Annotated in this window: 59 protein-coding genes and 1 tRNA gene (2 of these 60 cut by a window edge); 22 read left to right on the top strand and 38 right to left on the bottom strand. The window is 38.9% G+C overall.

The window, feature by feature from the left end:
• From LC454_RS02225 to LC454_RS02215, 3 genes are all read right to left on the bottom strand, one after another.
• Positions 1-376 carry the 5' portion of a hypothetical protein gene (locus LC454_RS02225; protein WP_223578765.1) on the bottom strand. 872 nt of this gene lie to the left of the window's left edge, so 376 of the gene's 1,248 nt are visible here — the first part of the coding sequence; its start codon is at positions 374-376; the stop codon falls past the left edge of the window.
• 143 nt (positions 377-519) lie between these two features.
• On the bottom strand, positions 520-1,590 hold the full coding sequence (locus LC454_RS02220; RefSeq protein WP_223578763.1) for a Gfo/Idh/MocA family protein: 1,071 nt from the start codon (positions 1,588-1,590) through the stop codon (positions 520-522).
• Between the two features lie 28 nt (positions 1,591-1,618).
• Entirely contained in the window at positions 1,619-2,209 is a 591-nt protein-coding gene (locus LC454_RS02215; protein WP_223578761.1) for a phosphatase PAP2 family protein, read from the bottom strand.
• 464 nt (positions 2,210-2,673) lie between these two features.
• Between LC454_RS02215 and hisG the strand changes: the two genes are divergently transcribed.
• Positions 2,674-3,525 carry an ATP phosphoribosyltransferase gene (hisG, locus tag LC454_RS02210; RefSeq protein ID WP_120258380.1) on the top strand — a complete coding sequence of 284 codons (852 nt, stop codon included), beginning with the start codon at positions 2,674-2,676 and terminating at the stop codon, positions 3,523-3,525.
• A 21-nt stretch (positions 3,526-3,546) separates the two neighbouring features.
• Positions 3,547-4,833, top strand: coding sequence for a histidinol dehydrogenase (gene hisD / locus LC454_RS02205; RefSeq protein ID WP_223578745.1), 1,287 nt, complete (start codon positions 3,547-3,549; stop codon positions 4,831-4,833).
• A gap of 188 nt (positions 4,834-5,021) precedes the next feature.
• On the opposite strand, the gene LC454_RS02200 is transcribed toward hisD, so the two are convergent.
• From LC454_RS02200 to LC454_RS02190, 3 genes are read right to left on the bottom strand one after another with little or no spacing between them, the layout of a single operon-like run.
• Positions 5,022-5,936, bottom strand: a complete 915-nt coding sequence (locus LC454_RS02200) for a YARHG domain-containing protein (protein ID WP_223578743.1) — start codon at positions 5,934-5,936, stop codon at positions 5,022-5,024.
• A gap of 42 nt (positions 5,937-5,978) precedes the next feature.
• Positions 5,979-6,647 (bottom strand): DUF2306 domain-containing protein, encoded by a 669-nt coding sequence (locus LC454_RS02195; RefSeq protein ID WP_223578741.1) that lies wholly within the window; start codon positions 6,645-6,647, stop codon positions 5,979-5,981.
• A gap of 7 nt (positions 6,648-6,654) precedes the next feature.
• Positions 6,655-7,899: an ABC transporter permease gene (locus tag LC454_RS02190; protein ID WP_223578739.1), complete on the bottom strand. Its 1,245-nt coding sequence runs from the start codon at positions 7,897-7,899 to the stop codon at positions 6,655-6,657.
• A 184-nt stretch (positions 7,900-8,083) separates the two neighbouring features.
• On the opposite strand from LC454_RS02190, the gene queA reads away from it, so the two are divergent.
• Complete coding sequence (gene queA / locus LC454_RS02185) at positions 8,084-9,133, top strand: tRNA preQ1(34) S-adenosylmethionine ribosyltransferase-isomerase QueA (RefSeq protein WP_120258383.1); 1,050 nt, start codon at positions 8,084-8,086, stop codon at positions 9,131-9,133.
• A gap of 84 nt (positions 9,134-9,217) precedes the next feature.
• Positions 9,218-9,901, top strand: coding sequence for a 2-C-methyl-D-erythritol 4-phosphate cytidylyltransferase (locus LC454_RS02180; protein WP_223578737.1), 684 nt, complete (start codon positions 9,218-9,220; stop codon positions 9,899-9,901).
• An 11-nt stretch (positions 9,902-9,912) separates the two neighbouring features.
• Here the strand turns inward: LC454_RS02180 and LC454_RS02175 are convergent, their stop codons facing one another.
• The 9 genes from LC454_RS02175 to LC454_RS02135 form a co-directional block, all read right to left on the bottom strand.
• Positions 9,913-10,068 carry a lmo0937 family membrane protein gene (locus tag LC454_RS02175; RefSeq protein ID WP_120258385.1) on the bottom strand — a complete coding sequence of 52 codons (156 nt, stop codon included), beginning with the start codon at positions 10,066-10,068 and terminating at the stop codon, positions 9,913-9,915.
• A 71-nt stretch (positions 10,069-10,139) separates the two neighbouring features.
• Positions 10,140-10,916: an MBL fold metallo-hydrolase gene (locus tag LC454_RS02170; RefSeq protein ID WP_223578735.1), complete on the bottom strand. Its 777-nt coding sequence runs from the start codon at positions 10,914-10,916 to the stop codon at positions 10,140-10,142.
• On the bottom strand, positions 10,913-11,185 hold the full coding sequence (locus LC454_RS02165; RefSeq protein WP_120258387.1) for a hypothetical protein: 273 nt from the start codon (positions 11,183-11,185) through the stop codon (positions 10,913-10,915). The genes LC454_RS02170 and LC454_RS02165 overlap by 4 nt, the downstream gene beginning before the upstream one ends.
• A gap of 186 nt (positions 11,186-11,371) precedes the next feature.
• Entirely contained in the window at positions 11,372-12,499 is a 1,128-nt protein-coding gene (locus tag LC454_RS02160; RefSeq protein WP_223578733.1) for a glycosyltransferase, read from the bottom strand.
• Positions 12,500-12,504: 5 nt separating this feature from the next.
• Positions 12,505-13,455, bottom strand: a complete 951-nt coding sequence (locus LC454_RS02155) for a glycosyltransferase family 2 protein (RefSeq protein ID WP_223580172.1) — start codon at positions 13,453-13,455, stop codon at positions 12,505-12,507.
• 98 nt (positions 13,456-13,553) lie between these two features.
• On the bottom strand, positions 13,554-14,156 hold the full coding sequence (locus LC454_RS02150; protein ID WP_120258390.1) for a DUF4199 domain-containing protein: 603 nt from the start codon (positions 14,154-14,156) through the stop codon (positions 13,554-13,556).
• 2 nt (positions 14,157-14,158) lie between these two features.
• Entirely contained in the window at positions 14,159-14,833 is a 675-nt protein-coding gene (locus tag LC454_RS02145; RefSeq protein WP_223578731.1) for a hypothetical protein, read from the bottom strand.
• Positions 14,834-14,836: 3 nt separating this feature from the next.
• A complete protein-coding gene (locus tag LC454_RS02140; protein ID WP_223578722.1) occupies positions 14,837-16,105 on the bottom strand; it encodes a dihydroorotase in 1,269 nt (422 codons plus the stop codon).
• A 215-nt stretch (positions 16,106-16,320) separates the two neighbouring features.
• Positions 16,321-16,890 (bottom strand): UbiX family flavin prenyltransferase, encoded by a 570-nt coding sequence (locus LC454_RS02135; RefSeq protein WP_223578721.1) that lies wholly within the window; start codon positions 16,888-16,890, stop codon positions 16,321-16,323.
• A gap of 335 nt (positions 16,891-17,225) precedes the next feature.
• Between LC454_RS02135 and LC454_RS02130 the strand changes: the two genes are divergently transcribed.
• On the top strand, positions 17,226-17,876 hold the full coding sequence (locus LC454_RS02130) for an ankyrin repeat domain-containing protein (protein ID WP_223578719.1): 651 nt from the start codon (positions 17,226-17,228) through the stop codon (positions 17,874-17,876).
• Here the strand turns inward: LC454_RS02130 and LC454_RS02125 are convergent.
• Positions 17,873-19,156 (bottom strand): DUF2851 family protein, encoded by a 1,284-nt coding sequence (locus LC454_RS02125; RefSeq protein ID WP_223578717.1) that lies wholly within the window; start codon positions 19,154-19,156, stop codon positions 17,873-17,875. The genes LC454_RS02130 and LC454_RS02125 overlap by 4 nt on opposite strands.
• Positions 19,157-19,227: 71 nt before the next feature.
• Positions 19,228-20,271: a bifunctional diaminohydroxyphosphoribosylaminopyrimidine deaminase/5-amino-6-(5-phosphoribosylamino)uracil reductase RibD gene (gene ribD, locus LC454_RS02120; protein WP_223578715.1), complete on the bottom strand. Its 1,044-nt coding sequence runs from the start codon at positions 20,269-20,271 to the stop codon at positions 19,228-19,230.
• A gap of 33 nt (positions 20,272-20,304) precedes the next feature.
• On the opposite strand from ribD, the gene prmC reads away from it, so the two are divergent.
• Entirely contained in the window at positions 20,305-21,165 is an 861-nt protein-coding gene (gene prmC, locus LC454_RS02115) for a peptide chain release factor N(5)-glutamine methyltransferase (protein ID WP_223578713.1), read from the top strand.
• A 118-nt stretch (positions 21,166-21,283) separates the two neighbouring features.
• Positions 21,284-21,359: transfer RNA gene (locus LC454_RS02110), tRNA-Lys, on the top strand.
• Positions 21,360-21,548: 189 nt separating this feature from the next.
• Here the strand turns inward: LC454_RS02110 and LC454_RS02105 are convergent.
• Positions 21,549-22,004 (bottom strand): hypothetical protein, encoded by a 456-nt coding sequence (locus tag LC454_RS02105; RefSeq protein ID WP_223578711.1) that lies wholly within the window; start codon positions 22,002-22,004, stop codon positions 21,549-21,551.
• Between the two features lie 500 nt (positions 22,005-22,504).
• On the opposite strand from LC454_RS02105, the gene LC454_RS02100 reads away from it, so the two are divergent.
• The 4 genes from LC454_RS02100 to LC454_RS02085 all read left to right on the top strand — a co-directional run bounded on the left by LC454_RS02100 (position 22,505) and on the right by LC454_RS02085 (position 26,193).
• Positions 22,505-22,678: a hypothetical protein gene (locus tag LC454_RS02100; protein WP_208642464.1), complete on the top strand. Its 174-nt coding sequence runs from the start codon at positions 22,505-22,507 to the stop codon at positions 22,676-22,678.
• Positions 22,679-22,981: 303 nt separating this feature from the next.
• A complete protein-coding gene (locus LC454_RS02095) occupies positions 22,982-24,025 on the top strand; it encodes a LacI family DNA-binding transcriptional regulator (protein ID WP_223578709.1) in 1,044 nt (347 codons plus the stop codon).
• 91 nt (positions 24,026-24,116) lie between these two features.
• On the top strand, positions 24,117-25,427 hold the full coding sequence (locus tag LC454_RS02090) for a Gfo/Idh/MocA family protein (protein ID WP_223578707.1): 1,311 nt from the start codon (positions 24,117-24,119) through the stop codon (positions 25,425-25,427).
• 13 nt (positions 25,428-25,440) lie between these two features.
• On the top strand, positions 25,441-26,193 hold the full coding sequence (locus LC454_RS02085) for a DUF1080 domain-containing protein (protein ID WP_223578704.1): 753 nt from the start codon (positions 25,441-25,443) through the stop codon (positions 26,191-26,193).
• A gap of 107 nt (positions 26,194-26,300) precedes the next feature.
• Here the strand turns inward: LC454_RS02085 and LC454_RS02080 are convergent, their stop codons facing one another.
• Genes LC454_RS02080 through LC454_RS02065 form a run of 4 tightly spaced genes read right to left on the bottom strand, consistent with a single transcriptional unit; the run spans position 26,301 to position 29,178 of the window.
• Positions 26,301-27,146, bottom strand: a complete 846-nt coding sequence (locus tag LC454_RS02080; RefSeq protein ID WP_223578702.1) for a hypothetical protein — start codon at positions 27,144-27,146, stop codon at positions 26,301-26,303.
• An 8-nt stretch (positions 27,147-27,154) separates the two neighbouring features.
• Positions 27,155-27,526, bottom strand: a complete 372-nt coding sequence (locus tag LC454_RS02075; RefSeq protein WP_120258402.1) for a GntR family transcriptional regulator — start codon at positions 27,524-27,526, stop codon at positions 27,155-27,157.
• A gap of 1 nt (position 27,527) precedes the next feature.
• Positions 27,528-28,343 carry a hypothetical protein gene (locus LC454_RS02070; RefSeq protein WP_223578700.1) on the bottom strand — a complete coding sequence of 272 codons (816 nt, stop codon included), beginning with the start codon at positions 28,341-28,343 and terminating at the stop codon, positions 27,528-27,530.
• A complete protein-coding gene (locus tag LC454_RS02065) occupies positions 28,327-29,178 on the bottom strand; it encodes an ATP-binding cassette domain-containing protein (RefSeq protein WP_223578698.1) in 852 nt (283 codons plus the stop codon). The genes LC454_RS02070 and LC454_RS02065 overlap by 17 nt, the downstream gene beginning before the upstream one ends.
• Before the next feature lie 913 nt (positions 29,179-30,091).
• Between LC454_RS02065 and LC454_RS02060 the strand changes: the two genes are divergently transcribed.
• On the top strand, positions 30,092-30,397 hold the full coding sequence (locus tag LC454_RS02060; protein ID WP_223578696.1) for a hypothetical protein: 306 nt from the start codon (positions 30,092-30,094) through the stop codon (positions 30,395-30,397).
• Here LC454_RS02060 and LC454_RS02055 read toward each other — a convergent pair whose 3' ends face one another.
• From LC454_RS02055 to LC454_RS02045, 3 genes are read right to left on the bottom strand one after another with little or no spacing between them, the layout of a single operon-like run.
• Complete coding sequence (locus LC454_RS02055; protein ID WP_223578694.1) at positions 30,398-31,174, bottom strand: enoyl-CoA hydratase/isomerase family protein; 777 nt, start codon at positions 31,172-31,174, stop codon at positions 30,398-30,400.
• Between the two features lie 9 nt (positions 31,175-31,183).
• On the bottom strand, positions 31,184-32,023 hold the full coding sequence (locus LC454_RS02050; protein ID WP_223578692.1) for a hydroxymethylglutaryl-CoA lyase: 840 nt from the start codon (positions 32,021-32,023) through the stop codon (positions 31,184-31,186).
• 6 nt (positions 32,024-32,029) lie between these two features.
• Positions 32,030-33,178 carry an acyl-CoA dehydrogenase family protein gene (locus tag LC454_RS02045; RefSeq protein WP_120258408.1) on the bottom strand — a complete coding sequence of 383 codons (1,149 nt, stop codon included), beginning with the start codon at positions 33,176-33,178 and terminating at the stop codon, positions 32,030-32,032.
• Between the two features lie 154 nt (positions 33,179-33,332).
• Here LC454_RS02045 and LC454_RS02040 point away from each other — a divergent pair, with 154 nt between their 5' ends.
• The gene (locus tag LC454_RS02040; RefSeq protein ID WP_223578690.1) at positions 33,333-34,940 is read left to right on the top strand and encodes an acyl-CoA carboxylase subunit beta; all 1,608 of its coding nucleotides are present in this window, start codon (positions 33,333-33,335) and stop codon (positions 34,938-34,940) included.
• A gap of 210 nt (positions 34,941-35,150) precedes the next feature.
• On the opposite strand, the gene LC454_RS02035 is transcribed toward LC454_RS02040, so the two are convergent.
• The 4 genes from LC454_RS02035 to LC454_RS02020 all read right to left on the bottom strand — a co-directional run bounded on the left by LC454_RS02035 (position 35,151) and on the right by LC454_RS02020 (position 38,235).
• The gene (locus LC454_RS02035) at positions 35,151-35,810 is read right to left on the bottom strand and encodes a 3-oxoacid CoA-transferase subunit B (protein ID WP_223578688.1); all 660 of its coding nucleotides are present in this window, start codon (positions 35,808-35,810) and stop codon (positions 35,151-35,153) included.
• A 3-nt stretch (positions 35,811-35,813) separates the two neighbouring features.
• Positions 35,814-36,515, bottom strand: a complete 702-nt coding sequence (locus tag LC454_RS02030) for a CoA transferase subunit A (protein ID WP_223578686.1) — start codon at positions 36,513-36,515, stop codon at positions 35,814-35,816.
• Between the two features lie 132 nt (positions 36,516-36,647).
• Positions 36,648-37,016: an acetyl-coenzyme A synthetase N-terminal domain-containing protein gene (locus LC454_RS02025; protein ID WP_223578684.1), complete on the bottom strand. Its 369-nt coding sequence runs from the start codon at positions 37,014-37,016 to the stop codon at positions 36,648-36,650.
• Positions 37,017-37,188: 172 nt separating this feature from the next.
• On the bottom strand, positions 37,189-38,235 hold the full coding sequence (locus LC454_RS02020) for a ferredoxin--NADP reductase (RefSeq protein ID WP_223578682.1): 1,047 nt from the start codon (positions 38,233-38,235) through the stop codon (positions 37,189-37,191).
• A gap of 177 nt (positions 38,236-38,412) precedes the next feature.
• Here LC454_RS02020 and LC454_RS02015 point away from each other — a divergent pair, with 177 nt between their 5' ends.
• Positions 38,413-39,129 carry a superoxide dismutase gene (locus tag LC454_RS02015; protein ID WP_120258413.1) on the top strand — a complete coding sequence of 239 codons (717 nt, stop codon included), beginning with the start codon at positions 38,413-38,415 and terminating at the stop codon, positions 39,127-39,129.
• Between the two features lie 64 nt (positions 39,130-39,193).
• Here LC454_RS02015 and LC454_RS02010 read toward each other — a convergent pair whose 3' ends face one another.
• Together LC454_RS02010 and pyrE are read right to left on the bottom strand one after the other, a co-directional pair.
• Positions 39,194-39,592: an SRPBCC family protein gene (locus LC454_RS02010; RefSeq protein ID WP_223578680.1), complete on the bottom strand. Its 399-nt coding sequence runs from the start codon at positions 39,590-39,592 to the stop codon at positions 39,194-39,196.
• 19 nt (positions 39,593-39,611) lie between these two features.
• A complete protein-coding gene (pyrE, locus tag LC454_RS02005; RefSeq protein WP_120258415.1) occupies positions 39,612-40,262 on the bottom strand; it encodes an orotate phosphoribosyltransferase in 651 nt (216 codons plus the stop codon).
• Positions 40,263-40,284: 22 nt separating this feature from the next.
• Here pyrE and LC454_RS02000 point away from each other — a divergent pair, with 22 nt between their 5' ends.
• From LC454_RS02000 to LC454_RS01985, 4 genes are all read left to right on the top strand, one after another.
• Positions 40,285-40,872 carry an NUDIX domain-containing protein gene (locus tag LC454_RS02000; RefSeq protein ID WP_223578678.1) on the top strand — a complete coding sequence of 196 codons (588 nt, stop codon included), beginning with the start codon at positions 40,285-40,287 and terminating at the stop codon, positions 40,870-40,872.
• Positions 40,873-40,929: 57 nt separating this feature from the next.
• On the top strand, positions 40,930-41,646 hold the full coding sequence (locus tag LC454_RS01995; protein ID WP_223578676.1) for a 3-ketoacyl-ACP reductase: 717 nt from the start codon (positions 40,930-40,932) through the stop codon (positions 41,644-41,646).
• 116 nt (positions 41,647-41,762) lie between these two features.
• Positions 41,763-42,824, top strand: coding sequence for an NADH:flavin oxidoreductase/NADH oxidase (locus tag LC454_RS01990; protein ID WP_223578674.1), 1,062 nt, complete (start codon positions 41,763-41,765; stop codon positions 42,822-42,824).
• On the top strand, positions 42,821-43,213 hold the full coding sequence (locus LC454_RS01985) for a VOC family protein (RefSeq protein ID WP_223578672.1): 393 nt from the start codon (positions 42,821-42,823) through the stop codon (positions 43,211-43,213). The genes LC454_RS01990 and LC454_RS01985 overlap by 4 nt, the downstream gene beginning before the upstream one ends.
• Before the next feature lie 60 nt (positions 43,214-43,273).
• On the opposite strand, the gene infB is transcribed toward LC454_RS01985, so the two are convergent.
• From infB to LC454_RS01965, 4 genes are all read right to left on the bottom strand, one after another.
• Complete coding sequence (gene infB / locus LC454_RS01980; RefSeq protein WP_223578670.1) at positions 43,274-46,420, bottom strand: translation initiation factor IF-2; 3,147 nt, start codon at positions 46,418-46,420, stop codon at positions 43,274-43,276.
• Positions 46,421-46,523: 103 nt separating this feature from the next.
• A complete protein-coding gene (gene nusA / locus LC454_RS01975) occupies positions 46,524-47,765 on the bottom strand; it encodes a transcription termination factor NusA (protein ID WP_120258421.1) in 1,242 nt (413 codons plus the stop codon).
• A 5-nt stretch (positions 47,766-47,770) separates the two neighbouring features.
• Positions 47,771-48,235, bottom strand: coding sequence for a ribosome assembly cofactor RimP (gene rimP, locus LC454_RS01970; protein WP_223578668.1), 465 nt, complete (start codon positions 48,233-48,235; stop codon positions 47,771-47,773).
• A 139-nt stretch (positions 48,236-48,374) separates the two neighbouring features.
• The gene (locus tag LC454_RS01965) at positions 48,375-49,151 is read right to left on the bottom strand and encodes an XRE family transcriptional regulator (RefSeq protein ID WP_120258423.1); all 777 of its coding nucleotides are present in this window, start codon (positions 49,149-49,151) and stop codon (positions 48,375-48,377) included.
• A gap of 102 nt (positions 49,152-49,253) precedes the next feature.
• Between LC454_RS01965 and LC454_RS01960 the strand changes: the two genes are divergently transcribed.
• Positions 49,254-49,577 (top strand): hypothetical protein, encoded by a 324-nt coding sequence (locus LC454_RS01960; protein ID WP_223578666.1) that lies wholly within the window; start codon positions 49,254-49,256, stop codon positions 49,575-49,577.
• Positions 49,578-49,672: 95 nt separating this feature from the next.
• On the opposite strand, the gene LC454_RS01955 is transcribed toward LC454_RS01960, so the two are convergent.
• Complete coding sequence (locus LC454_RS01955) at positions 49,673-51,925, bottom strand: penicillin-binding protein 1A (RefSeq protein ID WP_317196234.1); 2,253 nt, start codon at positions 51,923-51,925, stop codon at positions 49,673-49,675.
• Between the two features lie 514 nt (positions 51,926-52,439).
• On the opposite strand from LC454_RS01955, the gene rpoN reads away from it, so the two are divergent.
• The 3 genes from rpoN to LC454_RS01940 all read left to right on the top strand — a co-directional run bounded on the left by rpoN (position 52,440) and on the right by LC454_RS01940 (position 56,019).
• The gene (gene rpoN / locus LC454_RS01950; RefSeq protein WP_223578662.1) at positions 52,440-53,906 is read left to right on the top strand and encodes an RNA polymerase factor sigma-54; all 1,467 of its coding nucleotides are present in this window, start codon (positions 52,440-52,442) and stop codon (positions 53,904-53,906) included.
• A gap of 80 nt (positions 53,907-53,986) precedes the next feature.
• On the top strand, positions 53,987-54,862 hold the full coding sequence (locus LC454_RS01945; protein WP_223578660.1) for a carbon-nitrogen hydrolase: 876 nt from the start codon (positions 53,987-53,989) through the stop codon (positions 54,860-54,862).
• 80 nt (positions 54,863-54,942) lie between these two features.
• Positions 54,943-56,019 carry an agmatine/peptidylarginine deiminase gene (locus LC454_RS01940; protein WP_223578658.1) on the top strand — a complete coding sequence of 359 codons (1,077 nt, stop codon included), beginning with the start codon at positions 54,943-54,945 and terminating at the stop codon, positions 56,017-56,019.
• Positions 56,020-56,197: 178 nt separating this feature from the next.
• Here the strand turns inward: LC454_RS01940 and agaR are convergent, their stop codons facing one another.
• Together agaR and LC454_RS01930 are read right to left on the bottom strand one after the other, a co-directional pair.
• Positions 56,198-56,959, bottom strand: a complete 762-nt coding sequence (gene agaR / locus LC454_RS01935; protein WP_120258429.1) for a transcriptional repressor AgaR — start codon at positions 56,957-56,959, stop codon at positions 56,198-56,200.
• 235 nt (positions 56,960-57,194) lie between these two features.
• On the bottom strand, positions 57,195-57,671 hold the 3' portion of the coding sequence (locus LC454_RS01930; RefSeq protein WP_223578656.1) for a GDP-L-fucose synthase. It continues 312 nt past the right edge of the window; 477 of the gene's 789 nt are visible here — the last part of the coding sequence; the start codon falls outside the window, past its right edge — the gene reads right to left on this strand; its stop codon occupies positions 57,195-57,197.

Genomic DNA, 57,671 nt, shown 5'->3' with positions numbered 1-57,671 from the left:
AGGGGCCTTCAGATTCCTTTAACCTGTTACTAACGATTTTATAAGAAGGATGATAAGATTCTGCTGTTACAATATCATCTCCTGTTGAGAAAGAATAGGTTTTCGCCAATTTTCTATTCAAAATAGCATGCTCTTTCTGATTAACAACAGCTGAAGAATAATTGGCATCTGCTAAGACTTCAACATTCTTATAGGCCGTCTTTCCTTTTAGAAAAGGCTCGTAAAACTCTTTTGCAAACTCTGGAATCTCATTTTCAAATTTTTCGGGTGAAATCTCACCTTTAAACACAAATTCCATCTGCCATTGTTTATCTTGCCCATGCACTACAGGAATAGACAATCCAAACAACAACGCCACTTTGAATAAATTCTTCATAAGAATGATAAATATGTAGCTAAATAACAAAAGATAGACCAAAAAGCCTATCCTTCCGCTATATTTTTTATTTAATTGCTTTTTTCCCTCTCAATTTTTCATAAAAAGGATAAAAAAAACAGTAAATCTTACATGAACTAAAATTACAATAATACCGTCTGTTTTGTTTTAACCGCTTCGTCACAAGCAAGCGCTATACGCAAACTATTGACCGCATCTTCCATGGAAGAAGACAGATCAATATCCTCAAGGATGGCCTGCCGAAAAAAGCGTTGTTCCCTGTTACACAACTCCTGATGATCTGGTTCATCGGCCAAGTTCACCCACTCATCTTTTTTAACAAAATCATTATTCGCGTCTAAATCAGCATAGTGTACCCGCAGGCTTTCCGTTTGTGTATGCGCCGCCACCGAATCCGATTTACCCTCGTTGCTTGCCTTGTCAGCAACAATGGATACCGAACCCTTGGGACCGAAAACATCTTTTACAAAAAAGGCATTTTGACTCACCATAGGTCCCCAGCCCGCTTCGTACCAACCTACAGAACCGTCCTCAAAATGCAACTGAAGCTGACCATAATTATAGTTCCAATCTGGAATATCGTCTGTAAGCCGGGCGCCTATCGCCGAAACACGTACCGGCTTAACACCTACCATCTGGCACATAACATCAATATAGTGTACACCACAATCAACTATTGGGCTTAGGCTAGACATCAGATTGCGATGGACATTCCACATGTAACCGTGGCTTTGTTGATTAAGATTCATCCGCATAACCAAAGGTTTCCCCATAGTCTTCGAAAGCTCAATAAATTTCATCCATGAGGGATGATAACGAAGAATATACCCTACAACCAGTTTTTTATTATACTTTATGGCGGCGCTCACGACCTCTTCTGCTGATGTGACATCCTCCGCTAAAGGCTTCTCAATAAAAACATGAGCCCCCGATTCGAAAGCCTTAATTGCATAATCTTTATGCGTATCAGGATAGGTCGCAATACAGACAGCATCGGGTTTAGTTTTCTCCAATGCCTCTTCGTATAATTCGAAAAGTGCATAATCAGCACCTAACTCCGTATTAAGTTTATGTTTACTATCCCCTCTAGCGACCAAGCCAACAATCTCAAATCCATCCAAGTGGTGGTAGGCCTTCGCATGAGAAGCTCCCATATTACCACAACCTACAACCAATATTTTTATTACTTGCATCAATTATTCATTTAAACTTATTTCTATTTTATTTTCTTAACCCATCCAATGCAAAGGCCGACCCAGCCCCCAATACCGCCCCGGCGAGTACATCCGTTGGATAATGCACACCAAGGTACATTCTGGAATAACCAACACTACCTGCCCAAAGTAAAGACGGTGCAACAACATACCATTTTGAGTAGGCACGGGACAAGGCTGACGCTGTTGCAAAAGCCGATGAAGTATGGCCTGAAGGAAAAGAATAGCCACCAGCCGTACGAACAGATATAAAGTTAGGATATTTTTTAAAGGGCCGACTCCGCTTGATCAGATGTTTTATTCCGACATTAACCAATGCCGTCACAGCGGTACTACTCGCCACATAAAGTGCATTTTGACGCATTGCCTTATCGTTGTTGATAGCACCAGCAACTAATAGACCAACAGGTACGGCAACCTGCACACAGTTGTTGATATCGGAGAGTACTTTAAAAGTATGTGTCTGGGGTTCAGTTCTTGTTTCAGCTATAGATTCCAAAATACGAATATCTAAAGTCGAGGCCGGTTTTTCCTGAGCAATTGCAGTACCCGTCAGGCATGTCACCCAGCTCATTAAAATAAATACTATTCTTTTCATCTACTATAGATTATTTTTGACATGATATTTGCCCTTTTCAACTGCTTAATATTTTAATCAATAGAAGCTGCTACAAACAATGTATTTCTGCTAGCTCCAACAGATTCAGTTTATGAGCAACATTAAGCTATAAAAAGCTTCACTTTCTAAAAATAAGGAAATTTCCAGTAGTTGCCAGTCTATGTTTCAAACTTTATAGAAAATAATACGAAATTTTAAAAATCTGCACACTCAACAGAACGAATCTTTTAACTTTTTAAAATGATAATTTTGTATTTCCCATTAATTTACTATACATTTGCTATCAGTTATTAATACAAACATGGTCTATACCTACGTACATCATTTTCATTTGCATCATCGCCATGTGGCGATATGTTAATTTAATGTGTTCTTACGTAGAATACCCTCCCTCTAGTTTGATTTCTTATTATTAATAATTTACTGCTAACATTTATAAAGCGTTGAAAAATCTTAAAATTGCTATCCAAAAATCGGGTAGGTTAAACGAAAAATCTGTTCAATTACTGAAAAACTGTGGTTTAGATTTCGAAAACTACAAAAGCTCCTTGATTACTACTGTGGGCAACTTCCCTTTAGAAATATTATTTCTTAGAGATGATGACATCCCAGGCTATGTCGAACAGGGAATAGCCGATCTTGGTATTGTTGGTGAAAATATCATCGACGAAACAGAATCAAAAGTGGAATATATAAAACGACTTGGATTTGGAAAATGCACCTTAAAACTTGCAATACCCAAAGATAGTTCTATTCAAGATATCAAAGACCTTAATGGCAAAGCGATCGCGACCTCCTACCCCAATATCCTTAAAAATTTTCTTGACGACTACCAAATCAATGCAGATATACGATTGATATCTGGATCTGTGGAAATTTCGCCTGGATTAGGACTTAGTGATGCAATATGTGATATCGTTTCCACAGGTGGAACTTTGAAAAGCAATGGTCTAAAGCCCTTTGCTGATGTCAAAAATTCCGAAGCTATTTTAGTTGGTAGAAAAGGTCTCGAAGGAAATGAAATCCTTGCCGAATTAGTTCAGCGTATAGAATCTGTTCTATTGGCTAAAGAAACCAAATATGTGGTATTGAATGTGGAGAAAAAGAACCTTCCCGCTATCACTTCTTTATTACATGGTGTAAAGAGTCCAACTGTAGTTCCATTGGCCGAAGAAGGCTGGGTAGCCGTACACACCGTAATTACAGAAGACGATTTTTGGGATAAAATCAATAAACTAAAAGCAGAGGGTGCCCAAGGTATCGTTGTGATGCCGATTGAAAAAATCATTCTCTAAACTTGACCGATTCTTACGATCATGCTAAAAAAATACGAATACCAATCTTTAGGAAAAGCGGAACTGCAACAATTGGTTGCTCGGAATACAGATCCGAACAATTCAATTCAGGAAGTCGTCCAAGATATTATTCAGCAGGTACGGGTGCAGGGCGATACTGTCTTGCGTGAATATGCTGCAAAATTTGACAAAGTACAACTTGACAAGCTCTTTTTGGACGAAGAAGATATTGATGAATTAGCAACTACTATACACCGCGACCAACAGCGTGCTTTGGAAATAGCATTCCAAAACATCCACAGATTCCACAGCACACAACTTAAAAGAGAACGTACAGTAGAGACTATGCCTGGTGTGAAGTGCTGGCGGGAAATACGTCCGATTGAAAAAGTAGGACTTTATATTCCTGGCGGTTCCGCTGTTTTACCTAGCACGCTATTGATGTTAGGTATACCTGCCAGAATTGCCGGTTGTAAAGAGATCGTCGTTTGTTCTCCCCCACAATCCAATGGAAAGATTAATGGCTTTGTTGCTTATTGTTTAAAATTACTCAACATCAAACGTATCTACCTTGTTGGTGGCGCGCAAGCTGTGGCAGCTATGGCATTCGGTACGCAATCTATTCCCAAAGTCGACAAAATCTTTGGTCCGGGCAACCAATTTGTAACGAAGGCAAAATCAATTATACAGGGTCTAACTAACGTGAGCATAGACATGCCCGCAGGCCCCTCTGAGGTACTTGTGATTGCTGACGAAACAGCCAACCCAGAATTTGTCGCAGCAGACCTTCTGGCGCAAGCAGAACACGGCATAGACAGTCAAGCTGTATTAGTAGCAACTTCCACAGCTATAGTAGATGCCGTTAATATACAACTTGAAACACAATTAGCGGTGTTACCGCGGAAAGAACTTGCTTCTAAAGCAATCGAAAACTCATATGCAGTAATCGTTAGCAGCCTCCAAGAGGCGATCCAATTTTCAAATGAATACGCTCCGGAGCACCTTATTCTAGAAACAGATCAATGGGAATCCTTGACACGCCATATCAGCAACGCAGGTTCGGTTTTCTTGGGACACCTTACACCAGAAAGTGCAGGTGACTATGCATCTGGAACCAACCACACTTTGCCGACATCAGGATATGCTCGTTCATATTCGGGTGTTTCAGTCGATTCTTTTGTAAAGAAAATAACATTTCAGCATATCAATGAAACCGGACTGCAACAGATTGGATCTACAGTTGAAATACTCGCTGAGTTGGAGGGCCTACAAGCACATAAAAATGCTATTTCCATCCGAAATAAATAAGTTTAGTTCAGTTGAACTAAATAAGGCATAAACTCAACGGGGTGTCCAATTTTTTTGGACACCCCGTTCTTCTTTAATTCTATTCGTACCCCCATTACTTTTTTGTATTCGATCTTCAGGGTTCGTTTTTACTTCATTTCCGTTCCTTTTTCTATCAGTTGTAACGCAACACAAAAAACAAATGCAGATTACCTTCCAAAGGTATCGTAATTGTCTGTCGCATACTTCTCAAATCTTGTAAGAAGTGCAATATTATCTTTCTCCAACGGACTCAGCTCCGAACTTACATCTTTCGAAACCGGTACATACCAATCTACTGGATCGAAAAACTGACGAATAGAGGGTTTAGTAAAAGCATAACCATGCCGTGCAAAAATTGTATTTCGAATAATCTCTAAATCTAATTTTTTCAGATTTTTTAAGTCCTTCTCTGCCAATTTTTGTTTAGAGGCATTTATACTGAACACAGCTGGAGATGCGGACCGATAATATTCCATCACATAGGTATAAGTCGAATCACCATCTTGATCTGTCGCTTCTTTCTTTTTTGCGTTGATCCAATCGACCAAAGTTCCATATTCTTCATCTTGATTATTTAACATCAGATTTGGATTATAGGCAAATTGCTTTTTCAATAATTTGAAATTTCTTTTCTTAATCTTCACCCCTTGGTCGTAAGCGACCCAACTCCCAATTAATGTATCATTCTTCAATTTTATTTCAAAACGACCATCTGATTTCTTATCACCTGGCTCATCTAGCAATAGCTGCACCGCATTCCCGTCACCCTCAAGTTTTCCTGTCAACGAACGTAGATTTCCCTTGACCACATTTTGTCCAAAAACTTTCCCTTTATCTGTTATTTTTTTGATGGTCAGGTTTATTTTCGGGCTATAATCCGTATTTGGTAGTCCCTCCCCATCTTCAAGAGAATTTTCATCAATCACAAAATTCCCAACCCAATTACCATAAAGCTCCTGATGGGCCTCCTGTTCAAGCAAAACGGAATCTTGTGCTTTGGGCTCAACAGCCTTCTTACTTGTTCGTTCTTTACAGCCGATCATGGCGGAAAGCACTAATAATAAATAGATATTCCTTTTCATATCTCTATAATTTGTCTTGTTAAAAGAATGAATTTACTTCATTTATGATCTGGATAGATCATGATGGTTTCTTAAATTATGATTTTTTCGATAAATAATAAACTCAATAAGTAATAAATTAGGCACCCAGCCCAGCCAGGCAATAATCTGATAAAGATCCATCGGATTCGGTTGAAATAGATAAACCAAAATCACTTTCCAGAAACGCAAAGTAATGGCCGAACAGGTTAGTGCAAAACTACGCAACATAAAATCTTGGTGTACATTAAATTTCTTCTGAACAGCCAGACGAACGGCCTGAAACGTAAAATAGAACCATCCCAGAGCAAGCAGTTCAAAGGAAATGATCGCAAATAAGCCTCCATTAGCGACAGATCCGATCAATAGTCCTGAAGGTGCGGCGACGCCCAAAATACTAAATACGTAAACGTAACCAATCCTCCGATGTAGTTGCGGATATTTCTTCAGTAGCCCCGAATTAAATTGAGTAAAACCAGCAGGTAATGCGAATATCGCTGTACAGACATGCAAATAGAAAGCATATTTATACCACCAAAGCGACTCAATTTCCGTTTGCTTTATCATCAGGAAATTAGCATCCAACGAAAAACTATGGTATCGCCATGTAATCTCTGCCATCAATACACAGCTGTAAGCAAAAAGCAAAAGCCAAAATCCTTTCAATATCGAAAATTGAGCTTTTTTAACCATAGTTAGTTTATTTACTTCGAATAGCTTCGACGGGGTCTAACCGAGAGGCCATCAAAGCAGGTACGATACCTGATATTAGGCCAATGAAGGTAGAAAGTGATACCGTAAGAATAACCATTTTTAAACTGACAACAATTGCTACACCCGTTGCTAGTTGAACAATAAAAGCGAGAAAATAGACAACAGCAAGACCAATCCCACCTCCAAGTAAACACAGCACAATAGATTCAATAAGGAATTGCGATAAAATAAAGAAATTTTTAGCACCCAATGCTTTCTGGATACCGATAATGTGTGTACGTTCCTTGACACTTACAAACATGATATTAGCGATACCGAAACCGCCAACTAAAATTGAGAAAATACCAATAGAAAAACCAGCAAGATTGATGATACCAAAAAGCTGATCTAATGCACCCGTAATCATTGTCGTCTGGTTAATAGAGAAATTTTCCTCCCGTTGCGGAGAAATACGACGGATCGACCGCATCAATGTTTTTGCTTCACTTTCAGCTTCACCCAATGTATAACTCGACTTGATGACCATGGCTATACTCGGAGAAAAATTATCATAATTGACAAGATTTCTAGCCAATTCAAATGGAATAAAAGCGGTATCATCGGGGGAAGTATTAATTAACACACCATTGCCCTCTTTTTTTAAGACACCAATAACCTGAATTTTTCTACCCAACATACTAATATACTTGCCGACTGGTTCCTCATTTGGAAAAAGCCCATCCGCGATATTGGCTCCTAATACTGTCACCAGCGCACCACCTCTTGATTCACTTTCCGCAAAATATCGCCCATCCACAATATTCAAATTTTGAATATATAGGTTTTCATAGGTCGCGGCATTTACCGATGAACCTTGAGCAGAATTATTTTTATACTTAATCGTTGTGTTACCGATATTGATCATATAAGCCATATACTCCGCTGTTGTCATACGGCTTCTTAAGTCCTGGTAATTATTGTACGTAGGTTCAGGTCTGTTCAAATACTTCCACCAAGGATAATTCGGGCCACCATCCCAAGGCCATTTCTCTATGTAAAGTGTCTTACTTCCTATCTTTTTTACAGATTCCTCAATGTTATTTCGTAAGGTATCCACCGCCGAAAACACACCTATAATGGTAAAAATACCAATAGTCACGCCCAGCAAGGAAAGCATGGTACGTGTACGATTGTCCTTTAATGCAGAAAACGCAAACTGACAACTTTCCAATATCAATCTAAGGAATAACATAATTGCATTCTAAAATACAATATAGTTTTGATTTAATGTCAAAATCAATAAAAATATATCTATAAATTAGAAATAAGGCCTTTTGATACCCAAAAAAGTTATAACTTTGTATGCTTTTTGCAACCTAGTATTTGGTGCACTGTAATGCACTGAAAGGCAGACATTAAAATATATATCATTAAAGATGAAGTTATCTCAATTTAAATTCAACTTACCAGAATCATTGCTTGCTTCTGAACCTTCTGAAAATCGTGACGAATCGCGTTTGATGGTCCTACATAAGGATACTGGTAAAATTGAACACAAAATTTTCAAAGATGTATTGGACTATTTTGACGACAAAGACGTCATGATATTAAACAATACAAAAGTTTTTCCAGCTCGCCTATACGGTAATAAAGAAAAAACTGGAGCTACGATTGAAGTTTTCTTGTTACGCGAATTGAACAATGAACTTCGTCTTTGGGATGTATTGGTTGATCCAGCACGTAAAATCCGTGTCGGTAACAAATTGTATTTCGGTGACGATGACTTGTTAGTGGCTGAGGTTGTCGACAATACGACTTCACGTGGACGTACGATCAGATTTTTATTCGATGGTACCGACGAAGAATTCCGTCGCAATATCGAGATATTAGGTGAGACACCACTTCCTAAATATATCAAACGGAAAGCAACTCCAGAAGATAAATTCCGTTACCAAACTATATATGCTAAAAATGAAGGTGCTGTAGCAGCTCCGACTGCTGGTCTTCACTTCTCTCGTGAATTAATGAAACGTTTGGAACTTAAAGGTGTTGATTTCGCTGAAGTAACATTACACGTTGGCCTTGGTACTTTCCGTACAGTGGAAGTTGAAGATCTAACGAAACATAAAATGGATTCTGAACAATTTATTATCACGGATGAAGCTGCAAAAGTAGTAAACAGGGCAATTGATAATAAACGCCGTGTTTGTGCTGTCGGAACGACGTCTATGCGTGCAATCGAATCCTCTGTCTCTGCAGATCATCATTTGAAGGCTGCCTCAGATTGGACAAGTAAATTTATCTATCCTCCTTACGATTTCAGCATTGCGAATTCAATGGTTACCAATTTCCATACTCCGGAATCAACTTTATTGGTAATGATTGCTGCATTTGCAGGCTATGAAAATGTGATGAATGCTTATGAGGTTGCTGTAAAAGAAAAATATAGATTCTACAGTTATGGCGATGCGATGTTGATCATCTAATCAGCTTTAGATAAAAAATATCTCTAAACGTGGGTAGCAACAAACTATCCACGTTTTTTAAATAATAACTTTCAACCACTGTCCATGAATTTTGTCATTATCGTTGCCGCCGGAACTGGGAGTCGTATGAATAGCGATTTACCGAAGCAATTTCTTAATTTAAACGGTGTACCGGTAATTATGCATACCATCGACCATTTTCACCAATCATCAGATATTTCGGAAATTATCTTGGTAATCAGCAAAGAAATGGAACAATTTTGGAAAGATTTATGCTCAAAGCTGCAATATAGCACGCCAGTGCATTTGACTTTTGGTGGTAAAACCCGTTTTGAAAGTGTAAAGAATGGTATTGAATATATTCAAGAAAATTTTGAAGTAGGAGCCACCGATTATATTGCAGTACACGATGGAGCCCGTCCTATCGTCTCCACCTCATTAATTGCCAAGGCATTCCAGGGAGCCTATGACCATAAAGCAATCGTTCTTGCGCAAAAAAGTATCGAATCAGTACGACTTGGCAATAATACATCAAATCATGCTACCGACCGAAATCAGGTTTGGTTAATACAGACCCCGCAGGTATTTCAGGCAGAATTGCTTATAGAAGCTTATCGCCAAAAAGAAGACCCTTTATTTACAGATGATGCTTCGGTTGTCGAAAAGATGGGCAATCGCATTTCGATTGTTGAAGGAGATTCCAAAAATATAAAAATCACCTATTCACAAGACCTACAAATTGCCCAATTTTATTTGCATCTGATATAATACTGAATTGATTAGGCGTTACCGCGAATTACACGCAATAGCACGACGATAATTGCAATCACCAATAGAATGTGAATAATATTTCCACCTCCTGCATAACCTCCAAAAAAGCTGATCGCCCAGATGATCACTAAAATAACGGCGATGATGTACAATAAGTTTCCCATTTCTTTATAATTTAATACCTAATTCTGTTTTTGTATAGGTATAACAACGAGAAATGGACTATAGTTTTATATTAAATAGAATTATCAATATCGATCTGTAGTCTATCGTAAGCCAAGTACATGTTTGGAGGTAGTTCTTGTGAGACTTCAGCATGTAATCCCATCCGGTGTCCAATGTGCGTAAAATAGGTTTTTTCCGCTTGAATATCTTGTGCAAATTCAATGGCTTCCTGCAAGGTCAGATGGGAAATATGGGATTCTTTTTGCAAGGCGTTGACCACCAAAATTTTCACACCCTCCAATAACCGTCTCGATTCCCTAGTAATAAATTTGGCATCTGTAATGTAAGCAAAATCGTCTATCCTAAATCCAAGCACTGGCATTTTATAATGCAATACTTCTATGGGCATGATCTCCTTCCCAAACAAGAGCAATGGCTCACCAGCTTTTATTTCTTCTAGGTCTAACCGAGGAGCACCCGGATATTTAACTTCCGTAAAGGCGTAATAGAACTCTCGTTTTAAGGACTCGTGAAGCGCTTCCGTTCCATAAATAGAGATAGAAGAATGCTGTTGATAATTAAATGCTCTAACATCATCCAGGCCCGCAATATGGTCTTTATGAGAATGTGTCATCAACACCGCATCCAGATGCATTACCTTCTCCCGCAGCATCTGATATCGAAAATCAGGCCCCGTATCTACGACAAGAGTATGATTATTATATTCAACAAGAATGGAAGAACGCAATCGCTTGTCATGTTTGTCTTGAGATTGACAGACTTGACATTGACACGCAATAACGGGTACCCCCTGTGATGTTCCGGTTCCTAAAAATGTTATTCTCAAACTGCTGTTTTTGATTTCAATACCTCTTCATAAATTGGAAAGAGTTTTTCTGAAATGGACTCTAAATCAATCTCTACATCCAACAGAATATTCCATAAAGATTGGATTTTTATCTCCAGATTCGAAAACTTATTCACAACCACAACCTTTGTTGCCTGTAACATACAGGCGCCTGTACGGAATGATCCCTTTTCATACCTAACTTTATAGCCCTGTTCCTTAAAAAACTCCTCTATCTTTGCTAAACTGCTCTGTGTAAACGGCAACAAAATCTCTCCTTCTTTTTAATTTCTTCCTCAGTATTCCAAACTTAGATAAATTTGCTTTTATATACAAATAAATTCAGCCATACGCGTTTATTAGACATTTAAGAGGTCTTTAGAATTTCTCTTTTTTCCAAAGCTTATAATAGATGTATTTCAATCAATCAATCAATCAATCAATCAATCAATCAATCAATCAATCAATTTAAGAAGCTCTTTCCCAAAGGTATCCCAACTATATTTTTTCTTCTCGTCAATGATATTTGTTCTGAATTGTGCTTCTTTATCATGGCGATAAAAAGACGCAATTCCTTCCGCTATGCTATTAACATTTGGTTCCACGACATACCCCACATAACCATCTTGTACCAGCTCAGGTAAGCCCCCTACATTGCTGACAATCATGGGTAAATCAAAGTGGTAAGCAACCTGAGTAATACCACTTTGAGTTGCACTTCGATAGGGCAAAACAACACAATCAGCTGCCGAAAAATACCGTCCAACTTCCTGATTCGGAATAAAATCAGTATGCATATAGATAGACTTTTCCAAATGGTGTTTTTTGATAAGTGCTAAATACGGTGCTGGGTCTCCGTAAAACTCCCCGGCCAACAATAATTTGATATTTAAATCTCGAACCCTTGCATCTGCTAAGGCCTCTAGCAAAACATCCAAACCTTTATATTGTCGGATAAATCCAAAAAATAAAATAACTCTATCTTGCTGATCAATATTGAGCAATTTACGAGCATCGAGTTTGCTCAAGTGAAGACCATAATTATCATAAAGAGGATGTGGCGTATAGACAGCTGGCATCTGTGGGCTCAACATTTTTAAGTCAGCCAGTACACTTTTGCTCATGGTAACACAGGCATCAACTGATTTTAAGAAATAACGGATTAATAACTTATCTCCAAATCTTTGCTCGTGAGGAATGATATTATCTGCGATACAGACAATTTTGGTATGTTTATTTTTCCGTACCTGTCGTTGAATAGTACCTAGGCAAGGTCCAAAAAAGGGCATCCAAAAGCGAACGATAAGTAAATCATATTTCGCCCTCCTTAGTTCCCCGCCCACCTTAAACCAATTCAGCGGATTGATTGAATTAACTTTCGTCTGTATATTCAGGCCAGCTGGAGCCGGTTCATCTGAGTATTGAGATTTACCTGGAAAGAGAAAATTGGGATATTGTAATGTAAAAGAGTAAATATCAACCTCATGCCCCAATTCTTGAAGGTGGGTCGCCAATCGTTCGTTGAAAGAAGCGATCCCCCCTCCCCTCAAAGGATAGGCAGACCCCAGAATCACAATACGCATAATGATTAAATGACTTTTTCGATTTGATAATCATTTCGATCCGAACTACTTCTTGAAACCAGTTCAGCTAAAAATCCGGTCAAAAACAATTGAGTTCCTAGAATAATCGCCGTCAATGCAAAGAAAAATAATGGCTGATCAGTGATATCCCTAAATGGCGTACCACTGGCAATGCTCATCAGTTTGTGACAGACTAAATAGACGGAAATAAATAAACCGGCTAGAAAACTCATAACACCCATGACACCAAAGAAATGCATTGGCCGCTTAGCGAACTTTCCAACAAAAAATATAGACAGCAGATCTAAAAATCCTTTAACAAAGCGTCCTGGTCCAAATTTCGTTGTACCATATTTACGTGGATAATGTTGAACGATTTGCTCCTGAATATTCGTAAATCCAGCCCACTTTGCAATGACTGGAATATAACGGTGCATTTCACCATACACCTCTATATTTTTGACAACTTCCTTCTTGTAAGCCTTAAGTCCACAATTAAAATCATGTAAATTGTGAATCCCCGACATTGATCTCGTTACGCCATTGAATAATTTGGTCGGAATTGTTTTTGTGAGTGGATCATAACGTTTTTGTTTCCATCCTGAAACTAGATCAGCTCCTTTATTCATAATTCGGTCATACAACTCCGGAATCTCATCCGGACTATCCTGTAAATCCGCATCCATGGTGATCACAACATCACCCTGAGCTGCTGCAAATCCTACATTTAAAGCAGCGGATTTCCCATAGTTACGTCTGAATTTGATGGCCGAAATATTGCCATTTTGCAATTTTAATTCTTCAATGATCTTCCAAGAGTTGTCTTTACTTCCATCATCAACCAGAATGATTTCATAAGAGAAATGATTGGCCGCCATGACACGGTCAATCCAAGCGGTCAATTCGGGTAAAGATTCTTCTTCATTAAATAATGGAACAACAATAGAAATATCCATGTGAATGTTAATCATGCTAAAAATGTACTATTTTAATACAAACAAAGGTATTACTTTTCTCAGCAATACCTTGTAGACTATATTTTATTTTATAAAACCTAATTACTTTGCTGCACAAATGCTGGCTTTTCTCTTTTTGAGAGCGCCGATAACAACAATGCAAACACAAACTGAAATAACAGTGTGATAGCCAAACCCTTAAAGATTTGACCCAAGGTTATCTTTCCAATCGCATCAACTTGTTTTTCCAATTCCGCAATTTTTGAATCTATGACCTCATCAGGTACATTATTCTTTTCCATATATTCAATGGTCACATTGATGGTGTGCGTGACGACTTTTTCCTGCAAAGTCGGATTCACAAAGTTAACATACACCTGCGTCCCTATAGTAGAAATAATCGTCGAGATAGCCAACATCATAAAGATGGATTTGAGCGCTATGGAAAAACTCCAATAACCACCATTTGCTTTTCTAAGAGAAAAAGAAAATAGTGCAGAGATAATAACAAAAATGCCTGTATTGACAATAAAGGACATAGACATAACTCCCCAGAAGGAATTCAGGTCCTTAACAACAAAAAGAACGATCAGTCCAAGAACGAAGGAAATCACGCCTAAAACAATGCCATAGATAATACTCTTCTTCTTGTCAATTACTGCATCGAATCCGGCATTACTGGGGTTGATTGAATCTGCCATAATTATTTACTATAATAAGTACTAAGAACTTTGTAGAGCGCCAAATCAAATGCTTTATTGCTTGACGCAGCAGTGTACTCCTCAAATTGCTTATCATCTGGTTTCAATTCACCAAAGAAACTCATTACCGGATAGAACAATTCATAAACTTCGCTTCGAGGATTAATTCCCTTAGACACTTTTGCAATTTCAGCATAGGGACTATCTACCAAAATCTGGTTAGCAATGATATCCTCATAAATTTCATGTTCATCTTGAAACTCATCTTCATCAACCAGTAAAAACTCTTTTAAGAAATCATCTAGTTCAGGCTCGATCTCGTCATCTTTGCATTCACCTAAATAAAGGAAAATATTCAGTAACTCCGTTCCACGGTCTATCGTTTCATCTTCAATGGCTTCCCATTCTTCAGAATCCAAGTAGTCATCCTCAAGCTTGAGTACATCACTAGAAAAGAAATTCATCAATAATAAGTCGACATAGACTTCACGAAGTTCATCAAACAAAGGATAGTCGTCAAAAGACTGGTCTAGCAACTCCAATTTCTCCAGATAAGTCGCATCTGTATTGAATACTTGGATCAGTTTCTCTAGAAATTCTGGGGCGGTGGAAATCCCATCAACCTTTCCATAATTTAAAACACCCGCTTCTACAGCAGCTTTTATATTTGCTTCCATGGTTTAATCGTTTTTAATGATTTGATTATTATTGATAACCAATTCGACAGCCCCCTTTAAAGTCTGCCCGAATAGTGGAGAATTTTTTGATTTGGATCTATTTGTCTTTTCATCGAAATTCCAAGATTTCGCAAGATCAAACAAAACTAGATTTGCGATAGCACCTTCTTTAATCTGCGGAATAGCTAAGCCAAGAATTTGTCTTGGTCTAACAGCGAGACTGTTTACAATCTGCTCATCATTTAGTCCGGCACGAACTAACAACGGCAATACTGTTTGTAATCCGATAATACCGTTTTTAGCAATATGAAATTCCACATTTTTATATTCTATTTCCTGTGGAGTATGTTGTGATACCACCGCATCTATTACACCATCCTTTACACCTTTTATCAACGCTTTCGCATCGGCTTTGGTCCTCAATGGTGGGCTTACTTTATAATTGCTATCAAAACCAACGATATCCTCATCCGTAAATACCAATTGATGTGCGGCTACATCACAAGTTACCCGAAGACCCTTGGCTTTCGCTTTTTTAATTAAATCTACAGCTTCGGGTGTACTGATCGATGCAAAATGGATTGGAGCTTCTGTATATTCGGCTAGATAAAGATCGCGTGAAACCATCAATGATTCCGCGAGATTAGGAATTCCTTTCATTCCCAAATAAGTGCTCATTGTGCCCTCATTCATTTTATTCCCCCCTGCCATAGACTCATCTTCAGCATGTGAAAAGATCAGTCCTTCAAATCCTTTTGCATACAACAAAGCTCTACTCATTAATCCAGCTTGTTGCACGCTCTTATTTCCATCACTGAATGCAACAGCCCCATTTTGCTTCATATCGTACAGCTCGGCCATTTCTTTGCCCTCACGCTTCTTACTAATAGCACCAATGGGATGTACATCGACAATATTCCCTTTTGCGGCATTAACGACAAGCGCCACCTCAGAACGACTTTGAATTGCGGGTTCAGTATTCGGCATCACTGCCACGGCAGTAAAACCTCCAGCAGCGGCGGCGGCCGTTCCTGTTCGGATATCTTCTTTTGTCTCTAAGCCCGGCTCCCCAAAATTGGCGTGCAAATCGAAAAATCCAGGCGATAAAATCTTACCTGTTCCATCGATTGTCTCTACGTTTTTATCAGCTACTTTGATGGTTTTTCCAATCTGTGCAATCTTGCCTTTTTCGATAAATACATCAACAGTCTGCTGATGATATTCGTTACCCGGCAAAATTACTTTAACAGAAGTAATCAATAAGCTTTTCATATATGAATGTGATTGAAATTAATAGGATACAAATTGTCTGTTGAAGCATGTAGCGTGTTCCATGATGATAAACAAAAAACGAATTTATCGCTATAAATTGTATAGCTATAAACGGATTTTTCGCGTGATGCTTTTGATTGCTTCATTTCGAGAAACAAAGTTACAAAATACAATTTTATTATAGAACACTAAAAATAGATTTCAGTGAACATTCCCTAGGAATTTTCTCCCCACTGATAATGTTTAAAATCAAATCTCGCTAAACTTAAAATGCGATCGACCACAGTCTCAGCCAACTCCTCCAAAGTTTTTGGCAGGCTATAGAAAGATGGAGAAGCGGGACAAATAATTCCACCAGCCTCCGTAACCAGTTTCATATTCTGAATATGGATAATACTTAATGGTGTCTCCCGCGTAACCAAAATAAGCTTTCGTCTTTCCTTTAACATCACATCCGCTGCACGGGTAGTAAGATCTGAAGAAGTTCCATAGGCAATTCTTGAAAGGGTTCCCATAGAACAAGGACAGACAATCATAGTGTCAAAACGCGCCGAACCCGATGCAAATGGCGCAAAAAAATCATTTTTATCGTAGAACTTGAAAGGCACATCTTGATAGCTCTCGTCTCCCAATTCAGCCCGCCACACATCCTTCGCATTATTTGACATCACAATCCCGACCTCAGCTAGCTGAGATTTTAGTGAATTCAGTTTTTCCAGCAACAACTTCGCATATATAGAGCCGCTAGCTCCTGTAATAGCAACAACAATCTTTCTTTTGGACATTTCCTTTAAATATAAAACAAAGCTATAAAAAAAGGGTCGAAGTGAGAAACACTCGACCCTACATCTACCTATGAAAAACATGCCCTTGGGAGGGGCTTAACAAAAGTACATCTACTTTTTAATTTTCAAAAATATTCTATGAATTACTACACATTTGTGTATATAAATTTTCCAAAAAATGCCCATTTCAGTCCTATTCCCATCCCAATTATTCTAAAATTTTATCTCCCGGCCATTTACAGCACGCTGATTTGGGAAATAAATTCGCTATTCAAACAGTTATTTTCATTAATAAAACCTATTTTAGTGGAATAGTTACGCAATTATATTTGAAAATGAATCTTTCTGTTTTAGAGCAATATATTGAAGAAGGAAAAAGTCACGACATCGATCTATTATTGATCGGAAACCCTGAATTATTACAAGAGACAACCAGCCATGGCATTTCCCCCTTATTATTAGCATGTTATTATAACAAACCGCAAATTATCCGGATACTTTTACAACACACCAAGTCGATGACCATCCACGAGGCCTGTGCTGCAGGATTAACCGCTTACGTGGAAGCAATTATCCAACAGGCACCATCTGTTGTCAACGAATGGTCTTCCCATGGTTTTACACCGTTGACACTTGCAACCTATTTCAACAAAGCTGATATCGTCCGTCTATTATTATCCAAGAAAGTAAACCCAAATGTTGCTAGTAGAAACGAACAGCTTGCTTACCCCCTACATATTGCTGCATCAAATAATAATGAGGAAATCGGTAAAATGCTTATTGAAGCCGATGCTGATGTTAATGCAGTCCAAGCAACAGGTGAAACTGCATTACATTTTGCTGCCCAACATGGAAATATCGACTTCATTGTAGCCTTATTGGAATTCGGCGCAGACACCCAAATTGTCAACCTAGCAGGATTTACACCAGCAGACCTCGCTTTGGAAAAAGGATATAAAGAAATCGCCGAAATACTTGCGAATTAACCGCTTCTCAAAATTTCGGCACCAATCCTACAATGAAGACATTGCTTCTTGTCGCAGTATAATTTCTTCAACTGTAATATTGCCTGGCTTTGAGAGGCATTTTCAGCAGCCCATTCGAATTCTTCAAACCGTTTTACGATCGTATTTTTTTCAGCAGGTAGCGTCTCCATAAAGTGGATAGCTCTGTCGATATATTTCTCTATCCTATAATACTTCCCATAAGCAAAAAGAAAGAGTACTACTGCATTAACAAGGAGAATATCAATTGTACCTTTTCCTATTTTCCCAGAATGTTCAATGGACGCCTTTCCTCCTAATGAAAAACGACACTTCCAATATTCATTTAACGGTTCTATACTAAACAACGATCTTGCATCCTCAACATTCTCTAAGCTTAAAATAGTTGAAAGACTTAATGATTTCTGACTAAACAACGCGACCAACTGCGCGATTCGAATTTCAGGAAAATTATAAGGTCTCATTCTCAACTTTTTCCATCCCCCGTTTACCACTACAATTTCATGAATACGCTGCTGATAAATAAACTCTTTGTAGAGTGAATTAGCGTATTCATCATCTCCTTCACTGGGTAAAACGCCACCCGTTCCAAAAAAAATCGCTTCCACCTTCAATATATCAGAACGATATTTATGTAATAAGGTCAATGGAAGCTTCTCTCCAAGCTCCTGAAATACTTCAGCATTCACCTTTAGCCCCATGCATCTACACATCCAGATCCAGAAAACCTTCTCCCAATCATTTTCATAATCAGCCAACAAATCAAAGATCACCTGAACTTTCATTTCCAAGCGCTCATAAGACAAGGCATCCAACCACATCGTCTTCTTTAACGAATCAACAGAACTAAGCTGTGACTGACAAGGAATCCAGTTTGTCGCATTCATCATCGTCGAATATTTATTGAGTAAATGCGGATCTACATATTCCGAAAGCAAGATCGTCGGAATAAAACTTCCATCCCTGCGGTGTATGATTTTATCATTTATCCAAACAACATGAAGTATGACATTATTATAAGCAACATCATCCTGATGCTGGTGTCGATCCCAGTCCGACGAACGAATATGAACTTCAATATTTCCATGCCATTCCTTGTCTCCAAGTCTGATATGAGACATTAAAAAATCTGGCCCAGCGTTCAGGTTATGCTGACCAAGGTTTATCACAGTCAACGGCTCTCCATCACTAGATAGCAATCCTATTGTATTGAATAGCCGTAGTTTCCAGATAAACTGCATTAAGTTTTCTGTCACCACCATAATTGTATTCTAAAAAATTAGATCCTGCAGATCAAAGGTTTATAATTTCCTAAATATACAATTTATCGGAATCATTTCACATAAACTACAAGCAAATCGTTGGAAATCATTTGTTTTTCAAGAACCCTACCATTTAATTTTGGAGCAGATATACCAGTATACAGTTCTTTCTCAGATTGAAATACCCTTGCTTCATCCCAGAGACCAGCATCAATAAATGTTTGTAGGGTCTTCGCTCCGCCTTCAATGATAATAGACTGCACATCCATCAGGTACAATTGATAAAGAATGCTTTGTGGTAAATAGAGACCATAGTTTTCAAGTTCAATATGTTTAATATGGCCTTGCCAGTCAGTTTTTTTTGCATTAAACACAATGGTATCAGCTTTTTCATCAAAAATCTTAGCCGCAGGTGAAATGACCAAATCTCGATCTATCAACACACGGATTGGATTTTTACCTTTCCAATGCCTAACGGTCAAACTGGGATTGTCAATCCGGGCAGTATTTGTCCCTACTAAAATTGCATCCTCTTCTGCGCGCCAGCGATGAGTCAATTGTTGGCTAGCTGCGTTGCTAATCCAAACCTGTTTATCCTCTTGACCTATCAAGCCATCTTTAGATTGGGCCCATTTTAAAATAACATAAGGGCGGTGTTGACTAATTCGTGTAAAAAAACGGCGGTTGAGCCAGATCGCTTCTTTCTCTAAAAGCCCAATTTCAACCTCAATACCAGCCTCTTTTAGTATTTCAATACCTTTCCCATTGACCTTTGCATAAGGATCCAAACAAGCTATAAAAACCTTCAGCGGTTTTAGGTCAGCGATCATATTCGCACAAGGCGGTGTCTTACCATAATGTGCACAAGGCTCAAGACTTACATAAAATGTACTTGCAGCCAATAATTCTTTTGCCGTATCACCGTACCTGTCCAACACCTGACTAACAGCATTCACTTCAGCATGAGGACCTCCGTAAGGGGAAGTATACCCCTCCCCTATAATTTGGTCGTCATGAACGATAACTGCACCCACCATGGGGTTGGGGCTGACAGATCCGGCTCCTAGCTGAGCGAGATCCAAGCAGCGTTGCATATATTGCCTGTGCATATTCATAATGCAAATCTATGAAAATCGTACCTTTGACGCATGAGAATACTTCAAGATTTCGAATTAACGTTTCAACATGAATTAAATTCCATATATGACAAGGACGAAATAAAATCCATATTTCTACTTGTTGTGGAAGAACTATTGGGTATAAAAAGAATAGGATATCAATTGAAAAAAGGGGATTTAGTATCAGAATTGGATGCTATTCGCTTTCGGGACATCGTTCAGGATCTCAAAAAAAACAAGCCTATTCAATATATTTTAAGTAAGGCCGATTTTTATGGGGAATTTTTCGAAGTAAATGAATCGGTTCTGATACCGAGACAAGAAACAGAGGAACTTGTTGATTTAATCATAAAAAAACACGCTAGCTCATTTGGGTTAAAGGTCATTGATATTGGAACTGGTTCGGGGTGCATTCCTATTATTTTATCAAAGCACCTAAATCAGGCCCAGGTGGCCACAGTGGATATTTCCAAAGAAGCCATCAATACCGCCAAAAAAAATGCGCAACGACTAGGGGAAACCATTCATTTCATCAATGCCGATATTTTAGAATGGGATTACGTTTTTTCAGACCAACGATACGATATTATCGTCTCCAATCCCCCCTATATTACGCCAAATGAAAAACAGTATATGCAACAGAACGTAATAGCTTACGAACCTGAGCTCGCTTTATTCATTGAAGAAAGTGCACCATTGATCTTTTATGATGTAATTTCCTCTTTTGCATTAAAACATTTGGTACCTAATGGCGATCTTTATTTTGAGATTAATCAATACCTGGGACCGGAAACAAAGGAACTCATAGAGAAAAAAGGCTTCGATCAGGTTCAGCTTATCAAGGATATCAATGGTGCTAACAGGATAATTCATGCAAAAAAGAGGGGCTAGTAAAAAATAATCTTTTTATTTATTAGACAGTTACCGCCGATAAAGCAAATTTTAAAACCAATAATTTGGAGCATATCGAAAGAAATTATACCTTTGCATCACTTTCAAAAATAGAAAGGATTCCGTAGCTCAGCTGGTAGAGCAATACACTTTTAATGTATGGGTCCTGGGTTCGAATCCCAGCGGGATCACCAAAAGAAAAAAGCTAGTCGCAAGATTAGCTTTTCTTGTTTAAGGATACTAGGATTCTAAAGAAGGGTCGGCCAGGTTCGATCCAATGGGGCTCAAGAATATGCTCGGGAACTGTGGGACTGAGCCAATCCCAGCGGGATCACCCCAAAAAAAAACTAATCGCAAGATTAGCTTTTTTTTGTTTAGACAGCTCAGAGTTCGAGCTGTAGTAACTTAATAAAACTCACAACACTTACTTCAAAAACACTCCTAAGTTCATCAAAATTGAACCTTTGTTCAAAGCTAACATTGGTTATGTCAGATATTTCTATCACTTCGAACTCAATATCATCCATCCCAGTTCCAAAAATAATTTCTCGATTAAGTTTATAACTCTTATCATCATCGATTTGCAGTATGATGCTTAAAGTTATATCATTAGGTCGCTGTCCATTCTCATCCTCTACATCCTCTTTAAACGTATATGATATAGAAAACGTAAATATTTCTTTTTTACCTCCTTCGAGCGAATGAAGTATAAAGTTGTTCTTTTTTCCATAAATCACCTCTTTCTTTACTAATGATTCTACACCTGATTTAAGTAAACCAATATTTAGATCATTTTCTATTCGCAAAATTTCTCTATTTATAAATGATTTTAAATTCATTAGATTTTATCTATAATTTACATCCATACTCACATTATTTCTTTGCAGATAATCATCAACAGATTTAAGGCTTCCATGCTCCTTCCCATCTTGTATTATTTTTCTAAATTACCCAAATTTCCCACATCAACTTATTAAAATATCGGTAACATCAATTTTTTCAAAAAACTTAGCTACTCGACTATTTAACTTGAGTTTTATCGAAAGCCCCAGCGTACTTCCGGCCCTTTTAAAGTGATCAATACCTCTTAAGCTAATACAGGAGCCGATTCAAGTTTAACCCCTCTAACAACTCGACCAACCCCCATTAGACTCTCCAGAATGCTATATTCACGTTGAATAACTAAAGGAATTGGAAAGAATGGCTAGCCAAATTCGATCCATAGGAGACTCAGTAAGGTGCACAGAAACCATAAAACTGAGCTATTCGCGAGATATATTGAAAACTATTTGCATTTTAAATTGTCGTTATTATATAGAAAACAAATAATAGATCCATTATGAAAAAAATAGTGCCTTTCTCCTTGATGTCAAGTACGCTATTATTAATGACAAGTTGCTCTGTGATAGAGAGTATTTTTAAAGCCGGTGTTTGGACAGGTATACTCATCGTTGTTGTTGTCGTTGCGCTTGTCATCTGGCTAATCAGTAAGCTTTTCGGCGGGTCTAAATAATATGCAGGAAGGAATCTTTCATGAAAATTGAAAGATTCCAGACCCTCTGTTCATTTTCCACTTCGACCTCCTTTTATCTAGATCCTCCTCCTCAACTCCCATAGATAAGTCTTTTACATTGAATTACTACCGGTTTTTGCAAACTCCATTTGAAAACCTCTTTTTTATGTTATCTTTATAATTTAATAATTCATCATCTGAGTACAATTAAACCTGCGAAGCAGCATTCATAAAAATAAATCATGCCCTATTCAATAGCGAATAGCGCATGAACAATGATAAGAAATGGAGAGGAAAGAGAACATGAAAAGAATTACCTTAAAAGAGATTGGAAAGCAATTAAACCTGTCACCGGGAACTATTTCCAAGGCGCTTAATGATAGTCATGAAATCAGTGCGGAAACAAAAAAAATGATTTTAGCTTACACACAGAAGATTAACTATATACCAAACTTTTCAGCTAAAAGTCTAAAAACTGGACGCTCAAATACACTGGCTATTATCGTCCCTTTTATTTCAAGCTCGTTCTTCTTCGATTTCTACGAAGAAATCTCCCTGATATTATCCCAAACAAATTATCAGTTAATCTTACTCCAGACGTTCAACGATGAAAAAAAAGAAAAAGAAGCACTGGAACTCTGCGTACAAAGTAATATTGATGGTATCATCATTTCACCCGTAAAAAATGACTCCAGCTTATCTTTGTTGATGTATATCATGGAGCAGATATGCCCGATCATTATTTTTGACAGAATAAATCACCAACTTGACACCTTTAAAATCGGCATACAAAATAACAAGGTTATCTATCAAGCGACAGAAGAAATGATAAAAAATGGTCGCAAAAACATCATTTTACTGCTGTGCAAAGACATTGGAGGTAATACCAGCAGAATCAAAGGCTACAAAGATGCACTCTTCAATTGCTCAATTCCTTATAACGAACAAAATATTGTAGAAATATCTTATTCAAGTCCTAAAGATGACATTGATGAAGAGCTCGAAAGAAAAATAAGCAGCTTATTAAGCAACCCCATACCTCCAGATGCACTCCTATCGACCACGGACACTTTATCATTAAAGGTCTTACATATTTTAAATAAGTTAGCTGTAAAGATTCCAGAAAATATGAATTTAATCGGCTTCAGCAACACACCTTTTGCGAATAGCTTAAACCCATCCTTGACAACTATTACCCAACCAACACGTCTTATGGCGGATAGATCCGTTGAGCTACTGCTAGAGATGTTAAAAAATAGAAATAAAAAAAATTATTTCGAATTTGAAACTTATTTTTTAGACTGTAAAATAGAACATCGAAAATCAACTTCTGTATTTCGTGAATAAGTAGCGATCTTTTTTAAACCAATATGAAATAGATGTTACACCAGTTACCAACTTAACACCATTATATTCATTTATAAACATAAAATACAATATGTCATTTAATTCCGATAACCGCCCAGGACACAACTCAAGGAGATCATTCCTAAAAAAATCCAGTATCATTGCCCTCGGAAGTGCCCTCCCAACCTCTTCGTTGTTATCCTTTACAAACCAATCAAAAGATCAAATCATTAAAGTAGGACTTATAGGATGCGGCGGTAGAGGCACGGGCGCTGCAATCCAAGCTTTACAGGCCGATCCAAATTGTCAAATTACCGCTATGGCAGACGTTTTTCAGGACCGCATGGACGAATCCTATGCCGCTTTGATGGAGGTTCGTCCAAAACAGGTAAAAGTCGACAAAAACAACAAGTTCTTAGGTTTCGATTCCTTCGAAAAAGTCATCAATAGTGATGTAGACGTGGTATTATTAACCTCTCCGCCGGCATTTAGACCACTGCATTTAAAAGCTGCTGTTAACGCAAAAAAACACATCTTTTGTGAAAAACCTATGGCCGTTGACGTACCAGGACTACATAGCGTGTTACAGTCTGTAAAAAAAGCAAAAGAATTAAACTTATCACTTGTTTCTGGCTTCTGTTTCCGTTATGATCTTCCAAACCGAGCGACATTTACTAAAGTTTTAGAGGGAGCAATAGGTCAGGTAAAATCAGTTAGTACGTTTCGCTATGGTGGCGAAGCGACCTATATTGACCCACGTCCAGAATGGAATAAAATGACCCAACAAATGAGAAACTGGTTTTATTACAACTGGCTTTCAGGTGATTTTATAGTAGAACAAGCGGTACACAGTTTAGATATGATGTCTTGGGCCATGGGTGACGTCATGCCTATTTCAGCGATGGGTACAGGCGGCAGACAAGTCCGTGTAGATTCAAAATATGGGAATATCTACGACCATTTTGCAATAGAATTTAAGTACGCAAATGGAGCTATAGGAACACACTTCTGTAGACAACAAGCCGGAGCCACCCCTAGAAACTCAGTAAGCATGTTAGGATCAGAAGGTGCGGCAGAAGTCATCATTGGCGGAAAACATACAATAACTGGAAAAATGGACTGGAATTACACCGGAGCAAAAAACAATATGTACCAAACGCAACATGATGAGCTGTTCGCTGCAATCAGAAGCAACAAACCGATCAATGATGGCGAGTGGATGACCAACAGCACATTACTGGCTATTTGGGCACGCATGGCAGGCTATACAGGTCAAAACCTAACCTTTGATCAAGTAATAAATTCGAAAGAAAGTCTTGGCCCGGAGTTATCGTCTTATAATTGGGAACTTAACATAGATGGGCCTCCTATTGCTACACCTGGAAAGACAAAGTTTAGCTAACCTCCAAAACCTTATGAAGAGACTTATTTATTCTATTTTCAGCATTTTATTGCTTAATAATAGTAACCTCCTAGCCCAAAACAATACCTTATTTAATTTTGGTCAGGAAATCCAATGGGACGACTGGGTATTAAACAAGAAGAATTCAGAAAAAATTCACTGGATCAATGTCAATACAGACCCTGACACATGGCGTATCGAGAAAGGTAATCTCATTTGCAAGGGAAAACCAATAGGTGTAGTACGCTCCTCAAAACAGTACGAAAACTTTATTATCCATGTCGAATGGAACCATCAATACGCTGGTGGTAATTCAGGAATTTTCGTTTGGTCAGATGCCAAACCTGATCCATCAGGCAGGTTACCTGGAGGTGTAGAAGTACAAATGCTTGAATTGGACTGGGTAAATCAGAACCATATTGATGGTAAGCAGGCACCAATTGCCTACGTTCACGGCGAACTATTTGGCGTTGGCGGCGTTACCACAATACCAGACACTCCCCGCGGCACACGCAGCAAATCCATAGAAAACAGAGCTAAGGGGAAAGGCGAATGGAACAAATACACAATTATATGTATCGACGGCACAATCAAATTGGCCGTCAACGGAAAATTTGTCAACGGAATACGCAATTCAACTGTAAAAAAAGGTTACCTCTGCCTCGAATCTGAAGGATCGGAGATTCATTTCCGTAATTTTAAACTGATTGCACTGGAACCGGGTGTCACAAGTGATCAACAGATCGCAGCGCTCATTACCCCATAGATCAGGATATACCAAAAAAAGCTCAAATTCCAACAAATGGAATTTTGAGCTTTTACACAGCAAATGCCTGTTCGCAAGACCTTGGCAAACAAAATCAATACGAAAGACTATTTGATCAGATTACGCAATGCATGCACTGGCAAATCAATTTTTGTATCATTTGACAAACGTCCTTTCAATGTATTCCATTGCAAACTATCAAGCCGGACAGAAGAAACACCTTCCGTTTTGATATCCAAAACATCGACCCTAGACTTATCCCCTTTTCTATTAAAATAGACCTGCGAATTCTTAACAAGAATATCAGCAGTCTTGTAATCAACCCGAGGCAACCCTAGATTGGTGTTGGTGATATCAACGTGTAAATGACCGACAGGTGCCGTATTTTTGTCGTCACGGTAGCCAAAATCATCTATATGCGAATTTGTCAAAACCAAATTAAGCGTATTGATAACCGTTTCTCCACTTAAAGAAAAATTCTCAACACTATCACCAACGATAGTGAACTCATCAAGTTTCGCAGAAAACTCGTTCACATCGGCCTTCTTCAATTTTAATATTTTAAGATCAGGTGTAAAAATATAGACCGACTTATAATACTTGTCACCACCTTCCAAAAAATCCAGCACCAGAAAACCATCAGCATCTACCTTCGCCTTTACAAAATCCGCCTGGCTCTTATTCACCTTCACCATAAACTTATCACTTTTCACCACATATAAATTGATCCCCCTGGCATCTGAACCAAGGATCTGCAGCTTATCAAATTTGCCTACAGGAAACGACCGAAAATAAACATCCGCCGCACCAGGGTTTGACACCTCCTTTTCTACATTTGTATGATAAACTTTTGCATCTACCCTATTGATCCGAACAAAATAAGAGGCCACCAATGTCGGAACAACAAAAAGGAATATTGCGAGCCCTATCAATAATTTAGTACTTAATTTCATGATTCATTTTAATTAAAATTCTGTTCAACAAACTGTCTGTAACGTTGCTCCAATTCAGTCAGGCCGATTTCCAATAAATAAATATTCCGAAAGAACAAAGGAAGATCCTCTTCCAAAAAAACCGTCTTCCGATAAGATTTAACATTCCGGACAGAATCCCCGGTCAAGAAAAAACCGATTCCGCGTTTATTCGCGATAATCTCCTTCTGTTGCAGCATATCATAGGTCCTCATAACTGTATTCGGATTCACCTCCAATTGAACTGCCAGCTCCCGTACCGAGGGCAACTTGTCGTTCGTTTTCCAGGTTTCCATTAAAATATGATCACATACATATTCCGCAATCTGTAGATAAATCGCTTTGTTGGCATTAAATTCCATATTAAATCTCCTTCTCTTTTAACCTTAAAAAGGCAATCCCCCAGAATATCAATGTGAGCGCTATTCCTGTCACTGTAATTAGCCCAAAGATGTGATTTGAATCTGACCAATAATTATCATCCATGCGCCCCACTGTATTTTCCGTTTGTGTTTTCATGAGATACACAAAAAAAGACATCCAGACCACGCAATAAAGCAACAGTGAGATCGCGGTCTTAACATATTGATAGCTCTTAAAAACAATACCCCCCAGTAAAAATATAGCATTCAATACGACAGGTAAAAAACAGGCATAATACGCCCCGCTCGGATAATCCACGCTAAAAAAATATTGCCAGAACTCCACCGTAACCTGTTCACCGAGTTCATTTACCTCCGTTCTAATGGAAGGACCAAAACCTCGCAAATAGGAAATGAAGGCTAGATCGATTAGATAATAGATCAGTAGATATGAGCTGATCCCAATGACCACTGTATAGAAAATACCGACCAGAAATTTCTCCAACTGCGAAGCAGGTATCATCAATTCAAAAATAGCTTTTGTCTTGCGTCCAAGATCAGAAAAATAACTGCTCGAGATCACAGTCACAAAAAATAATCCCAATACACAGAATAAAGGTGATCTAAAATTCAATATCGAATAAACATTGGCAAAATCATGCTGAAGATGATCATAATTAGTCCCCACATTGAAAGCATAAAAACAAAAGATTACGCCTGCGATCACACCTATTGACATCAGATATATTCGTCCAAAACCGACCCATTGCCTACGGATCAGTGCAAAAAAACGTGTAGTATTAAACAGGTTTGACATATTTATCGACTTTAATGAGATTTGTAATTTTTTCCTTTTGCTGCAAAACCGCATTGAACAACAACTCCAGATCCAGTTTGGAATCTTCAGCCAGTGTATTTGGAAGAATCACATTGAAACCTCCAAGCGCCTCCTCCGCATGCAGCACATCAAAAGATAGTTCCTTCATCTTTTTAAAACAGAGCTTATCGGTAATCAGGTTAACAGGTGCATTCAACGCTACCTTATGCTCATCAAGCAAAATGACCGCATCAATCAGATTATCCAGATCACGTACCTGATGGGTTGAGATAATTACGCAACGGTCGTCTGTAATGGCCGAAGCCATAATTTTACGAAACTGCGCTTTAGAAGGAATATCTAGCCCATTCGTAGGCTCATCCATAATGATAATTTTCGTATTGGAAGCCAAACCGAAAGAAATAATGTATTTCTTTTTCTGACCATAGCTCATCTCCGCCAATTTTTGTTCTACCGGAATTTCAAATTCTTTAATCAAGCGATAAAAGTGTTCTCGGTCAAAATTTGGATAAAATCCAGCATTGGCTTTTAAAAATTGTTCTGATTTTACTGCAGGCAAATAAAACTCCTCCGGAATAAAACTGATCTCCCGCAACAAAGAAGGCTCCCTTCGGATTGGGTTGTGTCCCAAGACTTCAACCACCCCCGATACTGGATATACCAAGCCGGCAATATTTTTTAGCAAGGTAGACTTACCCGCGCCGTTCTTTCCAAGCAATCCGTAGATATGTCCCTGCTTCAAGGTGAGATCCATTTGAAGAAAGAGTGGTCTGGATTTACTATAACTGAAATTTAGATTTTGGATAGTAATCATACTACTGTATTATTTAATTAATACACTAATATAGAAACTAATTCTCGATGTTTCAAAAAAATATTTTAAAAAAATAAATCTGTAGCTCCCCTTTAAAGGCGATAAGGTCGCTAGGTCGACACTCTCTATTACACCTCAAAATCAGCAAAAACAACAAACAATAAGTTCACATAACAAGCATATATATACTGATAAAAAGATAATTAAATAAACAAATTATGAAATTCATAATGAAAAAACAAGATCAGAACGCATTATTTTTGCGCATATCTAAAACCGTCTCAATACGAAAAATTTAAAATTAGCGCCTTGAGAACACTTTTTTATCCCGATGAAGCGAAGTACAATTACCGGCAAAAAGCCCGTCAAATCGCTTAAAAAGCATCAAAAATCACGCATTACACAACCCAATCACCAAAGTGAATTAAAATTGGAATTTGCCACCGCACTTTTGAGCTAATTTCCCTATACAATATGGCCAAAAACCGCATCTGTATGGCTCAGAAGCCAATTAACCCTAAGTTAATACCGGGTATATTAAAATGTTAAATAATTAATAATCTACAGATTACTAATATTACATAAACAAAAAAATCACATTAAATTCAAAGCTCATTTTTATCATCTTCTCATTCAGCGATAGAACTCAGCAATCATTTTTAACCCGAATCGGCTTTGCTGTCGTCACAATAATCAACTGACTGAAGTGTTTTTTAATGTATTTTATGTTCATCTTTGTATCGCTATGACTTCTATTTACGCCCTTATTTTAGCTTTGCATTCCACCTGGCGATGGATTGTTTTGATCATTCTTATAGTTAGTTTATTACGTTTTGCCTATCAAAAAAAGAAGAGACTCCCCTTCACCCCTACCGATAATTTCATAAAAAAGGCGGTCATTATTGCTTTTTATATGCAAGCATTAATGGGCATCATACTCTATATATTAAGTCCGATCACACAATATTTTCTAACACATTTCAAAACAGCTGTACACTTACGACAGATTCGCTTTTTCGGAATGGAGCATAGCAGCATGATGATCCTCGCAGCAATCTTTCTGCTCATCGGTAGTCTAAAAAGCAAAAACGCCGATACAGATGATCGACGTTTTAAAATTTTACTCATTTGGTTTGGTCTCGCTTTATTGATCGTGTTAAGTTCTATTCCCTGGGAATTTTCTCCTTTGACCAGTAGACCAAGTTTCCGTTCTTTTTGATCAGCTATTCTTCCACTCTCCCTTTCGTTTATCACGCATTGCCGCCATCCCTTCTTTGAAGTCAGCTGTCTGACGAAGTTTAGCAAGCTCATCCAAAAGAAACGCATATTTATCCGTCAACGAATTTTCTTTCAATTTACGAAGCGCCCCAAAACCCTTTGCGATAGCCAAGGGTGCATTCTCTACAATAGTTCTTTTCAAATCATCTAATTCGACCTCCTCTGGCTCCAAAATTGCATAAAGCAACTCCTTTTCCAGTGCCTCTTCTGCCGAGAAAGATCGACCTTGAATACAAAGGTCCATTGCCTTCCGTTCGGGCATATACTCTAGCAGCAGCGCCAATACCTGAAAAGGAAAAAGGCCGATCTTCACTTCAGGTAATGAAAACCGCACCTGCGGCATGGCAAACAAATAAGTACAGGATAAGGCAATTAAAAACCCACCTGCAATCACATCACCCCGAACAACACATATAGACGGTTTATCTAAATTAGCAAACAGTTCAGCCAGCGATTTCTCGACCTTGGGAATCCGAGGATTAGCTTCATCAACCAACGGATCTTCAAAAGCTTTCAGATCCATCCCGGCACAAAATACGGGTCCTTCAGCTTCAACCTGTATCAGACGAATCTCCGGATCCGCATTGGCCACTGCCAAAGCATAGGCAATCTCACTCACCATTGTCGGACTAAAAGCATTCCTTTTCTCCGATCGCGCCAGCGTCAATATAAACACATGCTGTTCGCGTTGTACCTTTATGAAATTCAATTTTTCCATTTATTCTATCTACAAGATCATCTGTCTAAAGCTCTCCTCCAAGGCCATCTTCTCCGTCAAACTCCCCCTATCAAAAAGATCCAGCAAAATTTCTGATGGAATATTTCCAACCAAATCATCTTTGGCAAATGGACATCCACCATAACCCAATAATGCCCCTTCAAACTTACGGCAACCTGCATCGTAGGCAGCCTGAACCTTTGCAAGACTATCTTCCCGCCTTGCGTGAAAATGGGCCCCTATAGCGAGCTGCGGATAACGCATCCGGACAAGACCGAAGAGATCGGTAATCTGTCCAACATTCGCCTCTGAAGTAGTATCCGCCAGAGAAAATTCGGCTACACCAAGTTGCATAAGCCGATCAATCCATTCTTCGACCAGATCTACCGACCAGGGGTCACCATACGGATTGCCAAAAGCCATGCTAATATACACCACCAATGTCTTATCATAGGTATCAGCCAAGATTTTCATTTCCTTCAATTGCTGATAAGAATAGTCCAGCCCTCTATTCGTATTGCGCAACTGGAAAGTTTCTGATATAGAAAATGGATAACCGATAAAATCTATTTTTTCCTCTTGAACTGCCTCTTGAACACCTCTCAGATTGGCGACAATTGCCAATAACTTTACCCGATCATTCTTCAAAACACCATTCAGGACTTCTTTTGTGTCCGCCAATTGCGGAACCGCCTTTGGAGAAACAAACGAACCAAAATCAATCACATCAAATAAGCCACTTTCTATCAACGCATTGATATGTTTGACCTTCTTATCTGTCGCAATAAAATTATGCAGGCCCTGAATGGCATCTCGTGGACAATCGACCAATACAACCGGATCTTTCATATTATACTATAAAATATCTTTCTCAATTTCGCGAGCAATCACCATCTTTTGGATACTGGAAGTCCCCTCGCCTATTGTACATAATTTGGCATCACGAAAGAACTTCTCCGCAGGATAATCTTTTGTAAAACCATATCCACCAAAAATCTGTACAGATTCATTTGAAACACTTACTGCTGCTTCAGAAGCATATAGTTTGGCCATCGCGCCAATTTTGGATACGCGTTCACCATGATCTTTGAGATAACCCGCCTGACGGGTCAATAGCTCACTGGCCTCCACTTGAGTAGCCATATCTGCCAGGGCAAATGAAACAGCCTGAAAATCGTAGATCTTTTTACCAAACTGTTCTCTTTCATGCGCATATTTTAACGCACATTCATAAGCACCACGTGCAATACCCAAAGACAGGGCCGCAATGGAGATTCTTCCCCCATCCAAAAGCTTCAGAGCCTGCACAAATCCTTGACCTTCCTCACCGATGAGCTGATCGCGATGAATTCTACAGTTATCAAAAAATAAACATGCCGTCTCCGAAGCACGCATACCTAATTTATTCTCTTTTTTTCCTGCAGTAAACCCTGGCGTGTCCTTTTCAACGATAAAAGCGGACATTCCTTTTTTATCACCCTTTTGCCCCGTCCGAGCGATCACAACAGCGACACTCGAACTAATGGCATGTGTAATAAAATTCTTCGAACCATTCAGCACATAGTAATCCCCATCCCTTTCGGCAAAGGTGGTCATACCACCGGCATCCGAGCCTGAGCCAGTCTCTGTAAGGCCCCAAGCACCAATCCATTCCGCAGTAGCTAATTTCGGAAGATAGCGTTTCTTCTGTTCCTCATTAGCAAAACTCAAAATATGATTGGTACATAATGAGTTATGTGCCGCAACCGAAAGTCCGATCGATCCACAAACTTTGGAGATTTCATCCAGCACGGTGATATACTCCTGATAACCTAGGCCCGAACCTCCGTATTCCTCGGGAACGATAACGCCCATGAAACCGTGTTCACCTAATTTTTTAAAAACTTCTATTGGAAATATTTGGGCTTCATCCCATTCCATCACATAAGGTTTGATATGATACTGTGCAAAATCTCGTGCACTCTGTCTGATCATATCCATTTGTTGTTTATTTTCAATAAACATAAGCATGAATATTAAATTTACAATCGGTAATACAATTCAAATATATCAAAATATTTAGGAATAAAATTGCAAATATTTTAAAATTTTATTTTAAATTTATCTAAAAATAAGAAATTCTTAATCAATATAGCTTTTTAAACCAGAATTATAAACTATGAAGGAGCTGCTAGCATTACTTCGCCAAAAAAGAGAAAATTTAAAACTCGGTGGTGGTATCGATAAAATCAAAAAACTTAAAGAGAAAGGTAAGCTGTCGGCATGGGAAAGAATAGCATATTTACTGGATCCAGACCGGGAATACCTCGAAATAGGCATGTTTGCTGGAGAAGGCATGTACACAGAGCATGGAGGCTGCACCAATGCCGGCTGTGCAGCGGTATTGGGGTATGTTAAATCCAAACTTTGCGTTATTGTTTCCAACGACGCCACAGTAAAAGCTGGAGCCTGGTTTCCGATCTCGGCCAAGAAAAATCTTCGTGCACAGGAAATCGCCATGGAAAACAATCTTCCAATAATATATCTGGTGGATTCCGCAGGTGTTTTTCTACCGATGCAAGATGAAATCTTCCCTGACAAAGAACACTTTGGACGAATATTCCGTAATAATGCACGCATGTCCTCCATGGGCATTCCGCAGATTGCCGCGATCATGGGCAGCTGTGTCGCAGGCGGAGCCTACCTACCCATCATGTCGGACTATGCTTTCATTGTTGAAGGTACTGGATCTGTTTTCCTGGCCGGTCCATATTTAGTTAAATCAGCTATTGGGGAAACAGTAGATGCCGAAACACTCGGTGGCGCTTCCACGCACTCTGAAATATCAGGTGTTACGGACAATAAGTTCCCCGACGACCAAAGTTGCCTCACAGCAATTAAAAATGTAATTGATAAAATCGGTGGTCATGCAAAAGCAAATTTCAATCGGAAGGAAAGCCTGCCTCCAAAAACAGACCCCGAAAAAATTATAGAAATTCTTCCAGAGGATCGAACCAAACCTTACCGCATGCAAGACATCCTCGAAGCGATTGTTGATGCAGAAACACTGGAGGAGTATAAACCCGATTATGGTAAAACCATTGTATGCGCACTTGCACGTGTAGATGGATGGGCTGTGGGTATCGTCGCCAATCAACGGGAAATCATTAAAGCAAAGAAACCCGGTAATGCGATGGAAATGCAAATGGGTGGCGTTATCTATAGTGACTCAGCAGACAAAGCCGCACGCTTTATCATGAACTGCAACCAACAAAACATTCCGCTTGTCTTCTTTCAGGATGTCACCGGATTTATGGTCGGCAGCCGATCCGAGCAAGGTGGAATTATTAAAGATGGCGCCAAAATGGTCAATGCAATGGCAAATTCCGTCGTACCCAAATTTACGTTCATCGTAGGAAATAGCTATGGAGCGGGAAATTACGCAATGTGCGGTAAGGCTTATGATCCTCGGTTGATCTATGCTTGGCCAAGCGCCCAGATGGCCGTCATGAGCGGCGCCGCAGCCGGCAAAACGCTATTTCAGATCCAGGAGTCAGCTTTAAAAGCCAAAGGGAAGGAAATCAATGAAGAAGAAAAGAATATACTATTGAAATCTATTGAAGACCGATATAATGAGCAATTAAGCCCCTATTATGCCGCTGCCCGACTTTGGGTAGATGGAATTATTGCCCCTGCGGAAACCAGAAAAGTCATCAGTATGGGAATAGAAGCCGCTAATGAAAAGCCTATTGTCGAACGATACAATGTTGGGGTAATTCAGGTATAAATATAATACGAAAAACGTCCAGACGACAATAACTGCCTCAGTAACAAAAATGCGCTCCTGTATCGCATGATACAGGAGCGCTTTATATAAAGGGTTCCACGAACCTTTTATTGTTTATACCTTGGCTATATTTTACTGATGATTTCAAATTCAGCCAGTCCCCACTTTGGTTGCTACGCTACAAATCCATTTATTTGTAACTTTTCTTACTTAAAAAACCATTTCAGGTATATTTTCGTCGGCAATTAATTTTCCAGCGGTTGCAGTTCTTATTTCCTCAACACTTACACCTGGAGCTCTTTCTAAAAGCTGGAAACCTCCCTCTGGTAGAATTTCGTAAACGCCTAATTCAGTGACAATTTTTTTTATGCACTTTACACCTGTTAATGGAAGTGTGCATTCTGCGAGGAGTTTACTTTCACCACTTTTATTAACTTGTTGCATGGCAACGATAATATTTTTGGCAGAGGCGACAAGGTCCATGGCGCCGCCCATTCCTTTTACCATTTTTCCCGGAATTTTCCAATTAGCAATATCGCCACTTTCAGAAACCTCCATGGCACCTAAAATGGTTAGATCTACTTTTTGGGCTCTAATCATCCCAAAACTTAGCGCCGAATCGAACACTGCAGAACCTGGTAATGTGGTAATGGTTTGCTTGCCCGCATTAATCAAATCTGGATCTTCGCTGCCTTCGAAAGGAAAAGGCCCCATACCCAGAAGTCCATTCTCGGATTGCAAAACCACATTAACACCTTCTGGAATGTAATTGGCTACCAAGGTTGGAATTCCGATACCTAGGTTAACGTAACTATTATTTTTAATTTCTTTTGCAATACGTTGTGCAATTTGTTCTTTAGATAGTGCCATAATTTAGTTTTTAGGTCTTACGGTTCTTTGCTCGATTCTCTTTTCGTAATGTTCTCCCTGAAAAATTCTGTGAACATAAATTCCTGGAGTATGAATTTCGTCTGGATTTAGTTCACCAATCTCTACCAGTTCTTCAACTTCGGCAATGGTTATTTTACCAGCCATAGCCATTACAGGATTAAAGTTTCTAGCTGTAGAACGATAGATAAGATTACCTGCTTTGTCACCTTTCCATGCTTTAACAATAGCAAAATCGGCATCGAAAGCATATTCCAAAAGATAATCTTTGCCTTTAAAGTTTCTCACTTCTTTGCCTTCAGCGATTTCGGTTCCAACGCCTGCCGGTGTATAAATGGCTGGCATTCCGTATCCTGCAGCCATACAACGTGTCGCCAGAGTCCCTTGCGGGATTAGTTCTACTTCCAATTCTCCGCTTAAAAGCTGCCTTTCGAATTCGGCGTTTTCGCCAACGTAAGATGAAATCATTTTTTTGATTTGCTTTTTTTGTAAAAGTAAGCCCAAACCAAAATCATCCACACCCGCATTATTAGAAATACAGGTTAAATCTTTCACTTCTTTTTTTACCAGCTCGGCAATAGAATTTTCGGGAATACCGCAAAGCCCGAAGCCGCCTAACATTATGGTCATTCCGTCTTCGATGCCATTGCAGGCTTCTTGTACATTTTTTACTGTTTTATCTATCATTATTAGCGTTATTGGATTAAAAGTATTTCAAACTGATGTTTGATTTTATCATTAATAGGGTTTCCTAAATCAACTGAATAACATTGGCCACATCCTCTTTGCTCACCATCTTCACCACCGTATAGATGTAACCTAAATAGTTGTAAAATTAACATTGAAGGTACCCATTGGAATGTGCAAATGCGTTGGTATCTGTCCCCGTTTCACAGTGAAATACATATCAGCATAATTTAATGTCGATCCACTAAACCACGTCGATCCAAAAAAGCTATCGCTGTTTGCAGGATTAGCTAATACACTGCTAAAACCTGAATGAAATTTTGTATTAAAGTAAGTGGCAACATCCCGCCAAAAATCAACAATAGTTGTCGTTGACCATGCCCGTAGATCATGATAAGACGCGAAGGATAATTGATATCGCTGTTCGATATACTGTTTGAATTTATTGATCTCAGATTGAGATTTTTGTTCTTCTATAGGGCTCCTAAGTAATTTTCCCATAATAGTTGGATATAAAAAACGGTTATACCCAAACTTAGCTAAATTTGCTTTTAAATGCAATTTTAATTGCTGCACATAGCAGAACAAATAGATAATAATAAATAATATATTAAAATATTATTCGGAAATACACGCAATTAATCAAACAAACGAGATAAATACAGCCTGTTTTTTAAAGTACCTCAATCTCTGTCCCTTCAACAGTAGGGTGGCCGGTGCACAATAAGATACGTCCATTTTCCATTTCACGATCGGTTAGCACTTCGTTATAATCCATTCGGACCTTCCCTTTCGAACATTGTGAGATACATGTACTGCACATACCAGATTTGCAAGAATAGGGTAACTTGATTTTATGCTCCAATCCTACATCCAAAATAGATTTATTATAAGGGACTTCAAGATCATAGCTTTCGCCTTGAAAATGTAATTTGATTCGATAGGATGTTGTATCAATCTCTTTTTCAGACTCATCGTCATCATCCTCTTCGTTTTCGGGCAATAAAAATGTTTCTCTTCTAATCTGATTGGCATCAAAGCCCATACCCAAAAGTGTAAAACGACATAAATCCATATAAATCACTGGTCCGCACGTATAAAATAGTGCTTCCTCTTTTTCCCCTACAAGATGATCCTTGACAATGGAAAGAATATAATCCCGATTCAGCCGGGCTTTCATCAGATATTTGCTGTTGGAATAAATCCAGACAATCGTTAAACGATCTGGGAATTTTATGGCCCATTTCTCCAGCTCCTCACGAAATGGCGTCTGATCAGATGCTCTGTTGCTATATACCAGTATCACCTTAGACTTATCTTCAACAAGCAGCGCCGTTTTAAGAATGGAATACAAAGGCGTTATACCAATACCTGCTGCAAATAAAAACAAGGTTCTTACTTTATGCTCATCAGGCTCATATGTAAATAATCCCTGTGGTTCCATGGCCTGAACAACATCCCCTTCGGCAATGGTATGATGAAGCAATCTTGAGATCTCTCCATTTTCCACACGTTTTACCGTAATGCTTAATGGCTCATCATAATCCGGCGAACTATTAAAAGAATAGGAACGACGAACCTCCCGATCACCAAACATAAATGAAAGTGTAATAAATTGCCCCGCTTTGTATCTAGGATAGTCGCCGGCAAGAGATTCCAACTGAAAAGTAATATTATTATTGGGTTGGGGAATTATCTTTGCTATTCGTAATGCGTACATGGTTCAAATATACTGTCGAATTTTGGCTTACACAAATGTAAAAACCAGAACGGAAATAGGCTTTTTCAGATACGTTTTATAACAATTTTGTTGTATTACAATTGGCAGACAATTCTTGTACAATATTTGTGGAATTTCACGTTATATTTATATCGAAACTTATTATAATAAGATTATATGCAAACACGCAGAAACTTCCTTCAAAATGCAGCAAAAGCCACATTGGGTATTGCTGTATCTGGATCAATATTACAAGATATTGCTTCCGCGAAAGCAACTGAATTAAATGCCGCTACTTTAAAGTTTTCCCAAGTAAAGTTACCTTTCAGTTATGCCGCATTGGAGCCCAATATTGACGCCCTGACGATGGAAATCCATTATACAAAGCATCATATGGCCTATATCAATGCTGTCAACGAAGCTATTGTTGCTGAGGCGATCAAAGAAACTTCAGAGGAACAGCTTTTAGCTAATATATCCAAATATTCCCCGAAAGCCAGAAATAACGCTGGCGGCGCATGGAATCACAATTTCTTTTGGGAAAGCCTGTCCGACAAAGCTAGTCAACCATCAGAAAAATTGTTGACGATGATCAATAAGTCCTTTGGCTCATTAGACAAATTTAAGGAGCAATTCGCTGCCGCAGCGACAAGCCGCTTCGGTTCAGGCTGGGCCTGGTTGATTCTGGATGATTCGGGGAACCTGAAAATAACTTCTACCCCAAATCAGGATAACCCATTAATGGATGTTGCTGAAGTAAAAGGTATACCAGTTTTGGGACTCGACGTTTGGGAACATGCTTATTACTTACATTATCAAAACAAGAGAGCAGACTATATTAAAAATTGGTGGAATGTCGTCAATTGGAAAAAAGTAAATGAGCGACTCGCATAATAACATAAAAAAAGCTCGATCTAACGATCGAGCTTTTTTATGTTATATTCCGTGATAAAACCTACTATCCCAATACAGCTTTAAGTTTGTTTACCTGAAAGTCAATCAGTTTCTGAAGCGGCCCTGATGCGATCATTTTCATCATCATATTCAGATCTGCATCAATTATAAACGTAGCTTTGGTCACAGTTTCTGATACTGCTTGCAGTTCCCAACGCAATGTAACCTCAAAAGGAGCTTTTTCAGAAGGAATCAGTTTGATCAATTGGTTTTCTACACGCTCCTCAACTTTCAACGCTAATTTTGCCATATTTTGAATGGTAAATCGTGCTTCGTCCGATGTTGAAGACCAATTATAGATATTTTCAGGCATTAACTGCTCATGATTATTGAGATCAGTTAAAAAAGCAAATACCTCGCTGACATTTCTGTTGATTTCTGTTGTGTTCTGAATAGTAGTCATAACGGTAAATTATTCATCTTTATTGAAAATTTTCACCCCATCCTTCAGGGTTCAATCGCCATTTTTTCAAAATTTCAACATCCTCATCCAAGACATAGCCATTTTCAGCTGCGACTTGAATCAGTGCATCGTAGTTACACAAGCTGAAATAAGGACATTTTGCATCAGCAAAATTATCAGTCGCCTGTTGTAAGCCGTATGTAAATATGGAAACCAATCCAACAACATTACAACCCGCTTCACGCAATGCTTTGACCGCGATCAAGCTGCTTTTTCCTGTCGAAATTAGATCTTCAACCACAACTACACGTTGCCCACTAACGACTTCACCTTCAATCATATTTTGACGTCCATGATCTTTAGCTGAGCTTCTAACATAAGAAAATGGTAAGCCCAAATCCTGTGCTACCAACACGCCTTGTGGAATACCTGCCGTAGCAACTCCAGAAATCATATCTACAGATCCAAACTCTTCTTGAATAAGCTTAGAAAGCTTCTGACGAATATACGTACGTATCGCTGGATGAGATAAAGTGATACGGTTATCACAGTAAATTGGAGACTTCCAACCCGACGCCCAAGTAAAAGGACTTTTAGGTTGCAATTTTATTGCTTTAATTTGCAATAAGGATTCAGCAACTTTTTGTTCAACCTCATTTAAATTATTCATGGCGCAAATTTATAAAATTTATATGAACGAAACCGTGCTAATTTTAGCCGATTTTGTTCCTTCGAAAACCGAAAACACGCAAACAATTAGTATTCAAGACATTGAACTTCAAAAACTTTTCAAACAATCTGAAATTGATAAAGTCCCGAAGACATATCTCTACGTCAACAGGGATTTCGAAACCGTATTTCAAAACCTAAAAAGCAAGTTAAAAATCATTAAAGCTGCTGGTGGACTGGTTAAAAATGGTGATGGTGATTACCTTTTTATCTACCGCTTGGGTAAATGGGACCTTCCGAAAGGCAAAGTGGAAGACAATGAGAAGATGAAAGAAGCCGCTGTTCGTGAAGTAGAAGAAGAATGTGGTATTAAAATCAACTATTTAGGTAAAAAGATCATCACATCCTATCATACATACTATCTACGTAATGGAGAATTTGTATTAAAGGCAACCAATTGGTATGAAATGGGTGTTAATAAAGTTCCGAAATTAATACCACAAACAGCTGAAGACATTACAAAGGCAGAATGGCGGCCTGTAGATCAATTTGATGAAGTCCGGGCAAATACCTATCCAATTATAGAAAATATCATTAGAAAAGTGAAATAGGCTGTCTTTTGAGGTTCATTTGACAGTAATCCATGAGATCATTCTTACTTTTATACTATGGAAAATATAACAGGAAAAAGGGCCTTAGTGACAGGTGGAGCAAAGGGGCTTGGGAAAGCCATTGCTGTTGCATTGGCTAAAGAAGGCGTACACGTTGCGATCACAGGAAGAAACGAAACAGCATTGAAGCAGACTGCTGATGAGCTTAAAATGTTTGGCACACAAGTTACTTATGCTGTATTTGATGTGTCAGATAACAAGGCTGTACATCAGGGAATTAATAATCTCAATGAAACCTTTGGCAACTTTGATATTCTTATCAACAATGCGGGTATCTCTTCCTTCTCCTCTGTAATGGAAATGGACGTGCACGACTGGACTGAGATTATCAATGTTAATCTATTGGGAACCTATTTTGTTACAAAAGCTGTCCTGCCACAACTAATTGAAAAAAATCAGGGTGATATTGTCATGGTCTCTTCTACAGCTGGATTGAATGGTGCAGCTACGACTTCAGCATATAGTGCTTCAAAATTTGGTGTTATTGGATTTGCAGATTCATTGATGCGTGAAGTACGTAAAAATAACATTCGGGTCTGTACCCTAATGCCAAGTACCATTGCATCGGATATGTCCAAAGATCTCGGTCTGACGGACGGAGATCCCGAAAAAGTATTACAACCGGAAGATTTCGCGGAACTAATTATCGCGAATTTAAAATTGCCTAGAAGAGCAATGTTAAAATCAGCCTCTTTATGGTCTACAAATCCATAAAACCACTATTGCGAGCCTTCAGCGTTATTAAAGGCTCGCAATAGAATTATTTATGATCTATCACCACCGTCCTTAGACAGGAGCTCATTACATCCGTCTAATATAAACAAGAAATTATGAGTAAACTATTTTCATCGATAAACATCGGTCCCTTAAACTTGAAAAACCGCTTAGTTGTTTCCCCTATGTGCCAATATTCTGCTGAAGATGGTTTTGCAAACAACTGGCATCTTGTCCACCTCGGTCAATTTGCCATTGGAGGCGCAGCAGCAGTCATACAGGAAGCAACAGCCGTCGCACCCGAAGGTAGAATCAGCTATGGAGACCTTGGGATATGGGATAACCAACATATTGACAAACTAAAAGAGATAACAGCTTTTATCAAAGCAAATGATACTATCCCCGGTATTCAGCTCGCGCATGCGGGCCGCAAAGCCAGTAGCAACAAACCTTGGCTTGGTCGTGGTCAATTTGCCCCTTCAGAAGCCCTAGGATGGCAGACTGTCGCGCCATCTGCACTGGCTTTCCATTCGACAGATTACGTCCCGAAAGAGCTTAAAACAAATGAGATCGAAGAAATCATCGAACAGTTTGGACAAGCTACCGAAAGAGCTATCCAAGCTGGTTACGAAATCATCGAACTCCACGCAGCACATGGTTACCTCATTCATCAGTTTCTCTCCCCTTTGTGCAACCTACGAACAGACCAGTTCGGTGGTACATTTGAAAATAGAATCCGTTTCCTGCTGGAGATCATCAAACGGGTAAAACAGGAAATATCGACGCAAAGTTTATGGGTACGTATTTCTGCGACAGATTGGGCACCGGATGGCTGGGATCTGGATCAATCCATAGCTCTATCACAACTATTGACCGAGCAGGGAGTTGATATCATTGATGTATCAAGCGGTGGAGCAGTTTCCCATCAAAAAATTGATGTTGGCCCTGCCTATCAACTTCCATTTGCCCTAGCGATCAAAGAAAAAACTGGAAGTAAAACGGCTACTGTCGGAATTATTAAAACAGCGACTCAGGCCGCCGAAATTATTGAAAAAGATCAGGCGGATTTAATTATGATCGCTCGGAGTTTTTTAGATGATCCACATCTCCCATTACACTTTGCAAAAGAATTATCCGTAGACATCCCCTGGCCAAAACAATACGAAAGAGCAAAATGAAATTAAGCTTAAACAAAATACATCATATTGCAATCATATGTAGCGATTATCAGCGGTCGAAAAAATTCTATACCGAGATCCTCGGCCTTGAAATTTGGCAGGAACATTATCGGTTAGAACGGGATTCATACAAATTGGATTTAAAACTCAACGAAACCTACATCATTGAACTATTTTCCTTTCCCTCCCCCCCTAATAGACCTAGTTTTCCTGAAGCTGCTGGTTTAAGACATTTAGCTTTTGAAGTCGATAATCTGGATACGGAAATACATAAATTAGAACAGGTAGGTATCGCACATGAAGGGATAAGGGTCGACGAACTAACACAAAAAAGATTCACTTTCTTTGCCGACCCCGATCAGCTTCCGATAGAACTTTACGAACGTTAAAACAAAAAAAAGCGTTGATTTTCATCAGCGCTTTTTTTTATTATGTCGTAAATCGGAATATTACAATTTACGTTTTACTTCTACTTGCTCGTAAGCCTCTACGATATCACCTACCTGGATGTCGTTGAAACGGTCAATGTTCAGACCACACTCGTAACCTTGTGCAACTTCTTTCACGTCGTCTTTAAAACGTTTCAGGGAAGCCAATCTACCTGTATGGATAACTACACCTTCTCTGATTATGCGGATATCATTATTTCTATTGATTTTACCTTCTCTAACCATACATCCCGCAATGGTACCCACTTTAGAGATTTTAAATGTTTCTCTGATTTCAACCTCAGCAACAATTTTCTCTTCAAATTTCGGAGCCAACATACCTTCCATCGCAGATTTAATCTCTTCAATAGCATCATAGATGATAGAATATAGACGAACGTCGATTTGCTCATTCTCAGCCAATTTACGTGCATTTTGTGTTGGACGTACTTGGAAACCAATGATGATCGCGTCAGAAGCAGATGCCAATAATACATCTGATTCAGAGATCGCACCTACTGATTTATGGATAATATTTACTTGGATCTCATCTGTTGACAATTTCAACAATGAATCTGATAATGCTTCGATAGAACCATCCACATCACCTTTCACGATAATATTAAGTTCCTTAAAGTTACCGATAGCCAAACGACGACCGATCTCATCCAAGGTAATATGTTTCGTTGCACGCATACCTTGTTCACGTTGTAACTGAAGGCGTTTGTTTGCTACCGTTCTAGCCTCAGATTCGCTTTCAAGAACATAAAGCTTATCCCCAGCTGTAGGTGCTCCAGCCATACCTAAAATCTGTACAGGTACAGAAGGTCCCGCTTCTTTAACACGTTCACCTCTTTCATTGGTTAGCGCTTTCACCTTACCAGAATGCGAACCTGCCAAAATTGCATCTCCGACACGGAGAGTACCTCCTTGAATCAATACTGTAGTTACAATACCACGGCCTTTGTCCAACGCTGCCTCGATCACTGAACCAACAGCACGTTTTTTCGGATCAGCTTTCAAATCCAACATTTCAGCTTCCAAAAGAACTTTTTCTAAAAGAAGATCAACATTTTCCCCGGTTTTCGCAGAAATCTCTTGCGCTTGGAACTTACCGCCCCAATCTTCAACTAAGATATTCATTGCAGAAAGCTGCTCACGGATACGATCAGGATTTGCACCAGGTTTATCAACCTTCGTAAATGCAAATACGATTGGTACACCTGCTGCTTGTGCGTGATTGATCGCCTCTTTCGTTTGCGGCATAACTGCGTCGTCCGCCGCAACAACGATAATAACGATATCTGTTACTTTGGCACCACGTGCACGCATCGCCGTAAAGGCTTCGTGACCAGGTGTATCCAAAAATGTAATTTTACGGTCATCATCCAATTTCACTGCGTATGCACCAATATGCTGTGTGATACCACCCGCCTCACCAGAAGTAACGTTTGCTTTACGGATATAATCTAACAAAGATGTTTTACCGTGGTCAACGTGTCCCATTACTGTTACGATTGGAGCTCTAGGCACCAAATTCGCTTCAGTATCTGCTTCCTCTAGTTCCGCAGTTTCCTCATCTTCAGGTTTAATAAATTCAACTTGATAGCCAAACTCATCTGCTACGATAGTCAAAGTTTCCGCATCTAGACGTTGGTTGATAGACACAAACATACCTAAACTCATACAAGTTGCGATAATCTGTGTGACTTGAACGTCCATCAAATTTGCGAGCTCATTTGCTGTAACAAATTCTGTGACACGCAATACCTTCGCCATCAATTCTTGCTCCATTGCAGCTTCTTCCGCATGTTGAGCGACATCATCACGTTTCTGACGTCTCAACTTCGCACGTTGTGCAAACTTACCGGATTTACCAGCTCCACTTAAACGAGCAAGTGTTGCTTTGATTTGATCTTGGATTTCCTTTTCAGAAGGTTCTTCTTTATTCTCAACAGGTCTTCCTTTTCCTCTATTGTCAAAACGACCATGTTGCGGTCTTGCTCCACCTTGTCCTGGTCTACCTTGGTGCTGGTTGTTTCCACCTTGCCCTGGTCTGCCTGGATGCTGGTTGTTTTGTCCCGGACGGTTGTTCGGATTGGTGTTGTTTCCTTGATTGCCACCTCTGTTCCCTTGTTGGTCACGGTTGTGGTTATTATTCCCATCGCGAGGACCACGGTTCTGGTTGTTATGACCCTGACCTTGTCCCGCATTCGGATTTACTGGACCATTTGGATTCGTGCGCTTACGCTTACGTTTTTCATTATTGTTTCCAGCATTTGAAGATGATGCCACAGGTTTGTGCGACGGTCTAGCAGAAGGCAATTCAATCTTACCAATTACTTTAGGACCAGTCAATCTTTCTGCACGAGCAGAAATAATATCATCTCCTTCTTTTTTCACAGGCTCCACTTTTGGAGTTACTGGTACAGCAGCTTTAGGTGCTGTTTCGTCTTTTTTCTTTTCTTCTACCTTCACAGGTTCGGTTTTTGTCTCTACAACCGGAGTTGCTTTTACTTCAGTTTTATCTACTTCAGGTTTGGGAGCTTCTACCCGAGGTGCCACGACTTCGGCTTTTTGCTCTATAACCTTTGGTTCTTCTTTTTTCGCTTCGATGACCGGAGTTTTGACTTCGGCTTCTTTCTGCTCTATTACTTTCTCTACGACCTTAGTCTCTACAGGTGTATCATGCGTAACTTTAGGTTCCTCCTTGGAAGGCTCCTCTTTTTTAGGCTTGTTACCACCTCTATTCAGGGCATCAAGATCAATTTTGCCAACCACTTTCATACCACCTTGATGAGCAGGTTCCTCAGGCTTGGCAGGAGTGACTTCTTTGACAGATGGGATTTCTACAGTATTCTTAACCAAGATTTCTTTTGGTTCATCATGTTCTTCAAAATCCTCATTTCTAGACGATTCTTTAGGAGAAGTGGACGGCGACTCCTCACGACGAATTTTGCCAATAACAATTTGTTTAGCTTCATCTTTCAGTGATTTGTCTCCCTGAAACTCTTTTAACAGCACACCATACATCTCTCCGCTTAATTTAGTGTTAGGCTTTGCTTCTACATCATATCCTTTTTTCACTAAACATTCCACGGCAGTATGTATCCCGATGTTGAGTTCCTTTGCTGCTTTAAGCAAGTTTGTTCCTTTTCCTTCAGTCATCTATAATATAAACTATTTTAATATAATTACAAAAATATGTTTTTTTCCATCCATAAACAATTTATTCCGAATGTTAGATAGAAAAAAATTAACAAGCTGAATTTTATTCAAATTCAGCTTGCAATATACGTAGGATATCACGAATGGTATCTTCTTCTAAATCGGTACGTCTAACGAGCTCTTCCTCACTGAGTGATAAAACAGATTTTGCAGAATCCAAACCTACACGCTTCAATTCATCAATAACCCAGCTTTCAATTTCATCGCTGAATTCTTCGATATCCACATCCTCATCAAATTCATCATTCTCACGATAAACATCGATCTCATAACCGGTCAATTTACCAGCCAATTTAATATTATGTCCACCACGACCAATTGCTAACGAAACCTGATCTGATTTCAAGTATACAGCAGCAGTTTTATTTTCCTCATCAATCTTAATTGAACTGATCCGAGCAGGGCTCAAAGCACGGGCAATATATAAGGAATGGTTTGTAGTGAAATTGATAACATCAATATTCTCATTACGCAATTCACGAACGATACCGTGAATACGTGATCCTTTCATACCCACACACGCTCCAACTGGATCGATACGGTCATCATAAGACTCCACGGCCACTTTAGCACGCTCTCCTGGTTCACGGACAATTTTCTTGATCGTAATCAGACCATCAAAGATCTCAGGAACCTCAAGTTCAAACAAACGTTGTAAAAACGCCGGTGCAGTACGTGAGATAATGATTTTCGGATTGTTGTTCATCATATCTACTTTATGAACCACCGCGCGAATACCATCACCTTTTTTGAAATAATCAGCAGGGATTTGTTCCGATTTAGGCAAAATCAATTCATTACCGTCTTCATCCAACACCAAGATCTCTTTCTTCCAGATCTGATAAACCTCACCAATAACCAACTCTCCTTCTCTATCTTTATATTTCTTAAAGACTTCGTCTTTCTCAAGTTCTAATACCTTAGAAACAAGTGTTTGACGAGCCGCTAAAATAGCACGACGCCCAAAGCTTTCCAAAGTGATCTGTTCGATAAAATCATCACCCACTTCAAGGTCCTCATCATGTTTTCTTGCTTCCGCCAACTCGATTTCAAGATCATCATCCTCAGAAAATTCATCTTCAACAACGACACGCGTTCTCCAAATCTCCAAATCCCCGTTATCTGGATTCACGATAACATCCACATTTTCATCCGTACCGAAACGACGACGGATCATACTACGAAAAACCTCTTCCAATACTGTAATGACCGTAGGTCTATCGATATTCTTAAACTCCTTAAACTCCTGAAAAGAGTCTATCAGATTGATGTTGCTGTTACTCATTATTTTTAAAATGAAATTACCACTTTTGTTGCTTTTATTTGATCAAAAGGAAGTTCTTTTTCCACCTCTTGCGCTTTTTTACCTATTTCTTTTACTTTTTGAAGAATGCTAATCTTTGTCTCATCCACCATCAATAAGGTCCCTTCGATTTTTGTATTATCATCCAACTTGACCTGTACAGTACGGCCTATATTTTTTTGATATTGCCGATTATTAACAAAATTTGAATCGATACCTGGAGACGAAACCTCCAAACGATAGGCGTTATCAACGACATTTTCCTCCTCCAAATGAAAACCGACATGGCGGCTCACTTGCGCACAATCATCAATATTAACACCGTTATCCCCGTCTAAGAGGATCTCCAAAATCTTATTTGGACGCATCTTTACACTAACAATAAACAAATCCTCGCGATCTGCTATTTTTTCCTCTATGAGTTCAATGACTCTTTTTTCTACATCTTGCATTGTTCTACTGCCTAGAATGCTAAATTAATTGTATTAAAAAAAGGGGGCAATACGAGCCCCCTTCCTTTCAGATATGCAAATATAGTATTTTATAAAATAAAAAACAAATACCCCAACAGCAATGGAAGTATTTTTTCTATTATTTTGAATTATCAACAACTGCATTAATTGTTTTTTGCATCTGTGCCATCATACTGGTTAATGTTTCCATCGTTGGCTCAGGAGTCGGCTCCGGCAGTTGAGTACTAATAAAAGCTTTCGCCCGCCAAACCTCTAAAATATCAGGGGTCTCAACCCAGTATGGTTCGTAGGTTTTATTATCAGAAACAAGCTTTAAACCTTTATCCTCTTTAAATTTAAATGCGATACGCTTATAGACAACTCCCTCCTCCCGAGATACAACAACATAGGTATGTCCCGGCTTTATATCGTGCCAATTTTCGACATATTCCGCCACAATAATGGACCCTGAAGGTAAAGGCAACATCGAATCACCCTTAATTTCAAAAGCCCGAAAAGTCCCCTGTCCAAACATGGGTAATGAAAACTTAGGAAGCTCAGCAACATACTCCGGATCACCATAGCCATTCAGGTAACCCGCGCTTGCTTTAACCGGTACGAGCTCAATGTTTTCGCGGTCATTGCCGTCAACAGTCACACTCAATACCCTGAGATTAGATGCATTGCTTTTAGGTACCGGCTTCCACTTCTCATCAATCACATCATTCGCCAATTCATCCATGGTTAACCCATAAAACTCGGCAATTTTTTTTAGCAATTCATATTTAGGCTCCGCTCTATCTTCCTCATAAGCACCTACAGAAGCGCGTTTAATCTCCATGATATCAGCAAATTGCTGCTGTGTAATTTTCTTTCCTTTTCGAAGGAATTTCAAGTTGGACGAAATATTTGACATATTATTTTTTCAAAAAAATATTTTGCAAAAACTAAATTTATTAGTAATATTGTGCCAATAAAATTAGTAAATAAAATTCAAACATCCAAATAATTTAGCATTATGAGCAATTTTATTGTATATATATTAACAGATAACAACAGAAGATACTTCGAAATCGACTTCACATCCAATATGTTTAGCACTGTAATGGAGCTTCAACAAGCCAATAGCTTTATTCTTCAACAGGGTCCGCATTTAAACAGAATCATCTATTCTGAAGCTTTTTCAAAATTAGCCTGTGCAAAAAAGAGAATGAACGAATTGCAAAATTTCACACGTATGCAAATAGAACGAGTTATTCGCAAGAATAATCCGAATTGGAATAACCTCTACCCGCAGCAGCACCATGCTTATCCAAAGGGAAACACCAATTACGCGGCCTAACAATAGATAATAGAAAAAAAAAGCCGCCCAATTTTCATTAGGCAGCTTGTTATTTGTTATGCTGTTATAGATCCAAAAGAGGATAAACGCTTTTACTAAATTGAGGTTGATGAGGTATTCTCCAACGCCCCTGTGTTTTCACCGACACTACCACCATTGTTATTTTGCTCGGTAGCACCCTCCGTAGACTCTTCTTCAGGTCCAATAAACCCCTCGTCCGTCTGTTCCTCAACATTTGTTGAATCACTTTGTTCCGGTTCCGGCTCACTATAACGCGGTGTCTCACATTTATAGGATTTCGTAATTTCAACCGTAGATTCAGGGAATTTGCCCTGCGTATAGCCCAGTTGCTTATCCTTATAAACAGATTCTAAAAATACACCAAATATAGGCAAAGCCGTCCGTGAACCTTCGCCGGTATGCGAATTCTTGAAGTGTATACTTCTTTCATCACAACCAACCCAGATTCCAGTGACCAAATCCTTGGTCACACCCATATACCAACCATCAACATATTCCGAAGAAGTTCCAGTCTTCCCGCCAATTTCATTTTCTTTATCAAAAAGATCCCACTCCCACAAACCCTGCGATGTACCTCTTGGCTCTTCCATCCCACCTCTCAACATGTAGGTCATTAACCAAGCGTCCTGCTTATCGACCACCTGTTTGCGTTCCGCCTGAAAAGTAGCAATCACATTTCCATCGTGGTCTTCAATTTTAGAAACCAGTATCGGTGTTACCCGCTCACCATGGTTCATCATCGTCGAGTAACCGTTGACCATCTCAAATACCGAAACATCATTAGGCCCCAATCCAACAGAGGCTACAGGATTTAGCTTACTTGTAATACCACAACGTTGAGCAGCATCCACTACTTTTGCAGGTGTCACCATATCCGTCAACTGAACAGTAACCGAATTGATGGATCTAGCCATAGCATGGCGCAAAGACATCTCCCGATAAGAAAAATTCCAATCCGCATTTTTAGGTTCCCATACTTCAACAGAATCCCCCTTATCAATCTTTATTGTAACAGGTTTATCCGTAATCTTATCGCAAGGCGACATCCCAGACTCTAAGGCTGCCAGATAAACAAAAGGTTTAAATGTTGAACCCGCTTGTCGTTTCGCCTGCATCACGTGATCATATTTAAAATATTGATGATCTATCCCACCTACCCAAGCTTTAATTTCACCTGAATAAGGATCCATAGACATCATCCCGGCATTCAACATCATGGCATAATATTTCAGGGAGTCCATCGTAGACATGTCCTTTTCAATCTTACCCTTATCCTTCCAATTGTAGACTTCCATTTTTTTCTTCTTATTCAAAAAGAAATTGATACTATCTGGAGTATTGGCATATTTTTTACTCAAAAACGCATAATAAGGTGTTTTCTTAGCTAGATTCTCCAAAAAGTTTGGGATCACTTTTCCAGAAAGATCCCGCCACGGTTCCTGGCCATCCCAAGTATTGTTTAAACGTTGTTGTAATTCCGTCATCTGTTTTGCTACAGCCTCTTCAGCGTGCTTCTGAAGCTTGGAGTTGATGGTTGTATAAATCTTCAACCCATCGGTATAGATATCGTAATTATTCTCTTCAGACCATTTTTCCAACCATTTAGCTACTGCCGTACGTAGGTATGAATCCCCTCCAGCATTCACATCTTGATTATTGGTATTCAAAATTATTTTCTCTTTAACCAATGCATCATACTCTTCTTTTTTCAGAAAGCCACCCTTATACATTTGGCTCAATACCGTATTTTTGCGGTCAAATGCCTTTTCCGGATTTCTGATCGGATTATATAAGGTCGTTCCCTTTAACATACCAATCAATACAGCCGCTTCATTTTGATTCAATTGATTTGCACCTTTCGAAAAATAACGTTTTGCAGCGGTTTCTATACCATATGCATTATTACTAAAAGAAACTGTATTGAGGTACATTTCTAAAATTTGGTTCTTCGTATACCGTTGCTCCAGCTTATAAGCGGTCATCCACTCTTTAAATTTGGTAATGACCAAGCCTGCAACAGGCAAACGTGTCAATAGTCCCCCCGCCTTATTATAACGGGTACGGTAAAGATTCTTAGCAAGCTGTTGCGTTATCGTACTCGCGCCACGTTTATCTCCCTTTAATGTTGAGACAATTCCTGAACCAAGCCCCAGAAAGTCAACACCATTATGCTTATAGAAACGCACATCCTCAGTTGCTATCAGTGCATTGATAACAGTTTTAGGAATACTGTCAAAAGGGATTGGATTTCTATCCTCGTCAAAATATCGTCCTATCAATACACTATCGGCAGTATATAGCTCTGTCGAAATATTGACACTTGGCATAATGATATCTTTTTTTGTAGGCGAGTAGCCAAAAAGCCACAAAAAATTAAGTTGTATAGCACAAACCAAAACTATAACGAAATATATTGCAATAACGAGATAACGAAGAATCCGATTCTTAATACGTCTAAACATAAATGGAAATTTATCTTATATTCAACATATTGAATCATCAAAAGGTTTTACCCCCCACCCAATATGCGTTTATATCTGTTTCAGGGGCTAAATATACAACTAAATAAATGTCCCTAACCAACTATTTACATTTTTTAACAATAAAAAACCAGCATGTATTTGAGCAGGCACAATAGGCAAAAACACCCCGTACAAGACTTGCTATTTCCAATTTATGGAATTAAAACAACAAAAAAAATGAAGAAGGACGTTGTTTAGATCAATAAGTTAGTCGCTGGGTTCCGCAAATATTATACCTACTTTTGATTTATTATCTATTTTATTTTAAAATAATAATGATATTTGTTTAAATTTAGATGTAAACTAGTCAACTATTAGCATGTTAAAACAGACATTACAACAAAAGCTATTACAAAAACTGTCTCCACAACAAATTCAATTTATTAAATTGTTGCAGGTACCAACAGTTTCATTAGATGCCAGAATAAAAGAAGAATTAGAAGAAAACCCCGCGTTAGAAGATGGTAGCTTGACTAATATGACCGATCCAATAGAAGAATATCCAGATAAAGATCCGGATGACAACTTCGATAACGAAGAAGGATTCGATTCAGATGATTTCAGTTTGGAGGACTATATACAAGAAGACGACTACAAAGATTATGGAAATGGATATGATTACGGTGATGACGACGATGAAAGAAAAGAAATGCCCGTTGCCATTCAGCATTCATTCTATGAACAACTGCAACAACAATTAGACCTCCTTGCTTTGGATGACAAGCACTTTTTAATCGGCCAACAAATTATCGGAAGCCTTGACGACGACGGTTACCTACGACGTCCGATCATCAATCTGGTAGATGACCTGGCCTTCGGTCAAAATGTAATGACCGAAGAACATGAAGTTTTAGAAATGCTAAAAGTGATTCAAGATTTTGAGCCTGCAGGAATTGGTGCCAGAGATTTACAAGAATGTCTTTTGATACAATTACAAAAAAAAGACACGAACAATCCAACCATTAAACTTGCTATTAAAGTCGTCTCCAATTATTTGGACGAGTTCACTAAAAAGCACTATGACAAACTAGAGAAATCGTTAGGCGTATCTTCTGAGGACTTGAAAAATGTCGTCAATGAAATCTTAAAGCTCAACCCCAAACCAGGTGACTCGGGGGCAGTAGCTGGAAAACAACTCCATATCATCCCAGACTTTCATATCAGCAACAATGATAGCATCCTGCATTTAACTCTGAATGGACGTAATGCACCAGAACTCCGCATAAGCAGGGATTATCAGCACATGTTTGAACATTACGAAAAGTCCGATCAAAAGGACAAGAAAATGAAGGAAGCGGTACAGTTTGTCAAACAAAAGCTCGATTCTGCAAAATGGTTTATTGACGCAATCAAACAACGCCAACAGACACTGCTCAAGACAATGAATGCCATCATGGAATACCAATACGATTATTTTCTTACCGGAGATGACCGTAAATTGAAACCCATGATCTTAAAGGATATCGCAGATAAGATCGACATGGATATCTCAACCGTTTCCCGTGTGGCAAATTCTAAATATGTACAAACAGAATTTGGGACATTTCTATTAAAATCATTTTTCTCCGAGGCAATCCAAACAGACTCTGGGGAGGAAGTTTCGAATAAAGAGGTCAAGAAAATACTTGAAGAGTGCATTGCAAAAGAAAATAAGCGCAAACCACTTGCCGATGAGAAATTGACCGAGATTCTCAAAGAAAAAGGTTACAATATTGCTCGCCGAACGGTAGCTAAATACCGGGAAGCATTAAACATACCTGTTGCAAGATTACGAAAAGAGCTCTAAGAGCTCTTTTTGTTTTTCTCAACAATCAAATCTAAATTAAGAATAGTATCTTTGTGCTCGAATTAAATAAGCATGAAGGAATGAGCAAAGTAAAAGTTGGAGTTGTACAGATGAGCTGTACCGCAAACAAACAAGAGAATCTCGAAAAAGCAATCGCTAAAGTAAAAGAAGCCGCTGCAAAAGGTGCGCAAATTGTGTGTCTGCAAGAACTCTTTACCTCTTTATATTTCTGCGATGTAGAAGATTATGACAATTTCGCACTAGCTGAATCTATCCCTGGCCCATCTACTGATGCCCTATCTGCTGTTGCGAAAGAAGCAGGAGTCGTTATTATCGCTTCATTATTTGAAAAAAGAGCTGAAGGTCTTTATCATAATACGACTGCCATATTAGATGCTGATGGCTCCTATTTAGGCAAATACCGTAAAATGCACATCCCAGATGATCCAGCATTTTATGAGAAATTCTATTTCACACCGGGTGATCTAGGTTATAAAGTTTTCAAAACAAAATTTGGTAGAATAGGTATCTTAATCTGTTGGGACCAATGGTATCCAGAAGCATCAAGGATCACTGCATTAATGGGTGCCGAAATTTTATTTTATCCAACTGCGATTGGCTGGGCTACAGATCAGAACGAAGAGACCAACAAAGATCAATACAATGCTTGGCAAACCATTCAGCGTTCTCATGCTGTAGCGAATGGTGTACCAGTTGTATCTGTCAACCGTGTCGGATTTGAGCAAGATGGCGCCATGAAATTCTGGGGCGGTAGCTTTGTTGCAAATGGACAAGGTAAACTGTTATACCTCGCTTCTCATGATAAAGAAGAAATTGAAGTAGTTGAACTAGATCTAGCTGAATCTGATTATTTCAGAAAACACTGGCCATTCCTAAGGGATCGCAGAATTGAAACATATTCTCCAATCACCAAACGTTTTATTGACGAAGACTAATATCAAATCATATTGGCCATTTTAATTTTGTAATTCATCAAAAGAAGAACAGATTAAAATGGCTTTTTACATTTTAAAGCATGGAACAAGAAAACACTTTCACACAGGCATATTTTGACAACTCTCCAAAAAAACAAGGCTTTTCGTTTCCCGCAGAATGGGCAAAACAAGACGCGTTGTGGTTGAGCTGGCCTCATAAGGAGGAATCTTGGCCTGGAAAAATTGACACCATATACCAGCCCTATTGCGAGTTCATTAAAGCTGTTGCTGTTGGACAGAAAGTCAGAATTAATGTTGCAGACGAAGATATGAAGGCATTTGCCATCGTAGAATTGAAAAAAGTAACCGCTGATTTAAGCAATATTGAATTTTATTTCAATCCAACCAATGACGCTTGGTGTAGAGATCATGGTCCCGCTTTCCTGATCAATCAAAATTCGGGCACAAAAGCAGTTGTTGACTGGGGCTATAATGCCTGGGGTGGCAAGTATCCACCTTTCGATCTGGATGATGTCGTTCCTACACGAATAGCTAAAGAGTTCAATCTTCCTTTGTTCACACCGAATATCGTTATGGAGGGTGGTTCTGTCGAATTCAACGGAGCCGGAACTGTGATGACAACAACTGCATGTTTGCTCAATGAAAACCGAAACCCTGAGTATACGAAAGAACAGATTGAGACTTACCTCAAAGAATTCTATGGACAAGATCAAGTATTATGGCTAGGCGACGGAATCATTGGAGACGACACAGATGGCCATATTGACGACATCACACGTTTTGTGAATGAAAACACCGTTTTAACTGTTATCGAAGAAAATCCGGAAGATGAAAATTATGCCATCCTCCAGGAAAATCTTGAAACACTTCGTTCCTTCAGATTATTAAACGGAGAATCGCTTAATATCGTCGAGCTACCGATGCCGGCACCAGTGATCTACGAGGACACCAGACTTCCGGCATCATACGCAAATTTTTATATTGCAAATGATGTTGTCGTTGTTCCAGTTTTCAATGACGCTAATGACCAAAGAGCATTGGATATTATTCAGGAATGTTTTCCGACACGAAAAGTTATCGGAATTAACTCCGTAGACATTATCTGGGGGCTGGGTAGTTTTCATTGCTTGAGTCAGCAAGAGCCCGCACTCAGCTAAAGATAAATTATACTATAAACAGAAAGGCTTCTTAATGGATTAAGAAGCCTTTCTGTTTATAGTATCTGCTCACAAGCACTATGAAATTAGATCTTTCTATAACAAAGTTTGCTGTTTACTCACGACAACCGCTCCACATTAACTTATCGCAACAACACGGAGCGACCAAAATTGGAAACTAGACAACCACGACATGCACACCGGACTTCTCTAATGATTCCACAAATCCGGCACTCACTTTATCATCTGTAATCAAAATATCAATTTTTTCGAAGCCACAAATTCGCCCAAAACTACGTCTTCCAAATTTGGACGAATCAGCGAGTACAACGACCTTTTGGGCTGTATCGATCATGATGCGATTCAATTGAGCTTCTTGCGCGCTAGATGTTGACACACCATACTCCAGATCTATTCCATCCACCCCTAAAAACAATTTACTACAATAAAAATCATGCAGTAAATTTTCAGCATATTTTCCAGTGACTGAAGTAGAAGTTTTTCGTAATGTACCTCCCATCTGCATAATTTCCACTGATGGGTATTTAATTAGCTCCATGGCAACATTCAGCGCTGAAGTGACCACAGTGATATTTCCCTTAGGTACAATCTGCCTTGCCAACGATTGCATTGTTGTTCCGGAAGCAATAATAATCGAATCATTTTCCTCAATCATCTCAGCAGCCTTCTTCCCGATTCTACTTTTATCATCCGAACGAAGTTTCTCTTTTTCAAAGACTGTGCGATCCGTCGTATACGGATTGTATTGTGTCGCTCCACCATGGGTTCGAAAAAGCAGACCACTCTCCTCCAAAAGTGTAAGATCCTTTCGGATGGTAACAGAAGATACACCCAGTTCCTCACATAGGTCAATCACTTGGACTATACCTACTTCTTTTAATTGTTTTAAAATATATTGATGTCGCTCTACGTTTGTCATGGCTCTTTTATATGCGCTAAAATATTAAATCTACCAGTTGTTTATCCATACGGATACATTAGAAAATGTAAAATATCAACTAAAACCAATGCTAGATTTTAGCTTTAGATATTCTATACAAATTTTCCCTAGCAGAACTGACGTTAAAATAATGAAATTATTTAATTATTTATACTCTCTATAAAGCAAATTATACTTTATTCTAGAAAGATAAAGTTTTTGGATTTCAACAAATTCAAAATTCCAAGGGATTGGGCCAAATATAATGGTAATCCAACTCCTTTTGAAGCAGGCTCCCACAGACTACTTTTTGAAAATGATCCCCATGTTCAAATTGCAATGGCAGATCGAAACCATACTTTTGTGCAGAGGCCAGGATCACATCCTTTTTCTTAGGGTGCATGGGTGCCACAACATTGTAAACACGATGTCTTAGATCCCTAACAGAAGCCAACATAATCAACTGCACAACATCATCGAGATGGACAAAATTGGCCGGCTGTTCACCCGTTGTACAGATACGATTGGCAAAGTATTTAGCAAAAATGCGATTTTTACCAAATAAGCCCCCAAGTCGATATACATAAGTATTGGGCAGCTGTAACATCAGCTGCTCAGCCAAAAGAAGTTTTTCGGAAAATTCAATTCCAGCTGAATCCAATTCACTATAGACAACATCTTTATCAGGATAAATTCCAACGGAACTTAAAAA

It is taken from the genome of Sphingobacterium sp. GVS05A, from assembly GCF_019969845.1.
In the GTDB taxonomy this organism is placed as follows: Bacteria; Bacteroidota; Bacteroidia; order Sphingobacteriales; family Sphingobacteriaceae; genus Sphingobacterium.
The sequence above is the reverse complement of the archived record's forward strand: the minus strand, read 5'-3'. Positions and strand labels throughout refer to the sequence as shown.

Bases quoted from the DNA above. Each gene is read 5' to 3' on its own strand.
- LC454_RS02055 (WP_223578694.1), bottom strand. From the start codon at position 31,174: ATGGAAAAATTGAATTTCATAAAGGTACAACGCGAACAGCATGTGTTT.
- LC454_RS02175 (WP_120258385.1), bottom strand. From the start codon at position 10,068: ATGGGAAACTTATTGTACATCATCGCCGTTATTTTAGTGATCATCTGG.
- LC454_RS02160 (WP_223578733.1), bottom strand. From the start codon at position 12,499: ATGCGTATTGTGATTCTGGGGTCTGCCTATCCTTTGAGGGGAGGGGGG.
- LC454_RS02010 (WP_223578680.1), bottom strand. From the start codon at position 39,592: ATGACTACTATTCAGAACACAACAGAAATCAACAGAAATGTCAGCGAG.
- LC454_RS02075 (WP_120258402.1), bottom strand. From the start codon at position 27,526: ATGGAATTTAATGCCAACAAAGCGATTTATCTACAGATTGCGGAATAT.
- LC454_RS02085 (WP_223578704.1), top strand. From the start codon at position 25,441: ATGAAGAGACTTATTTATTCTATTTTCAGCATTTTATTGCTTAATAAT.
- LC454_RS02130 (WP_223578719.1), top strand. From the start codon at position 17,226: ATGAATCTTTCTGTTTTAGAGCAATATATTGAAGAAGGAAAAAGTCAC.
- LC454_RS02145 (WP_223578731.1), bottom strand. From the start codon at position 14,833: ATGGAAGCAAATATAAAAGCTGCTGTAGAAGCGGGTGTTTTAAATTAT.
- queA (WP_120258383.1), top strand. From the start codon at position 8,084: ATGAAGTTATCTCAATTTAAATTCAACTTACCAGAATCATTGCTTGCT.
- pyrE (WP_120258415.1), bottom strand. From the start codon at position 40,262: ATGAATAATTTAAATGAGGTTGAACAAAAAGTTGCTGAATCCTTATTG.
- LC454_RS02060 (WP_223578696.1), top strand. From the start codon at position 30,092: ATGCAAGCATTAATGGGCATCATACTCTATATATTAAGTCCGATCACA.
- LC454_RS02215 (WP_223578761.1), bottom strand. From the start codon at position 2,209: ATGAAAAGAATAGTATTTATTTTAATGAGCTGGGTGACATGCCTGACG.
- rpoN (WP_223578662.1), top strand. From the start codon at position 52,440: ATGTTAAAACAGACATTACAACAAAAGCTATTACAAAAACTGTCTCCA.
- LC454_RS02155 (WP_223580172.1), bottom strand. From the start codon at position 13,455: ATGGATATTTCTATTGTTGTTCCATTATTTAATGAAGAAGAATCTTTA.
- LC454_RS02065 (WP_223578698.1), bottom strand. From the start codon at position 29,178: ATGATTACTATCCAAAATCTAAATTTCAGTTATAGTAAATCCAGACCA.
- LC454_RS01940 (WP_223578658.1), top strand. From the start codon at position 54,943: ATGGAACAAGAAAACACTTTCACACAGGCATATTTTGACAACTCTCCA.
- LC454_RS02080 (WP_223578702.1), bottom strand. From the start codon at position 27,146: ATGAAATTAAGTACTAAATTATTGATAGGGCTCGCAATATTCCTTTTT.
- LC454_RS02035 (WP_223578688.1), bottom strand. From the start codon at position 35,810: ATGGCACTATCTAAAGAACAAATTGCACAACGTATTGCAAAAGAAATT.
- LC454_RS02140 (WP_223578722.1), bottom strand. From the start codon at position 16,105: ATGAAAAGCTTATTGATTACTTCTGTTAAAGTAATTTTGCCGGGTAAC.
- ribD (WP_223578715.1), bottom strand. From the start codon at position 20,271: ATGAATATGCACAGGCAATATATGCAACGCTGCTTGGATCTCGCTCAG.
- LC454_RS01990 (WP_223578674.1), top strand. From the start codon at position 41,763: ATGAGTAAACTATTTTCATCGATAAACATCGGTCCCTTAAACTTGAAA.
- LC454_RS02100 (WP_208642464.1), top strand. From the start codon at position 22,505: ATGAAAAAAATAGTGCCTTTCTCCTTGATGTCAAGTACGCTATTATTA.
- LC454_RS01960 (WP_223578666.1), top strand. From the start codon at position 49,254: ATGAGCAATTTTATTGTATATATATTAACAGATAACAACAGAAGATAC.
- prmC (WP_223578713.1), top strand. From the start codon at position 20,305: ATGAGAATACTTCAAGATTTCGAATTAACGTTTCAACATGAATTAAAT.
- LC454_RS01945 (WP_223578660.1), top strand. From the start codon at position 53,987: ATGAGCAAAGTAAAAGTTGGAGTTGTACAGATGAGCTGTACCGCAAAC.
- LC454_RS01955 (WP_317196234.1), bottom strand. From the start codon at position 51,925: ATGCCAAGTGTCAATATTTCGACAGAGCTATATACTGCCGATAGTGTA.
- LC454_RS01965 (WP_120258423.1), bottom strand. From the start codon at position 49,151: ATGTCAAATATTTCGTCCAACTTGAAATTCCTTCGAAAAGGAAAGAAA.
- LC454_RS02190 (WP_223578739.1), bottom strand. From the start codon at position 7,899: ATGTTATTCCTTAGATTGATATTGGAAAGTTGTCAGTTTGCGTTTTCT.
- LC454_RS02200 (WP_223578743.1), bottom strand. From the start codon at position 5,936: ATGAAAAGGAATATCTATTTATTATTAGTGCTTTCCGCCATGATCGGC.
- LC454_RS02195 (WP_223578741.1), bottom strand. From the start codon at position 6,647: ATGGTTAAAAAAGCTCAATTTTCGATATTGAAAGGATTTTGGCTTTTG.
- LC454_RS02070 (WP_223578700.1), bottom strand. From the start codon at position 28,343: ATGTCAAACCTGTTTAATACTACACGTTTTTTTGCACTGATCCGTAGG.
- LC454_RS02180 (WP_223578737.1), top strand. From the start codon at position 9,218: ATGAATTTTGTCATTATCGTTGCCGCCGGAACTGGGAGTCGTATGAAT.
- LC454_RS02150 (WP_120258390.1), bottom strand. From the start codon at position 14,156: ATGGCAGATTCAATCAACCCCAGTAATGCCGGATTCGATGCAGTAATT.
- infB (WP_223578670.1), bottom strand. From the start codon at position 46,420: ATGACTGAAGGAAAAGGAACAAACTTGCTTAAAGCAGCAAAGGAACTC.
- LC454_RS02220 (WP_223578763.1), bottom strand. From the start codon at position 1,590: ATGCAAGTAATAAAAATATTGGTTGTAGGTTGTGGTAATATGGGAGCT.
- rimP (WP_223578668.1), bottom strand. From the start codon at position 48,235: ATGCAAGATGTAGAAAAAAGAGTCATTGAACTCATAGAGGAAAAAATA.
- agaR (WP_120258429.1), bottom strand. From the start codon at position 56,959: ATGACAAACGTAGAGCGACATCAATATATTTTAAAACAATTAAAAGAA.
- LC454_RS02135 (WP_223578721.1), bottom strand. From the start codon at position 16,890: ATGTCCAAAAGAAAGATTGTTGTTGCTATTACAGGAGCTAGCGGCTCT.
- LC454_RS02095 (WP_223578709.1), top strand. From the start codon at position 22,982: ATGAAAAGAATTACCTTAAAAGAGATTGGAAAGCAATTAAACCTGTCA.
- LC454_RS02020 (WP_223578682.1), bottom strand. From the start codon at position 38,235: ATGTACGCATTACGAATAGCAAAGATAATTCCCCAACCCAATAATAAT.
- nusA (WP_120258421.1), bottom strand. From the start codon at position 47,765: ATGAGTAACAGCAACATCAATCTGATAGACTCTTTTCAGGAGTTTAAG.
- LC454_RS02050 (WP_223578692.1), bottom strand. From the start codon at position 32,023: ATGAAAGATCCGGTTGTATTGGTCGATTGTCCACGAGATGCCATTCAG.
- LC454_RS02030 (WP_223578686.1), bottom strand. From the start codon at position 36,515: ATGATAGATAAAACAGTAAAAAATGTACAAGAAGCCTGCAATGGCATC.
- LC454_RS02090 (WP_223578707.1), top strand. From the start codon at position 24,117: ATGTCATTTAATTCCGATAACCGCCCAGGACACAACTCAAGGAGATCA.
- hisD (WP_223578745.1), top strand. From the start codon at position 3,547: ATGCTAAAAAAATACGAATACCAATCTTTAGGAAAAGCGGAACTGCAA.
- LC454_RS01985 (WP_223578672.1), top strand. From the start codon at position 42,821: ATGAAATTAAGCTTAAACAAAATACATCATATTGCAATCATATGTAGC.
- LC454_RS02000 (WP_223578678.1), top strand. From the start codon at position 40,285: ATGAACGAAACCGTGCTAATTTTAGCCGATTTTGTTCCTTCGAAAACC.
- LC454_RS02045 (WP_120258408.1), bottom strand. From the start codon at position 33,178: ATGTTTATTGAAAATAAACAACAAATGGATATGATCAGACAGAGTGCA.
- LC454_RS02125 (WP_223578717.1), bottom strand. From the start codon at position 19,156: ATGGTGGTGACAGAAAACTTAATGCAGTTTATCTGGAAACTACGGCTA.
- LC454_RS02040 (WP_223578690.1), top strand. From the start codon at position 33,333: ATGAAGGAGCTGCTAGCATTACTTCGCCAAAAAAGAGAAAATTTAAAA.
- LC454_RS02015 (WP_120258413.1), top strand. From the start codon at position 38,413: ATGCAAACACGCAGAAACTTCCTTCAAAATGCAGCAAAAGCCACATTG.
- LC454_RS02025 (WP_223578684.1), bottom strand. From the start codon at position 37,016: ATGGGAAAATTACTTAGGAGCCCTATAGAAGAACAAAAATCTCAATCT.
- LC454_RS01995 (WP_223578676.1), top strand. From the start codon at position 40,930: ATGGAAAATATAACAGGAAAAAGGGCCTTAGTGACAGGTGGAGCAAAG.
- LC454_RS02105 (WP_223578711.1), bottom strand. From the start codon at position 22,004: ATGAATTTAAAATCATTTATAAATAGAGAAATTTTGCGAATAGAAAAT.